53 protein-coding genes and 1 riboswitch (2 of these 54 cut by a window edge) are annotated in these 55367 nt (G+C 72.9%); of the genes, 22 read left to right on the forward strand and 31 right to left on the reverse strand.

Annotated features, from left to right (window positions below):
* Positions 1-264, forward strand: partial view of a VOC family protein gene (locus ACXNSR_RS10005; protein WP_189735839.1) — the 3' portion only. The gene continues 132 nt to the left of window position 1, outside the view; 264 of the gene's 396 nt are visible here — the last part of the coding sequence; the start codon falls outside the window, past its left edge; its stop codon occupies positions 262-264.
* Between the two features lie 41 nt (positions 265-305).
* Here the strand turns inward: ACXNSR_RS10005 and ACXNSR_RS10010 are convergent, their stop codons facing one another.
* Together ACXNSR_RS10010 and ACXNSR_RS10015 are read right to left on the reverse strand one after the other, a co-directional pair.
* Entirely contained in the window at positions 306-1730 is a 1425-nt protein-coding gene (locus ACXNSR_RS10010; RefSeq protein ID WP_458641744.1) for a hypothetical protein, read from the reverse strand.
* 201 nt (positions 1731-1931) lie between these two features.
* Positions 1932-3062, reverse strand: coding sequence for an alpha/beta hydrolase (locus ACXNSR_RS10015; protein ID WP_458641745.1), 1131 nt, complete (start codon positions 3060-3062; stop codon positions 1932-1934).
* A 310-nt stretch (positions 3063-3372) separates the two neighbouring features.
* On the opposite strand from ACXNSR_RS10015, the gene ACXNSR_RS10020 reads away from it, so the two are divergent.
* The 7 genes from ACXNSR_RS10020 (at position 3373) to ACXNSR_RS10050 (ending at position 11979) form a co-directional block, all read left to right on the forward strand.
* Positions 3373-4653, forward strand: coding sequence for an inorganic phosphate transporter (locus tag ACXNSR_RS10020; protein ID WP_458641746.1), 1281 nt, complete (start codon positions 3373-3375; stop codon positions 4651-4653).
* 31 nt (positions 4654-4684) lie between these two features.
* Positions 4685-4906 (forward strand): hypothetical protein, encoded by a 222-nt coding sequence (locus tag ACXNSR_RS10025; RefSeq protein ID WP_030012731.1) that lies wholly within the window; start codon positions 4685-4687, stop codon positions 4904-4906.
* A gap of 182 nt (positions 4907-5088) precedes the next feature.
* Positions 5089-5173: riboswitch (cobalamin riboswitch) on the forward strand.
* A 58-nt stretch (positions 5174-5231) separates the two neighbouring features.
* Positions 5232-6188, forward strand: coding sequence for a cobalamin biosynthesis protein (locus ACXNSR_RS10030; protein ID WP_458641747.1), 957 nt, complete (start codon positions 5232-5234; stop codon positions 6186-6188).
* Entirely contained in the window at positions 6185-7705 is a 1521-nt protein-coding gene (locus ACXNSR_RS10035) for a cobyric acid synthase (protein ID WP_458641748.1), read from the forward strand. The genes ACXNSR_RS10030 and ACXNSR_RS10035 overlap by 4 nt, the downstream gene beginning before the upstream one ends.
* Before the next feature lie 55 nt (positions 7706-7760).
* Positions 7761-9896, forward strand: coding sequence for a putative cobaltochelatase (locus ACXNSR_RS10040; RefSeq protein WP_458641749.1), 2136 nt, complete (start codon positions 7761-7763; stop codon positions 9894-9896).
* Positions 9896-10495 (forward strand): cob(I)yrinic acid a,c-diamide adenosyltransferase, encoded by a 600-nt coding sequence (gene cobO / locus ACXNSR_RS10045; protein ID WP_458641750.1) that lies wholly within the window; start codon positions 9896-9898, stop codon positions 10493-10495. Before ACXNSR_RS10040 ends, cobO begins: the two co-directional genes overlap by 1 nt.
* The gene (locus ACXNSR_RS10050) at positions 10489-11979 is read left to right on the forward strand and encodes a cobyrinate a,c-diamide synthase (RefSeq protein ID WP_458641751.1); all 1491 of its coding nucleotides are present in this window, start codon (positions 10489-10491) and stop codon (positions 11977-11979) included. The genes cobO and ACXNSR_RS10050 overlap by 7 nt, the downstream gene beginning before the upstream one ends.
* A 20-nt stretch (positions 11980-11999) precedes the next feature.
* Here ACXNSR_RS10050 and ACXNSR_RS10055 read toward each other — a convergent pair whose 3' ends face one another.
* Positions 12000-12725 carry a ZIP family metal transporter gene (locus ACXNSR_RS10055; protein WP_327734837.1) on the reverse strand — a complete coding sequence of 242 codons (726 nt, stop codon included), beginning with the start codon at positions 12723-12725 and terminating at the stop codon, positions 12000-12002.
* Between the two features lie 142 nt (positions 12726-12867).
* Here ACXNSR_RS10055 and cobC point away from each other — a divergent pair, with 142 nt between their 5' ends.
* Together cobC and ACXNSR_RS10065 are read left to right on the forward strand one after the other, a co-directional pair.
* Positions 12868-14289, forward strand: a complete 1422-nt coding sequence (cobC, locus tag ACXNSR_RS10060; protein ID WP_458641752.1) for an Rv2231c family pyridoxal phosphate-dependent protein CobC — start codon at positions 12868-12870, stop codon at positions 14287-14289.
* A 188-nt stretch (positions 14290-14477) separates the two neighbouring features.
* A complete protein-coding gene (locus tag ACXNSR_RS10065) occupies positions 14478-15728 on the forward strand; it encodes a CapA family protein (protein WP_458641753.1) in 1251 nt (416 codons plus the stop codon).
* 124 nt (positions 15729-15852) lie between these two features.
* On the opposite strand, the gene ACXNSR_RS10070 is transcribed toward ACXNSR_RS10065, so the two are convergent.
* The 10 genes from ACXNSR_RS10070 to ACXNSR_RS10115 all read right to left on the reverse strand — a co-directional run bounded on the left by ACXNSR_RS10070 (position 15853) and on the right by ACXNSR_RS10115 (position 26185).
* Positions 15853-16797: an SCO1860 family LAETG-anchored protein gene (locus tag ACXNSR_RS10070; RefSeq protein WP_458641754.1), complete on the reverse strand. Its 945-nt coding sequence runs from the start codon at positions 16795-16797 to the stop codon at positions 15853-15855.
* 284 nt (positions 16798-17081) lie between these two features.
* Positions 17082-18230, reverse strand: a complete 1149-nt coding sequence (locus ACXNSR_RS10075) for an amidohydrolase family protein (RefSeq protein WP_458641755.1) — start codon at positions 18228-18230, stop codon at positions 17082-17084.
* Between the two features lie 30 nt (positions 18231-18260).
* Positions 18261-19322 (reverse strand): aminotransferase class V-fold PLP-dependent enzyme, encoded by a 1062-nt coding sequence (locus ACXNSR_RS10080; RefSeq protein ID WP_458641756.1) that lies wholly within the window; start codon positions 19320-19322, stop codon positions 18261-18263.
* A gap of 102 nt (positions 19323-19424) precedes the next feature.
* Positions 19425-20132 (reverse strand): DsbA family oxidoreductase, encoded by a 708-nt coding sequence (locus ACXNSR_RS10085; RefSeq protein ID WP_458641757.1) that lies wholly within the window; start codon positions 20130-20132, stop codon positions 19425-19427.
* Positions 20133-20200: 68 nt separating this feature from the next.
* Positions 20201-20701, reverse strand: coding sequence for an N-acetyltransferase family protein (locus tag ACXNSR_RS10090; RefSeq protein WP_458641758.1), 501 nt, complete (start codon positions 20699-20701; stop codon positions 20201-20203).
* A gap of 62 nt (positions 20702-20763) precedes the next feature.
* On the reverse strand, positions 20764-22212 hold the full coding sequence (locus ACXNSR_RS10095) for a peptidoglycan D,D-transpeptidase FtsI family protein (RefSeq protein ID WP_458641759.1): 1449 nt from the start codon (positions 22210-22212) through the stop codon (positions 20764-20766).
* Between the two features lie 62 nt (positions 22213-22274).
* Positions 22275-22988 (reverse strand): response regulator, encoded by a 714-nt coding sequence (locus ACXNSR_RS10100; protein ID WP_458641760.1) that lies wholly within the window; start codon positions 22986-22988, stop codon positions 22275-22277.
* Positions 22985-24193, reverse strand: a complete 1209-nt coding sequence (locus ACXNSR_RS10105; protein ID WP_458643253.1) for a sensor histidine kinase — start codon at positions 24191-24193, stop codon at positions 22985-22987. The genes ACXNSR_RS10100 and ACXNSR_RS10105 overlap by 4 nt, the downstream gene beginning before the upstream one ends.
* Positions 24194-24258: 65 nt before the next feature.
* The gene (locus ACXNSR_RS10110; protein WP_458641761.1) at positions 24259-25296 is read right to left on the reverse strand and encodes a hypothetical protein; all 1038 of its coding nucleotides are present in this window, start codon (positions 25294-25296) and stop codon (positions 24259-24261) included.
* Between the two features lie 106 nt (positions 25297-25402).
* Positions 25403-26185 carry an IclR family transcriptional regulator gene (locus tag ACXNSR_RS10115; RefSeq protein ID WP_458641762.1) on the reverse strand — a complete coding sequence of 261 codons (783 nt, stop codon included), beginning with the start codon at positions 26183-26185 and terminating at the stop codon, positions 25403-25405.
* A 127-nt stretch (positions 26186-26312) separates the two neighbouring features.
* On the opposite strand from ACXNSR_RS10115, the gene ACXNSR_RS10120 reads away from it, so the two are divergent.
* From ACXNSR_RS10120 to ACXNSR_RS10130, 3 genes are all read left to right on the forward strand, one after another.
* The gene (locus ACXNSR_RS10120) at positions 26313-27836 is read left to right on the forward strand and encodes an aldehyde dehydrogenase (NADP(+)) (RefSeq protein ID WP_458641763.1); all 1524 of its coding nucleotides are present in this window, start codon (positions 26313-26315) and stop codon (positions 27834-27836) included.
* 94 nt (positions 27837-27930) lie between these two features.
* On the forward strand, positions 27931-29196 hold the full coding sequence (locus ACXNSR_RS10125; RefSeq protein WP_458641764.1) for a TerD family protein: 1266 nt from the start codon (positions 27931-27933) through the stop codon (positions 29194-29196).
* 102 nt (positions 29197-29298) lie between these two features.
* Positions 29299-29475 (forward strand): hypothetical protein, encoded by a 177-nt coding sequence (locus tag ACXNSR_RS10130; protein ID WP_458641765.1) that lies wholly within the window; start codon positions 29299-29301, stop codon positions 29473-29475.
* Positions 29476-29505: 30 nt separating this feature from the next.
* Here ACXNSR_RS10130 and ACXNSR_RS10135 read toward each other — a convergent pair whose 3' ends face one another.
* The 3 genes from ACXNSR_RS10135 to ACXNSR_RS10145 all read right to left on the reverse strand — a co-directional run bounded on the left by ACXNSR_RS10135 (position 29506) and on the right by ACXNSR_RS10145 (position 33223).
* On the reverse strand, positions 29506-30945 hold the full coding sequence (locus ACXNSR_RS10135; protein ID WP_458641766.1) for an alkaline phosphatase PhoX: 1440 nt from the start codon (positions 30943-30945) through the stop codon (positions 29506-29508).
* A gap of 180 nt (positions 30946-31125) precedes the next feature.
* Complete coding sequence (locus tag ACXNSR_RS10140; RefSeq protein WP_458641767.1) at positions 31126-31644, reverse strand: proline dehydrogenase; 519 nt, start codon at positions 31642-31644, stop codon at positions 31126-31128.
* A gap of 82 nt (positions 31645-31726) precedes the next feature.
* The gene (locus ACXNSR_RS10145) at positions 31727-33223 is read right to left on the reverse strand and encodes a hypothetical protein (protein WP_458641768.1); all 1497 of its coding nucleotides are present in this window, start codon (positions 33221-33223) and stop codon (positions 31727-31729) included.
* Positions 33224-33613: 390 nt separating this feature from the next.
* Here ACXNSR_RS10145 and ACXNSR_RS10150 point away from each other — a divergent pair, with 390 nt between their 5' ends.
* From ACXNSR_RS10150 to ACXNSR_RS10160, 3 genes are all read left to right on the forward strand, one after another.
* On the forward strand, positions 33614-35455 hold the full coding sequence (locus tag ACXNSR_RS10150; protein ID WP_458641769.1) for an endonuclease/exonuclease/phosphatase family protein: 1842 nt from the start codon (positions 33614-33616) through the stop codon (positions 35453-35455).
* A gap of 69 nt (positions 35456-35524) precedes the next feature.
* On the forward strand, positions 35525-35998 hold the full coding sequence (locus tag ACXNSR_RS10155; RefSeq protein ID WP_458641770.1) for an N-acetyltransferase family protein: 474 nt from the start codon (positions 35525-35527) through the stop codon (positions 35996-35998).
* Between the two features lie 146 nt (positions 35999-36144).
* The gene (locus ACXNSR_RS10160) at positions 36145-36396 is read left to right on the forward strand and encodes a hypothetical protein (RefSeq protein WP_458641771.1); all 252 of its coding nucleotides are present in this window, start codon (positions 36145-36147) and stop codon (positions 36394-36396) included.
* 395 nt (positions 36397-36791) lie between these two features.
* Here the strand turns inward: ACXNSR_RS10160 and dapD are convergent, their stop codons facing one another.
* Positions 36792-37772: a 2,3,4,5-tetrahydropyridine-2,6-dicarboxylate N-succinyltransferase gene (gene dapD / locus ACXNSR_RS10165; RefSeq protein WP_266597969.1), complete on the reverse strand. Its 981-nt coding sequence runs from the start codon at positions 37770-37772 to the stop codon at positions 36792-36794.
* Between the two features lie 9 nt (positions 37773-37781).
* Positions 37782-39029, reverse strand: a complete 1248-nt coding sequence (locus ACXNSR_RS10170; protein WP_458643254.1) for an MFS transporter — start codon at positions 39027-39029, stop codon at positions 37782-37784.
* A 92-nt stretch (positions 39030-39121) separates the two neighbouring features.
* On the opposite strand from ACXNSR_RS10170, the gene ACXNSR_RS10175 reads away from it, so the two are divergent.
* On the forward strand, positions 39122-39997 hold the full coding sequence (locus ACXNSR_RS10175; RefSeq protein WP_458641772.1) for a winged helix-turn-helix transcriptional regulator: 876 nt from the start codon (positions 39122-39124) through the stop codon (positions 39995-39997).
* 284 nt (positions 39998-40281) lie between these two features.
* On the opposite strand, the gene ACXNSR_RS10180 is transcribed toward ACXNSR_RS10175, so the two are convergent.
* Positions 40282-40833, reverse strand: coding sequence for a TetR/AcrR family transcriptional regulator (locus tag ACXNSR_RS10180; RefSeq protein ID WP_458641773.1), 552 nt, complete (start codon positions 40831-40833; stop codon positions 40282-40284).
* Positions 40833-41153 carry a DMT family transporter gene (locus ACXNSR_RS10185; RefSeq protein ID WP_189735897.1) on the reverse strand — a complete coding sequence of 107 codons (321 nt, stop codon included), beginning with the start codon at positions 41151-41153 and terminating at the stop codon, positions 40833-40835. The genes ACXNSR_RS10180 and ACXNSR_RS10185 overlap by 1 nt, the downstream gene beginning before the upstream one ends.
* Before the next feature lie 260 nt (positions 41154-41413).
* Here ACXNSR_RS10185 and ACXNSR_RS10190 point away from each other — a divergent pair, with 260 nt between their 5' ends.
* Positions 41414-42517, forward strand: coding sequence for a hypothetical protein (locus ACXNSR_RS10190; protein WP_458641774.1), 1104 nt, complete (start codon positions 41414-41416; stop codon positions 42515-42517).
* A gap of 77 nt (positions 42518-42594) precedes the next feature.
* On the opposite strand, the gene ACXNSR_RS10195 is transcribed toward ACXNSR_RS10190, so the two are convergent.
* From ACXNSR_RS10195 to ACXNSR_RS10230, 8 genes are all read right to left on the reverse strand, one after another.
* Complete coding sequence (locus tag ACXNSR_RS10195) at positions 42595-42939, reverse strand: metal-sulfur cluster assembly factor (protein WP_030009139.1); 345 nt, start codon at positions 42937-42939, stop codon at positions 42595-42597.
* On the reverse strand, positions 42936-43397 hold the full coding sequence (gene sufU / locus ACXNSR_RS10200) for a Fe-S cluster assembly sulfur transfer protein SufU (protein WP_150256905.1): 462 nt from the start codon (positions 43395-43397) through the stop codon (positions 42936-42938). The genes ACXNSR_RS10195 and sufU overlap by 4 nt, the downstream gene beginning before the upstream one ends.
* A 22-nt stretch (positions 43398-43419) precedes the next feature.
* Complete coding sequence (locus ACXNSR_RS10205; protein WP_031149087.1) at positions 43420-44676, reverse strand: cysteine desulfurase; 1257 nt, start codon at positions 44674-44676, stop codon at positions 43420-43422.
* The gene (sufC, locus tag ACXNSR_RS10210) at positions 44673-45446 is read right to left on the reverse strand and encodes a Fe-S cluster assembly ATPase SufC (protein ID WP_443298172.1); all 774 of its coding nucleotides are present in this window, start codon (positions 45444-45446) and stop codon (positions 44673-44675) included. Before sufC ends, ACXNSR_RS10205 begins: the two co-directional genes overlap by 4 nt.
* A gap of 7 nt (positions 45447-45453) precedes the next feature.
* Positions 45454-45771: a bifunctional 3-phenylpropionate/cinnamic acid dioxygenase ferredoxin subunit gene (locus ACXNSR_RS10215; protein WP_030009135.1), complete on the reverse strand. Its 318-nt coding sequence runs from the start codon at positions 45769-45771 to the stop codon at positions 45454-45456.
* A complete protein-coding gene (gene sufD, locus ACXNSR_RS10220; protein WP_458641775.1) occupies positions 45771-46949 on the reverse strand; it encodes a Fe-S cluster assembly protein SufD in 1179 nt (392 codons plus the stop codon). Before sufD ends, ACXNSR_RS10215 begins: the two co-directional genes overlap by 1 nt.
* 72 nt (positions 46950-47021) lie before the next feature.
* The gene (gene sufB / locus ACXNSR_RS10225) at positions 47022-48437 is read right to left on the reverse strand and encodes a Fe-S cluster assembly protein SufB (protein ID WP_329103324.1); all 1416 of its coding nucleotides are present in this window, start codon (positions 48435-48437) and stop codon (positions 47022-47024) included.
* Positions 48434-49198 (reverse strand): helix-turn-helix transcriptional regulator, encoded by a 765-nt coding sequence (locus tag ACXNSR_RS10230; RefSeq protein WP_458641776.1) that lies wholly within the window; start codon positions 49196-49198, stop codon positions 48434-48436. Before ACXNSR_RS10230 ends, sufB begins: the two co-directional genes overlap by 4 nt.
* Before the next feature lie 390 nt (positions 49199-49588).
* Between ACXNSR_RS10230 and ACXNSR_RS10235 the strand changes: the two genes are divergently transcribed.
* From ACXNSR_RS10235 to ACXNSR_RS10250, 4 genes are all read left to right on the forward strand, one after another.
* A complete protein-coding gene (locus ACXNSR_RS10235) occupies positions 49589-50515 on the forward strand; it encodes an ABC transporter ATP-binding protein (protein WP_458641777.1) in 927 nt (308 codons plus the stop codon).
* Positions 50512-51279 (forward strand): ABC transporter permease, encoded by a 768-nt coding sequence (locus tag ACXNSR_RS10240; protein ID WP_458641778.1) that lies wholly within the window; start codon positions 50512-50514, stop codon positions 51277-51279. Before ACXNSR_RS10235 ends, ACXNSR_RS10240 begins: the two co-directional genes overlap by 4 nt.
* A gap of 67 nt (positions 51280-51346) precedes the next feature.
* Positions 51347-52480, forward strand: coding sequence for a hypothetical protein (locus tag ACXNSR_RS10245; protein ID WP_458641779.1), 1134 nt, complete (start codon positions 51347-51349; stop codon positions 52478-52480).
* Positions 52481-52505: 25 nt separating this feature from the next.
* Positions 52506-53474, forward strand: coding sequence for a COX15/CtaA family protein (locus ACXNSR_RS10250; protein ID WP_458641780.1), 969 nt, complete (start codon positions 52506-52508; stop codon positions 53472-53474).
* On the opposite strand, the gene ACXNSR_RS10255 is transcribed toward ACXNSR_RS10250, so the two are convergent.
* From ACXNSR_RS10255 to ACXNSR_RS10265, 3 genes are all read right to left on the reverse strand, one after another.
* Positions 53471-54568 carry an amidohydrolase family protein gene (locus tag ACXNSR_RS10255; protein ID WP_458641781.1) on the reverse strand — a complete coding sequence of 366 codons (1098 nt, stop codon included), beginning with the start codon at positions 54566-54568 and terminating at the stop codon, positions 53471-53473. The two genes, ACXNSR_RS10250 and ACXNSR_RS10255, sit on opposite strands and share 4 nt — an antisense overlap.
* Before the next feature lie 125 nt (positions 54569-54693).
* Positions 54694-55053 carry a hypothetical protein gene (locus tag ACXNSR_RS10260; protein WP_458641782.1) on the reverse strand — a complete coding sequence of 120 codons (360 nt, stop codon included), beginning with the start codon at positions 55051-55053 and terminating at the stop codon, positions 54694-54696.
* A 24-nt stretch (positions 55054-55077) separates the two neighbouring features.
* Positions 55078-55367 carry the end of a heme o synthase gene (locus ACXNSR_RS10265; RefSeq protein WP_458641783.1) on the reverse strand. Its footprint extends 652 nt past the window's final position, so the window shows 290 of its 942 coding nt (coding positions 653-942); the start codon falls outside the window, past its right edge; its stop codon occupies positions 55078-55080.

The following is a 55367-nucleotide window of genomic DNA, read 5'->3' on the forward strand; positions in this document are numbered from 1 at the left end:
GCCGAGCTGGCGTACGGCAACGGCATGGTGATGCTGGGCAGTTCGGGCAGGGGCGGGGTCTTCGACAAGGCCATGGAGGGCGCCGGCCCGTCGGGGGTCTATGTCGTGGTCGACGACGTGGACGCCCACCACCGGCGGGCGGTCGAGCACGGCGCGGAGATCGTGATGGAGCCCACCGACCAGGACTACGGCTCCCGCGACTACATGGCCCGCGACGCCGAGGGCAACGTCTGGAGCTTCGGGACGTACGCGCCGCAGGTCTGACCCCGGCGGCCCGCCCGCCCCCGCTCCGTTCCCCTACGAAGTCACTCGCCGCCGGTGTGGACCTGGAAGGCGGCGCGGCGGACCGCCTTGGCCAGCGTCGGGTCGGGGTGGGCCGCGGCGAGCGCGACCAGCACCTGCACCGTGCGCGGATGGCCGACCGCGCGGACCTCGTCCAGCAGCCGCGGGACGGTGGTGCGGACGGCGGAGTCGAGGTGACGGGCCAGCAGCTCGGCCTCTCCGTGGTCGGCGATGGCGGCCGCGGTGTCCACCCAGAGCCAGGTCGACTCCTCGGCGGTCAGGACGTCCTGCGCCTCGTCGGGGTCGATCCCGTCGTGCTCCGCGAGCCAGAGCAGGGCGTAGGGGCGCAGGGCGGGTTCGCGCACGGTGGCGCGCACCTCGGGCTCGGCGGGGGCGCCGACCACGCGCAGCGCCTCGAAGGCGAGGCCGCGCAGCAGGGCGTCCTCGCCCCGGGCGGCCTGCAGCAGCTCGGCCACGGCGTGACCGACGGGCCGGGCGGCGAGCCAGGCCCGGTACTCGGCGCGGGCCGGACCGGGGGTGAGCCGGGCGCAGCCGTGCAGCATGGCGGCGGCGGACTGCTCGATGTTCCCGGCGGGGCTCTGCGCGGCGACGCAGATCTGCTCCAGCTTGACCCAGACGGCCCAGCTGCCGAGCGGGGTGAGCGCGGCCCGGGCGGGGCCGAGGGTGACGGCGTCCACGGCGGCGAGACCGCCGAGCGCCCAGCGCAGCAGCCGGGCGAGCGGGACGGGGCGGGCTTCCGCGGAGCCGCCGGCGGACGCCGGGGCCGCCGCGGGCTCGGCCTCGTAGGGGATCTCGCACCGCTCGTCGCGCAGTTCGGTGACGCGCTGGCCGAGCAGGTCGAGCAGGTCCGGGACGGTCACCGGGCCGGCGGACAGCTGGAGCAGGGAGAGGAGCTGGGGCATCGCCTCGACGACTTCGGCGACGGCCGAGGGGGCGATGTCCGCGGGTGCGGGATGGACCAGCGACCAGGCGTCGAAGAGGGCGACCCAGCCGCGCAGTACGGCGGTGTCGTCGCGGTCCCAGGCGCGCAGCCGCCAGCCGGGCCGGGCGTGTCCGCCGTGCACCTCTACCAGTCCGGCGAGCCGGGCACGGTCCCAGCCGACCTGGATCTGGCCGTGCGTCAGGCCGAGTTCCACGGCCGCGCGTTCGACGTCGGCCGCGGGCAGGGCGCCCGTGGGGGCGGGCCGGCCGCCGTCCACGGCGCCGAGATTGCGCTCGGCCCAGCGGGTCAGGCGTACGGCGTCGGCGAGCGAGGCCCGGGCCCGGTCCGCGAGGTCGGCCGTGGCGGGGGTACCCGCCGGGGGCCGGGGCGCGGGCCGGGTACGTCGGTCGGTCACCGCCTTGCGGGCCGCGGCGACGGAGCGCGGCGAGACGAGTCGGAGTCTGGAGTCGCGAGCCAACTGCTCATCAGGCTTTCGGGACGTCACGGAAGCAGTCTCGCCCGTCACTGGCCGAAAGCCCAAACGGAACCGTTCGTTATCGCCGTTCACCGCAGCGCAGACCGGGACAAGCCACCCGTGGGGCGCGGTCCGTCACAGGGCCTTCACATGACGGCGCTTCACACCGGCCTTCACGGGCGCCTTCACACGCACCTTTCCGCGGCCTTCATGCGGGCTTCACGGGGGCCTTCACATGAGGGGGGTGAGGAAGCGGCGCAGGGCCTCCTCGTAGCCGGCCGGGTCGGCGTTCCACATCGCGCCGTGCCCGGCCCCGCTCACGGTGTGCAGCGTGGCGAGGTCGGGGCGGGCGGCGGCGAGCCGGCGCGAGGGCCCCCAGGGGGCGAGCGCGTCGTCCGGGCCGTGGAAGACCAGTACGGGGACGCGCAGCACGCCGGGGTCGGCGCCCGCCGGCCGGCGGTCGGCGCGCAGGCCCGTGAGGCCTTCGGCGGCCCGGACCGCCAGCGGCAGCACCACGCCCGGGACGCCGCGGGCCGCGGCGAGCCCGCGCAGGGTGGCGTGCCAGTCGAGTACCGGGGAGTCCAGGACCAGCCCGGAGATCCGGTGGGCGAGCGGTGAACGCTCGTAGGCGTGCAGGGCCATGGTGGCGCCGGTGGACCAGCCGTACAGGACCACGCGGCGGGCTCCGTAGCGCAGGGCGTAGCGGATGGCGGCGTCCAGGTCGCGCCATTCCGATTCGCCGAGGTGGCCGAGGCCGTCCGGGGAGGCGGGGGCGCCCAGGTCGCCCCGGTAGCCGAGGTCCAGGACGGGCAGGTGGTGGCGGTGCAGGAAGGGCATGACCACCATCGGGTGCTCCCGGCTGCTGCCGAGCCCGTGCACGGTGATCACCCAGGTGTCCCGGGCGGCGGGCACGAACCAGGCGGGCAGGGCGCCGAGCTCCCCGGGGACGTCCACGTCGGCGTGGTCGAGCCCGAGGGCGGTGCGCGGGTTGCCGACGTACACCTGGGGGGTGAGGGAGACCCGGGTGCCGGGGTCGAGGGTGCCGTGGGTGACGGAGACGAGCTGCCGTACGACGGCGTCCGGGCCGGGGTCGGCGTCCGGGAGCACGGGCCCGACGACGGCGTGCACGCCGGGTGCGACCAGGCCGTACGTGCCGGGGCGCAGGGACGCGAGCGAGCGGGTCAGCGTGATCCGGCCGTCGGCGGCGGAGTGGACGCTGAGCTTCGGTCCGCCGGGGAGCGGGCGGCCCGGTTCGGACCGCAGGGCCGCGTCGGCGGCGTGCCGGGCGACGGCGACGGCGGCCGCGCCGGCACCGAGCAGGGTCGTCGTGACGGCCGCAGCCGTCGCTGTCGCGGTACGCACTGCTCCAGTGTCGGGTCGGGACCTCGGGCGGGCCACCGGAGCGACTCCCTCCGCGACGGGCACGGAGGGAGTGATCTAGGTCTCATTCGAGGCCCGGGAAGCAGGCTCGCGGGGCCGGAGGGCACCCTGCGGAGGGGTTCATTCACCCGGCTTTGACGTGCATTAATGGCGTTATCAGCGTAAGAATCAGGACGAATGACCCGATCACACCCCGGGCCAGTACACCGCTCCGCCCGAGTCAGTTCATCTTCTGTTCACCCAGGTTGCCTACGGTCGCCGAGCCACTGACGTCAAACAGAAGCCTGGGTAAATGGAGCACATAACGCTTCTCCTCGGGATCGTGATCATCACCGCTCTCGTGTTCGACTTCACGAACGGTTTCCACGACACAGCCAACGCGATGGCTACCACCATCTCGACCGGCGCCCTCAAGCCCAAGACGGCGGTGGCCATGTCCGCCGTGCTCAACCTCGTCGGCGCGTTCATGTCCGTGGAGGTCGCCAAGACGATCTCCAAGGGGCTCGTCAACGAGGAGGGCATCCAGCCAGAGGTGATCTTCGCCGCCCTGGTCGGAGCGATCCTCTGGAACCTCGTCACCTGGCTGGTCGGCCTGCCCTCCAGCTCCTCGCACGCCCTGATGGGTGGCCTCATCGGTGCCGCGGTCGCCTCCGCCGGCATCGGCGCGGTCAACGGCAGCGTCGTCGTCACCAAGGTCCTCATCCCCGCGATCGCCGCCCCGCTGGTGGCCGGCATCGCCGCCTACCTGGCCGCCAAGGTCACGTACAAGCTGGGGGACAAGGTCGGCGAGAAGACCTCCGCCAAGGGGTACCGCGCCGGTCAGATCGCCTCGGCCGGTCTCGTCTCCCTCGCGCACGGCACCAACGACGCGCAGAAGACGATGGGCATCATCACCCTGGCCCTCATCGCCGGCGGCGCGATCGCGCCCGACGCGAACCCGCCGGTCTGGGTCATCGTCTCCGCCGGTATGGCCATCGCGATGGGTACCTACCTGGGCGGCTGGCGCATCATCCGCACCATGGGCAGCGGCCTGACCGACCTGCACCCGCAGCAGGGCTTCGCGGCCCAGACCTCGGCCGCGTCCGTCATCCTCGCCTCCTCGAACCTGGGCTTCTCGCTCTCCACCACCCACTCGTGCTCCGGCGCGGTCATGGGTGCGGGCCTGGGCCGCAAGGGCGGTGTGGTCCGCTGGTCCACCGCGACCCGCATGTTCGTCGCGTGGGGCCTGACCCTGCCGGCCGCCGCGCTGGTCTCGGCCGGTGCCGAGCTGGTCATGCGCATCGGTGACGTCGGCATCGCCGCGGTCACGCTCTTCCTGATCGGCTCCTGCCTGGCCATCTGGCTCATCTCGCGCCGCCAGGTCGTCGACCACAACAACGTCAACGAGGTGGAGCCGGCCCGCGCCGAGGAGCCGGGTGTCGTCACCACGGCGATCGCCGCGGTCACCGTCCCGCCGACCGTCGCCGCCGCCGGTACCGCCGCCGCGACGACCGCCGAGGTGACGGACGAAGCCCTCAAGGCCACCATCCCGGCCGCGACGCAGACCCCGGCGGCTCCGGCCGCCGCGGTCTGACCGAGACAGAGACTCAAGAGGAAACGGCAGTATGAAGATCGACTGGGAAGCGCTCGGCTCCGTCTTCGGGGTCAGCCTCTTCGCCACCGTCGCCCTCGTGGCCCTCTTCACCCTGGGCCTGGTGGGCCTGTCCAAGCACGAGACCGCCACCGAGCAGGGCGGCACCGCCACCCTCGCCCGCAGCGGCGCGTACGCCTGCTTCGCCGTCATCGCGGCGGCCGTGGGCTACGGGATCTACCTGATCGTCGCCTGATCCGCCGCTCCGCGGCCGACCGGGCGTGAAGGCTCCCTCCGGGTTTGTCCCGGAGGGAGCTTTTCGCATCCCCCGCCCCTCCCCCGCCCCCTCCTGCGCCGTGGCCGCGCCGCAGGTCAACGGCGAGTTGACGGGCCTTCGAGGTGCGTGGTGGACTGCCCGAGCCAATACGGCGGCATGGAGAGGAAGTCCGGTGCGAATCCGGCGCGGTCCCGCCACTGTCACCGGAAGCGCACGCCGCGCGTGCGCCCCGGGAGCCAGGAACTCTCGCCGCCGGACACGTCGAACCAGGGCGCGGACCCTGAGTGAGGACATACCTGCCACCATGCGTGCCGATCGCGTCTTCGCGTACGGCGCCACGGCGGGCCTGATCGGCGACCGGATCCTCGGGGATCCGCGCCGAGGGCACCCCGTGGCCGCCTTCGGACGGGCCGCCGCCGCCGTCGAACGCTCCCTGTGGCGCGACGACCGCGCCCGGGGTCTCCTGCACACCCTGGTGTGCGCCGGGGGCGCGGCCGCCGTCGGTGCGCTGGGCGCCCGAGCCGTGCGCTCCCGGCCCGCGGCCGCCCGTATCGCCCTGACCGCAGCCGCCACCTGGGCCGTCGTGGGCGGCACCTCCCTGGGCCGGGAGGCCCGCGCCATCGGTGGCGCCCTCGCCGCCGGGGACGTCGAGGTGGCCCGGGAGCGGCTGCCCCACCTGTGCGGACGCGACCCGCAGGCCCTGGACGGGCAGCAGATGGCCCGCGCCGTCGTGGAGTCCGTCGCCGAGAACACCTCCGACGCGGTGGTCGGGGCCCTCGTGTGGGGCGCCGTCGCCGGAGTCCCCGGACTGCTGGCCTTCCGCGCCGTGAACACCCTGGACGCGATGGTCGGCCACAAGTCCCCCCGCTACCTGCGCTACGGCTGGGCCTCCGCCCGGCTCGACGACCTGGCCGGCTGGCCGGGGGCCCGGCTGACGGCGGTCGCCGCCGTGCTGGCCGGCCCCGACCGGCGGGGCGCCGTACGGGCCTGGCGCGCGGACGCCGCCGCGCACCCGAGCCCGAACGCCGGACCCGTCGAGGCCTCCTTCGCCGGGGCCCTGGGCGTCAGACTGGGCGGCACCCTCGCGTACGGCGGCCGGGTCGAGCACCGGGCCGTACTGAACGGCGGGGCGGGGCGGCCGGTGGAGGTCGCGGACATCGAACGGGCGGTACGGCTGTCGCGGCAGGTGACCTGGCTGGCCCTGGGCGCCTGCGTGGCCGCCCGGCTGCTGGTGGCACGAGTACGAGGGGGACGCGCATGAACGGCGCGAAGCGCGGTGGCGGTCTGCTGGTCGCGGGCACCACGTCGGACGCGGGCAAGAGCGTGGTCACGGCGGGCATCTGCCGCTGGCTGGCCCGGCAGGGTGTGAAGGTCGCGCCCTTCAAGGCGCAGAACATGTCGCTGAACTCCTTCGTGACGCTGGAGGGCGCCGAGATCGGGCGCGCCCAGGCGATGCAGGCACAGGCGGCCCGCGTGGAGCCGACCGCGCTGATGAACCCGGTGCTGCTCAAGCCGGGCAGTGACCGCAGCAGCCAGGTCGTGCTGCTGGGCAAGCCGGTCGGCGAGATGAGCGCCCGCGGCTACCACGGCGGGCGCCAGGAGCAGCTGCTCGGCATCGTCACGGACTGCCTGGAGCAGCTGCGGGGCACGTATGACGCCGTGATCTGCGAGGGGGCGGGGAGTCCGGCCGAGATCAACCTGCGCCGGACCGACATCGTGAACATGGGCATCGCGCGGGCCGCGCGGTTCCCGGTGGTCGTGGTCGGGGACATCGACCGCGGCGGGGTCTTCGCGTCCTTCTTCGGGACGACGGCGCTGCTCTCCCCCGAGGACCAGTCCCTGATCGCGGGATACATGGTCAACAAGTTCCGCGGCGACGTGTCGCTGCTGGAGCCGGGCATGGAGATGCTGCGCGGCCTGACGGGCCGGGCCACGTACGGGGTGCTGCCGTTCCAGCACGGCCTGGGCATCGACGAGGAGGACGGCCTGCGGGTCTCCCTGCGCGGTGCGGTGCGCGAGTCCGTGGTCGCGCCGCCGGTGGGCGAGGACGTGCTGCGGGTCGCCGTGTGCGCGGTGCCGCTGATGTCGAACTTCACGGACGTCGACGCTCTCGCGGCGGAGCCCGGGGTCGTGGTGCGGTTCGTGGACCGGGCCGAGGAACTGGCCGACGCGGACCTGGTCGTCGTACCGGGCACCCGCGGCACGGTGAAGGCCCTCCAGTGGCTGCGCGAGCGCGGGCTCGCCGACGCGCTGGCGCGGCGGGCCGCCGAGGGACGGCCGGTGCTCGGCATCTGCGGCGGGTTCCAGGCGCTGGGCGAGCGGATCTCGGACGAGGTCGAGTCGAAGGCGGGCGAGGTCGAAGGCCTCGGCCTGCTCCCCGTACGGGTCCGCTTCGAGCGGGAGAAGACCCTGGCCCGACCGGTGGGCTCGGCGCTGGGCGAGGAGGTCGCGGGCTACGAGATCCACCACGGCGTGGCCGAGGTGCTCGGTGGCGAGGCCTTCCTGGACGGTTGCCGCGTCGGGTCGGTGTGGGGCACCCACTGGCACGGCTCGCTGGAGTCGGACGGCTTCCGCCGGGCGTTCCTGCGGGAGGTGGCCGCGGCCGCCGGCCGCCGTTTCGTCCCGGCGCCGGACACCTCGTTCGCGGCGCTGCGCGAGGAGCAGCTGGACCTGCTCGGCGACCTGATCGAAGAACACGCCGACACGCGTGCGCTGCTGAAGCTGATCGAGAGCGGAGCCCCTGCGGGCCTGCCTTTCCTCCCACCGGGCGCACCGTGACGGGCGCGGCGCCGCACACGTCAACGGCCCTCACCTTCCAAGGAGTGAGCAACACATGAGCACCCCGTATCCGTTCACCGCAGTGGTCGGCCAGACCGACCTGCGGCTGGCGCTCCTGCTCAACGCCGTGAGCCCAGCGGTCGGCGGGGTGCTCGTGCGCGGTGAGAAGGGGACCGCCAAGTCCACCGCCGTCCGCGCACTGTCCGCGCTGCTGCCGCAGGTCGACGTCGTACCGGGCTGCCGGTTCAGCTGCGCGCCCACCGCGCCGGACCCGGCCTGCCCGGACGGCCCGCACGAGCCCGGCCCCGGCGGCCTGCGGCCCGCCCGCATGGTCGAGCTGCCCGTCGGCGCCTCCGAGGACCGCCTCGTCGGCGCCCTCGACATCGAACGGGCCCTCGCCGAGGGCGTGAAGGCCTTCGAGCCCGGACTGCTCGCCGACGCCCACCGCGGGATCCTCTACGTCGACGAAGTGAACCTCCTCCACGACCACTTGGTGGACGTACTCCTCGACGCCGCCGCCATGGGCGCCTCCTACGTCGAGCGCGAGGGCGTCTCCGTCCGGCACGCCGCCCGCTTCCTGCTCGTCGGCACGATGAACCCCGAGGAGGGCGAGCTGCGGCCGCAGCTCCTCGACCGGTTCGGACTCACCGTCGAGGTGGCCGCCTCCCGCGAGCCCGCCCAGCGCGTCGAGGTGGTCCGCCGCCGGCTCGCGTACGAGGACGACCCCGCGGGCTTCGCGACCCGCTGGGCCGGGGACGAGCACGAGGTCCGCGCCCGGGTGGTGGCCGCGCGGACGCTGCTCCCGAAGGTCTCGCTCGGCGACACCGCGCTCCTGCAGATCGCGGCGACCTGCGCCGGGTTCGAGGTCGACGGCATGCGCGCCGACATCGTGATGGCCCGGACCGCGACCGCGCTGGCCGCCTGGGCCGGGCGGAGCGACGTGCGCAAGGAGGACGTCCGCCAGGCCGCGCTGCTGGCGCTCCCCCACCGGCGGCGCCGCAACCCGTTCGACGCGCCGGGGCTGGACGAGGACCTGCTCGACCGGATCCTGGACGAGTTCCCCGACGAGGAGCCGGAGCCGGAGCCCGACCCGGAGCCGGAGGGCCCCGGTGACGGTGGTCCCGACGACGGCGGTCCCGACGGCGGCCCGGGCGGTACGCCCCCGCAGGACGGCGGTCCCGAGTCCGCGGGGGACCCGGGCTCCCCGGCCGAGGCCCCCGATGCTCCCGAGACCGCCGAGAGCGGTGAGGCCCCGGCGCAGGCCCCGCAGCCCGCCGCCCAGGAGAACACCGGGCCCGAGCAGGCCGCGGTACGCGCCACCGAGCCGTTCCGGACCAGGATGCTCACCGTGCCCGGCCTCGGCGAGGGCGCGTCCGGCCGCCGGTCCCGCGCCCGTACCGCCCACGGCCGCACCACCGGCGCCCAGCGCCCGCGCGGCCACCTGACGAAACTGCACCTGACCGCCACCATCCAGGCCGCGGCCCCGCACCAGAAGGCGCGCGGCCGGGACGGGCGCGGCCTCGTGATCCGCAAGGACGACCTGCGCCAGGCCACGCGGGAGGGGCGCGAGGGCAACCTCGTCCTCTTCGTCGTCGACGCCTCCGGCTCCATGGCCGCCCGGCAGCGCATGAGCGCGGTCAAGGGCGCCGTGCTGTCCCTGCTCCTGGACGCCTACCAGCGCCGGGACAAGGTCGGTCTGATCACCTTCCGGGGGGCCGCGGCCGAGCTGGCCCTGCCCCCGACCTCCTCGGTGGACGCGGCCGCGGCCCGGCTGGAGCAGCTGCCGACGGGCGGCCGGACCCCGCTGGCGGCCGGGCTGCTGAAGGCCCACGAGGTGCTGCGGATCGAGCGGCTGCGGGATCCCTCGCGCCGGCCGCTGCTCGTGGTCGTCACCGACGGGCGGGCCACCTCGGCCGGGAACGCCGGGGGCCGTACGGACAGCAGCCCGCGGGAGCTCGCCGGGCACAGCGCGCGGCTGCTGCAGGCCGGGGGCGTCGCCTCGGTGGTCGTGGACTGCGAGTCCGGGCCGGTCCGGCTGGGACTGGCCGGCGTACTGGCCCGTGACCTCGGCGGGCCCGCCGTCACGCTCGACGGGCTGCGGGCCGACTCGCTGGCCGGGCTCGTGAAGAACGTACGTACCGCGGTGACATCCACCGCTTCACCCCACAGCAGCAACAGGAGGGCCGCGTAATGCCTCAGGGACAGCCGTCCGTCGTTCCGGACGACGGGCTCACGACGCGCCAGCGCCGCAACCGTCCGCTGGTCTTCGTCCACACCGGCCCCGGCAAGGGCAAGTCCACGGCGGCCTTCGGGCTGGCGCTGCGCGCCTGGAACCAGGGCTGGCCGATCGGGGTGTTCCAGTTCGTCAAGTCGGCGAAGTGGAAGGTCGGCGAGGAGAACGCGCTCAAGGTGCTCGGCGCCTCCGGCGAGGGCGGCACCGTCGTCTGGCACAAGATGGGCGAGGGCTGGTCCTGGGTCCAGCGGGACGCGCAGCTCGACAACGAGCAGGCGGCCAAGGAGGGCTGGGAGCAGGTCAAGCGCGATCTGGCCGCCGAGACGCACAAGCTCTACGTGCTCGACGAGTTCGCCTACCCGATGCACTGGGGCTGGATCGACGTCGACGAGGTCATCGAGGTGCTGCGGAGCCGTCCCGGCACGCAGCACGTGGTGATCACGGGCCGCAACGCGCCGGAGAAGCTGGTGGAGTTCGCGGACCTCGTCACCGAGATGACCAAGATCAAGCACCCGATGGACACGGGACAGAAGGGCCAGAAGGGCATCGAGTGGTGACTTCGCACCCGTTCAACGTGCCTCGGCTGGTCATCGCCGCCCCCTCGTCGGGCAGCGGCAAGACCACCGTGGCCACCGGCCTGATGGCGGCCTTCTCGGAGCGCGGCCTCGCCGTGTCCCCCCACAAGGCCGGGCCCGACTACATCGACCCCGGCTACCACGCGCTGGCCACCGGCCGGCCGGGGCGCAACCTCGACGCGTTCATGTGCGGGCCGGAGCTGGTCGCCCCGCTGTTCGCGCACGGGGCGGCCGGGTGCGACCTGGCCGTGGTCGAGGGCGTCATGGGGCTCTACGACGGGGCCGCGGGCCGGGGTGAGCTGGCGTCGACGGCGCAGGTCGCGAAGTTGCTGCGGGCGCCGGTGGTGCTGGTGGTCGACGCCTCCTCGCAGTCGCGGTCGGTGGCGGCGCTGGTGCACGGCTTCGCGTCCTTCGACCCGCAGGTGCGGCTGGGGGGCGTGATCCTGAACAAGGTCGGCTCCGACCGGCACGAGGTGATGCTGCGGGAGGCCCTGGAAGAAGCCGGGATGCCGGTCCTCGGTGTCCTGCGGCGGGCTCCGCAGGTGGCCACGCCCTCGCGCCACCTGGGGCTGGTCCCCGTCGCGGAGCGGCACGCCGACGCGCTGGCCTCGGTGTCGGCGCTGGCCGCGCAGGTCCGGGCGGGCTGCGACCTGGACGCCCTGATGGCCCTGGCCCGCACGGCCCCGCCGCTGGACTGCGAGCCGTGGTCGCCGGCTGCTGCGCTGACGCGCAGCTGGGGCCGCACTTCAGCCTCGCCGGCGTTTGAGGCGCGGGGGTCCGGGGGCAGCGCCCCCGGCAACGGCGCCGCACCGGCAGACCTCGGCGGGGCCCCCGGTAGGCGGCCGGTGGTCGCCGTCGCGGGCGGACCGGCGTTCACCTTCTCCTACGCCGAGCACACGGAGCTGCTCACCGCCGCCGGAGCGGAGGTCGTCACCTTCGACCCGCTCCGCGACGAGGCGCTGCCGCCCGGCACCGCCGGCCTGGTGATCGGCGGCGGCTTCCCGGAGATGTACGCGCCCGAGCTGTCCGCCAACGAACCGCTGCGGGCGGCCGTGTCCGCCTTCGCCGCGGCCGGCGGGCCGGTCGCCGCCGAGTGCGCCGGGCTGCTGTACCTCGGCCGGTCGCTGGACGGGAAGCCCATGTGCGGGGTGCTGGACACAGACGCGCGGATGTCGGAGCGCCTCACCCTCGGCTACCGCGAGGCGGTGGCGGTGTCCGACAGCCCGCTCGCGCGGGCCGGGACCCGGCTGCGCGGGCACGAGTTCCACCGGACGGTGGTCGAGCCGGGCGCCGGGGCGGCCCCGGCGTGGGGGTTCACGCACCCGGAGCGCCGGGTCGAGGGCTTCGTGCAGCAGGGTGTGCACGCGAGCTACCTGCACACGCACTGGGCGGCGGAGCCCTCCGTCGCGCGCCGTTTCGCGGAAGCCGCGCGCCGTTTCGCGGAAGCCTCGGCAGCACGGCGGTGACCTCCGTCCCCGTCCGGCGCTCAGTCCGCGATGCCCACCACCAGCCAGATCCCGGCCACCCCGCCCACCGTGCACATCAGCGTGGACAGGGCGGGGTGCTTGTGGTGCGCCTCGGGCAGGATCTCGGCGGACGCGAGGTAGAGCAGGACGCCTCCGAAGAAGCCGAGGTACGCGCCGAGGGGTTCCTCCGGAAGGGTGAACAGCAAGGTGGACGCCGCGCCCACGACGGGGGCGACGGCGTCCGCGAGGAGCATCATCAGGGCCTTGCGGCGGTCGTTCCCGTAGAGGCTGGTGAGCGTGTACGTGTTGAACCCGTCGGCGAAGTCGTGGGTGATGACGGCCAGCGCCACGGCCACGCCCATCCCACCGCCGACCTGGAAGGCGGCGCCCAGGGCCACCCCGTCGGCGAGGCTGTGGCCGACCATGGCCGCGGCCGCGGTGAGCCCGACCTGGGGGACGCGGGCGCCGTCCTCGGCGCCGTGGGCGGCCTGGCGGACCGCCAGGAGCCGTTCCACGACGTGCGCGACGAGGAACCCGGCCACGAAGAGCAGCAGGGCGAGCGGGACGCCGAACACCTCGTCACCGGCCGCGTGGAGGGCCTCCGGGAGCAGGTCGAGGCCCACGACGCCGAGCATCAGCCCGCCGGCCAGGCCCAGCACGAGGTGGCGGCGGTCGGTGACGCGCTGCGCCGCCCATCCGCCCGCCAGGGTCATCAGGAACGCGCCCAGCGCCACGATCACGGCCATGCGCCCCTGAATACAGACTCATCGGCCCGCGCGCACGTCCGCGCGCGGGTGGCGGGCGGCGGAGTGTTGACGGACGGCCGGCCGGGGATGTGCCGGTGACGGGCCGGTGACGGTGACGGTGACTACGGAGGGATGGCCCCCGGTGGGCGAGTACGCGACGCAGGTGGTGGTCGGGGTCGGCGGACGCGCGGGGGTTTCCGTCGCGGAGGTCTGCGCCCTGGTCGAGGAGACGCTGCGGGGGGCCGGGCTGGCCGTGGGGGCGGTGACGGCGCTGGCCACGGTGGATTCGAAGGCGGGCGAGGCCGGCATCACGGGCGCGGCGGAACGATTCGGCGTGCCCCTGCTGAGCTACCCCGCCGCCCGGCTGGCCGCCATCACCGTGCCGCACCCCTCGGAGGCGGCACGCACCGCCACCGGTACCCCCTCGGTGGCGGAGGCCGCGGCCCTCGCGGGCGGCGGGGAACTCCTCGTGCCCAAGCGGCGGTCGGTGTCGGCGACCTGCGCCGTGGCCACGGCGGCCGGGCACGACCTGCGCCACCACGGGGACGCCGAGGTGATCGACGCGGGCTCCGCCCTGGTGGACCTGGCCGTCAACGTACGTGCGGACACACCACCGGACTGGCTCAAGCAGCGGATCGCCGCCTCGCTCGGTGATCTCGCCGCGTATCCCGACGGGCGGCGCGCCCGCGCGGCGGTGGCGGCCCGGCACGGGCTGCCGGTCGAACGGGTGCTGCTGACGGCCGGGGCCGCGGAGGCCTTCGTACTGATCGCCCGGGCCCTGCCAGCCGTACGGCCGGTCGTGGTGCACCCGCAGTTCACCGAGCCGGAAGCGGCCCTGCGGGACGCGGGACACCAGGTCGAGCGCGTGGTGCTGCGGGCGGCCGACGGCTTCCGGCTGGACCCGGCGGCCGTGCCCGAGGACGCGGACCTGGTGGTCATCGGCAATCCGACCAACCCGACGTCCGTGCTGCACCCGGCGGGGACGCTGGCCGCGCTGGCCCGGCCCGGCCGGATCCTGGTCGTGGACGAGGCGTTCATGGACGCGGTCCCGGGCGAGCGGGAGGCCCTCGCCGGGCGGATGGACCTGCCGGGGCTGGTGGTACTGCGCAGCCTGACCAAGACGTGGGGACTGGCGGGGCTGCGGATCGGCTACGTACTGGCCGAGCCCGAGGTGATCGCGGAACTGGCGGCCGCGCAGCCGTTGTGGCCTGTGTCGACGCCGGCGCTGGTGGCGGCCGAGGCCTGTGTGGCTCCGGCGGCGCTGGCCGAGGCGGAGGAAGCGGCCCGGCGGATCGCGGTGGACCGGGCGCACCTGCTGGCCGGGCTCGCGGAATTCGACGAGGTGACGGTCGTCGGGGTGGCGGAGGGGCCGTTCGTCCTGATCCGGGTGGCGGGCGGGGCGGAGGTCCGCACCCGGCTGCGCGCCCTCGGCTTCGCCGTCCGCCGCGGGGACACCTTCCCCGGGCTGGACCACTCCTGGCTCCGGCTGGCGGTGCGCGACCGGGCGACGACGGGCCGGCTGCTCCAGGCCCTGGACCACGCCCTCACGCTGGCCTCGCGCTGACCGGGAACCGGCCGTGGGCCGGACGTGAGCCGGGCCCGGCCGGGCGTGCCGACCGCCTCGGCACCCGTCCGGCCTGCGGTCCTCACGGAGCGCCGATGGTGCCGTCACCCGAACGGCTCCCTAGGATGGCCGCGGGGGCGGGGCCGGGTGAGGATCCCCGCATCAGTGCATGACACCGGGGGTCGGGAATGAAGTCATCCGCCAGAACAGGTGTGGCTCTGGCCGCGCTGGCCGTCGTCGGCGGCGGGATCTACGCCGTACCGCAGCTGCTGGACAAGGGCGCGGGGCCCGCCACGGAGCAGCGGCTCCAGGGCGATCCGGGCCGGGGCGAGGCGGGCCGGGGCGAGGCGGACGCGCCCCAGGGCACCGCCGCGGCCGCCGCCGGGAAGCCGTTCACGCTGGTGGCGACCGGCGACATCATCCCGTACCCGTCGATCGTCCAGCGGTCGGCGGACGACGCGGGCAAGGCCGGGGAGTACGACTTCCGGAAGATACTCGCCGGGGTCAAACCCCTGGTGTCCGCCGCCGACCTGGCGATATGCCACCACGAGATACCGTACGGGCGCCCCGGCGGCCCCTACACCGGATATCCCACCTTCAAGGCCCCGCACCAGCTGGCGGACGCCATCAAGGACGCCGGGTACGACAGTTGTTCCACTGCCTCGAACCACACCCTGGACGACGGGTACGAGGGCCTCGCCCGCACCCTGGAGCACCTCGACCGGGTCGGCGTCCCGCACGTCGGCTCGGCCCGCAGCGCCGAGGAGGCCAAGGCCCCGGCGCTGCTCGCGGCGGGCGGGGCGAAGGTGGCCCAGCTCTCCTACACCTACGGCACCAACGGCATCCCGCTTCCCCCGGGCAAACCGTGGGCCGTCAATCTGATCGACAAGGACCGGATCATCGCCGACGCCCTGGCCGCCCGGGCACAGGGCGCGAACGTGGTGGTGCTCAGCGTCCACTGGGGTACCGAGTGGCAGACGGCACCCGACGACCAGCAGAAGGCGCTGGCAGAGGCACTGACCGCCGCCCGCTCGGCCGACGGGCTCCCCGCCATCGATCTGATCATCGGCACGCACAACCACGTGCCCCAGCCCTACGAGAAGATCAACGGCACCTGGGTGGTCTTCGGGATGGGCGACCAGGTCGCCAGTTTCGTACCGGCCGACAAGCTGCGCGGCAACCAGTCCTCGGTCCCCCGCTTCACCTTCTCCCCGGCGGCGGACCATCCGGGCCGCTGGGAGGTCGTGAAGGCCGAGTACCTCACGCAGTACTCGGACATGGGGCCGCCGTTCCGCGTCGTCTGCGCCTCCTGCGCGGCCTCGGACACCTCGCTCCCGGCCGCGAAGCGGAGCGAGTACGCGCGGATCGACCAGCAGGTCACCGAGGCCGTGATGTCACGTGGCGCGGCCGGACAGGGCCTGGAGCACGCGACCCGCTGAGGGCCCGTCGGCCATGAGTCGCCGGGCACGCCGCCCGCCCTCGCCCGTCCCCCGTCGAGCACTCCCCTCCGTGCGCTCCCTGGGGGCGGGCGCGCCGGGCGGCGGCCCGGGGCTCCCGGTCGCCCTACGAGGCCCTGCCCCGCCGGGTGACCAGGAGCGCGCCCCCGCCGATGGCGAGCAGGGTCAGGGCCCCGCCTGCGACGTAGGGAGTCAGTGAACCGCCGCCGGTCTCGGCGAGGTTGGCACCGGTGGTGCCGGTGGTGCCCGTGGTGCCGCCGGACACGGCGGAACCGGAGCCGGTCCCCGTCTGGGACTTGATGTCCGGGTCCGCGGGCGGGTTCGACGCGGGCGCCGCACCCGCCGGGGACTCGCAGTGCGCCTCGGCGAGCACGATCTCGCCGTCGACCTTCGCCACGTTCAGGTTCAGCGGGTTCACCGCCACCTTCAGGCGCAGCGCGGCCGCGGCGGCCGTGGTGGAGGTGGTCTGCGTACCCGACAGCTCCAGGTCGATCCGGCCCACGCCGGGGACCTCGACCTTGGTGGGGCCACCCGCCGACAACGTGACCTTCTTGCCGAGCGCCGTCACCTTCCCGAGGGCGTTCGCACTGGCCACCGGCTTCTTGCCGGCCTCGCAGACGGCCTTGGAGGTGACCTTCTCCACCTCGATGAGGGAGAGCAGCGGCAGTCCGGGCACGTGGACGGAGGCCTTGGCGAGGTTGGCCTCCGCCTCGGCCCGGGTCTTGTCGGCGGTCGCCTTGGAGGTGGCCACGTCGGCGCGCAGCACGCTGACCGGGTTGTTCCCCTCGGCCCCGTCCACGGTGACGGTCAGCGCGGTCTTCTCGGCCGTCGCCGGGGCGCTGACCTCGTTGAGGCTCGTCTTCAGCGGGACGTGCACGGTCTGGTTGAGCAGGCCCACGTCCAGTCCGGCCCGCAGGACGACGGCGCCGGCCTTGCCCTCACCCCCGGCCGCGCCCCCTCCCGTGGCGAGGGCGGGCGGAGCGGCGAGCAGGGCCACCGCTCCCGTGGCGAGGAGGACGGCCGCGGGCCTGCGGAAGGTATGGCTGTTCACGGTGGTGGAACCCCCCGGGGAGTTGGGTGCCGTCGCGCCGCCGATGGGGGACATCGCGGGCGCCGACGGACTCGACCCCGGAATCTTTACGCACTGTGGGTGAACGGGGGTCAACCTGAGGCCAGTTCACCCCAAAGGGTGGTTTCCGGGTGCGTATTCGAATCGCTGCGCCTCACGAGGAACGCGGGTTCTCTTCTTTCACGGACACCGGGCCCGTGCGGTCGTCATCAACGACCGACGGACCTCGGACGTCACGCGACGTCAACCCGGAGCCGCCGCGGGGCTCAGGCCCGGATCCTGCCGTTCACGACGACCCGCAGCGGCTGCGCCAGCACGCTCACGTCGGCCCGCGGGTCGGCGGCGTACACGACGAGGTCGGCGGGCGCCCCCTCGGTCAGCCCCGGCCTGCCGAGCCACTCGCGGGCCGCCCAGGCCGTCGCGGAGAGGGCGTCGATCGGCGGGATACCCGCCTTGACCAGCTCCGCGACCTCGGCCGCGACCAGGCCGTGCGGCAGGGAACCGCCCGCGTCGGTGCCGACGAAGACGTCGATACCGGCGTCGTAGGCGGCGCGGACGGTGTCGTAGCGCCGTTCGTGGAGCCGTCGCATGTGCGCCGACCAGTTCGGGAACTTCGCCTCGCCGCCCGCCGCCAGCTTCGGGAACGTCGCGATGTTCACGAGGGTGGGAACGATCGCGACCCCGCGCTCGGCGAACAGCGGGATGGTGTCCTCGGTGAGGCCGGTGGCGTGCTCGATGCAGTCGATGCCCGCCTCTACCAGGTCGCGCAGCGAGTCCTCGGCGAAGCAGTGCGCCGTGACGCGGGCGCCCAGCCGGTGCGCCTCGGCGATGGCCGCCTCGACCTCGGCGCGCGGCCAGCAGGCCGTGAGGTCGCCTGCCTCGCGGTCGATCCAGTCGCCGACGAGTTTGACCCAGCCGTCGCCGCGCAGCGCCTCGCGGCCGACGTACTCGACGAGGTCGGCGGGTTCGATCTCGTGGGCGTAGTTGCGGATGTAGCGGCGGGTGCGCGCGATGTGCCGCCCGGCCCGGATGATCTTCGGCAGGTCCTCGCGGTCGTCGATCCAGCGGGTGTCGGAGGGCGAACCGGCGTCCCGGATGAGGAGGGTGCCCGCGTCGCGGTCGGTGAGGGCCTGGCGCTCGGCGGTCTCGGCGTCGACCGGGCCGTGGGCGTCCAGGCCCACGTGGCAGTGCGCGTCGACCAGTCCGGGCAGGGCCCAGCCGGTCACCGTGGTGATCTCGCGGGCGCCCGGCGGGCGCTCGTAGGAGATCCGCCCGCCGACCACCCACAGCTCGTCGCGCACCTCGTCGGGCCCGATCAGCACCCGCCCCTTGACGTGCAGCACCTCGCGCCCGTCACGCCCGCCGCCGATCCCGCCCGTACGGCCCGGGCCGCCCACACCGCTCACATCGCTCATGGCGGCACTGTACGCACGGACCCGGCCGCTTCAGGAGGCGGAGAGGGCGTCCAGGAGCCGGTCCACGTCCGCCTCCGTGTTGTAGAGGTGGAACGAGGCCCGCAGGAGACCCGCGCGGGCCGATGTGGCGATGCCGGCCGCCTCCAGGGCGGGCTGCCGGCCGGCGAGGCCCGGCACGGAGACGATGGCCGAGTCACCGGGGACGGGCTCGTGGCCCAGGCGCTCGATCCCGGCGCGGTAGCGGGCGGCGAGGGCGGTGTCGTGGGCGTGGACGGCCTCGATGCCGATCCGCTCCAGCAGGGCCAGCGCGGGCTGGGACGCGTGGTAGGCGAGGAAGGCCGGGGACTCGTCGAACCGCCACGCCCCGTGGGCGAGTTCCGTCATCGGCCCGTAAGTGGCGTCCCCCTCGGCCACCGCCGGAACCCATCCGGCGTGCAGCGGGGTGAGGGTGTGCTGGGCCTCCCGCGACACCGTCAGGTACGAGGCCCCGCGCACGCCGAGCAGCCATTTGAAGCCGGCCGCGACCGTGTACTCGTACGGCGAGGCGTCGAAGGGGAGCCAGCCGGCCGCCTGCGTCGCGTCCACGAGCATGCGGGCCCCGTGCGCGGTCGCCGCCGCGCGCACCGCCGCCAGGTCGGCCTTGCGGCCGTCCGCGGACTGCACGACGCTCAGCGAGACGAGGGCGGTGCCGGGGTCCACCGCCTCGGCGACGGATTCGAGCGGGGCGAAGCGGACCTTGAGGTCGCCGCGCGCCACGAAGGGGTTGATCACCGAGGAGAACTCGCCCTCGGGGCACAGCACTTCGGCGCCCGGTGGGAGCGAGGCGGCGACGAGGCCGACGTGGGTGGAGACGGCCGAGCCGATGGACACCCGGTCGGTGTCCACCCCGACCAGGCGGGCGAAGGCCGCCCGGGCTCCGTTCACGCGGTCGAAATCGCCGAAGCCGGTGGGGAGCCCGGCCCCCGCCGCCTCGGCCAGTTCCCGTACGGCCGCGACGGCGGAACGCGGGACGACCCCGCACTTGGCGGTGTTGAGGTAGGTGGTGGAGTGGGCGAACTCGGCACGGGTCGCTTCGGCGAGCGGAAGATCCATGCCTTCAACTCTGCGCCAGGAGCTCCCCGTAGTCCATCGCCGGGTCCTCCGAGTCCCCCGGGTTTCCCCCAGGCCTCCCCCCGGGAGTCCCCCGGGCGGTCCTCAGGCCTGCGGGACCGCGCACGCGCCGTCGGGCTCGCAGGCCTCGGCGGCCGCGGCCGGCTCCTCGACCTCGCGCCCGGCCCACGCCTGCTCCAGGGCCCGGGTGAACACCTCGGCCGGCTGGCCGCCGGAGATTCCGTAGCGGCGGTCCAGGACGAAGAACGGTACGGCGTTCGCGCCCAGCTCGGCGGCCTCGCGCTCGTCGGCCCGGACCTCGGCGGCGTAGGCGGAGTCGTCGGCGAGGACGGTGCGGGCCTCGGCCTCCTCCAGTCCGGCCTCGACGGCGAGCGCGATCAGCACCTCGGGGTCGAAGACGGAACGCTCCTCGGCGAAGTTGGCCCGGTAGGCGAGGTCGAGCAGCTCCTCCTGCCGGCCGCGGGCGGCGGCCAGGTGCAGCAGCCGGTGGATGTCGAAGGTGTTGCCGTGGTCGCGGCCCTCGGTCCGGTACGTGAGCCCCTCCGCGCGGGCGCTGGCGGCGACGTGCTCCTCCATGCCGCGCGCCTCGTCGAGGGTGCGCCCGTACTTCTTGGCGAGCATCTCCACGACGGGAGCGGTGACGCCCTTCGCCCCGCCCGGGTCGAGCTCGAAGGACCGGAAGACGACCTCCACCTCGTCGCGGTGCGCGAACTCGGCCAGTCCCTTGGTGAAACGGGCCTTGCCGATGTAGCACCAGGGGCAGGCGATGTCGCTCCAGATCTCGACGCGCATGATCCTTCTTCTCTCCGGGTTCAGGGGGGGGTGAGACGGTTTGTGGTTCAACCATTCACCGTCCCGTCTCATTCCCCGGACGGCTCGGGCGCCCGGTCCACCTGCAGCCAGAGGGTGCGGTGGGTGCCCGAGCGGGGGGCCGCCGGATCGGCGAGCCAGCCGTGGGTGGCGTAGAAGGCCTGGGCGCGGAGGTTGTGCTCGTAGACCTCCAGGCGGACGCGGCGGATTCCGGCCCGCCGCCAGGCGTCCAGGCAGGCGGCGTGCAGGGCGGCTCCGGTGCCGCGGCGCCAGTGGACGGGGTCGACGTGGAGCTGGGTGAGCGTGGTCTCCCCGTCCTTCGTGCGGAACGCGGCGACCCCGGTGAGCTCGCCGTCCTGCTCGGCGCAGAGCACCTCGCCCTCGGCCGCGTCCCGGGCTATGGCCCGCGACCAGCCCTCGCGGGTCCGCTGGAGCTCGGCGTCGCCCGGGTAGGCCTGCTCGGGGATGTGGCCCTGGTAGTAGGTGGCGCGGGCCCGGGTGTGCAGGGCGGCGATCGCGGGGAGGTCGGCGGGGTGCGCGGCTCTGATCATGGGAGTGGGAACGCGCCGGGAGACCCGACGGTTCCCGGCGCGTCACCACGCGGCTTTCGCGGCTACTTCTTCAGCCACGCCGCCATCATCTTCTGGGCGATGGGGGCGGCCAGCTTGCCGCCGCCGATCTCGGAGCGGTCGGTGTCGGAGTTCTCGATCACCACGGCCACCGCGATCTGCTTGCCGTTCGACTTGCCGTACGAGGTGAACCAGGCCAGCGGCGCGAGGCTGTTGTTGACACCGCGCTGGGCGGTGCCCGTCTTGCCGCCCACCTCGGCGCCGGACACCTGGGCCGGCTTGCCGCCGCCCTCGGTGGCGACCGTGCGCATCGCGTCACGGATCATCGAGGCGGTCTTCTCTCCCATGACCTGCTGGGACTTCGGGTCCTTGAAGCTCTCCAGCACGTCGCCGCCCGCGTCGGTGACCTCCGAGACCAGGTGCGGGGCGACGAGCTTGCCGCCGTTCTCGATCGCGGCCGTCACCATCGCCATCTGGAGCGGGGTGGCCTGGACGTCGAACTGGCCGATGCCCGTCTGCGCGACCTGGTCGATCGACATCTTCTTCGACGGGTACTTGCTGGGCGGGTTGGTGCGGACCGGGGTGTCGATCTGCACGTTGAAGCCGAGCTTCTCGGCGGTCGCCCGCATCTTGTCCTGGCCCAGCTTGGAGGCGAGCTCGGCGAAGACGTTGTTGCAGGACAGCCTCAGGGCGGTGCGCACCGAGACGTTGTTGCAGGCCGCGGAGCCCGCCTCGCTGGGCAGCAGGGTGCGGGTGCCGGGGATCGTGTAGGGGTCGGCGATCCCGGTCTGCCGGTCGATGTCGGTGACGAGGCCGTTCTCGATCGCCGCGGCGAGGGTGACCAGCTTGAAGGTGGAACCGGGCGCCTGGGGCTTGCGCAGCGCCACGTTCTCCATGGCCTTGCCGTTGTCCGCGGAGAGCTGCGCCCAGGCCTCCTTGTCGTTGGCGCCGGCGATGCTGCCCGGGTCGAAGGACGGGTTGTTCACCACGGCGAGGATCTGACCGGTCACGGGGTCCAGGGCCACGGCCGCGCCCTGCTTGCCCTGGAGCGCGTCGTAGGTGGCCTTCTGGACGTCCTTGTCGATGGTGGTCAGGACGTTGCCGGGGGAGGCCCGCTTGTTGGTGAGCATGTCCATCACCGTCTTCAGCCGGCTGTCGGAGCCGTTGAGGACGTTCTTGTAGATGCCTTCCAGCAGGGTGGTGCCGTAGGCCTGGGAGCTGTAGCCCGTGATGGGGGCGTAGAGGGGGCCGTCGACGTACGTCCGCTTGTAGCCGAAGTCCTTGCCGCCCGTCTTCTCCGAGCCGGTGATCGCCTCCCCGCCCACGATGATGTTGCCCAGCGGGTTCTCGTACTGCCCGATGAGATTCCGGCGATTGTGCTTGTCGTCTGCGAGGGCCTGGCCTTGGTATGCCTGCACCCAGGTGACGCGGACCAGCAGGGCCAGCACCAGGAGCAGACAGAAGACCGACGCACGCCTGATCGTCTTGTTCATCCCCCAGAAGGACGTCCCAGCGCCCCCAGCCGTTCCGCTCTGCCCCGATTGTGGCGGGCTTCTCAGCTTTTCTTCATGATGAAGCCTCCCTCGTAGGCCGCGATGACCGCCTGGGTGCGGTCGCGGGAGCCGGTCTTGGTGAGGACCGCCGCGACGTGGGTCTTGACGGTCTGCGGTCCGACACCGAGGCGCTCGCTCATCTCGTGGTTGGACAGCCCGGTGGCCATCAGGCGCAGGACGTCGGCCTCGCGCTCGGTGAGCCGGGCCACCCAGGGCGCGTCGGCCGGCGGGGCGCCGGCCGTGTGGGCGGCGGCGAGGGAGCGGACGGCGGCCGGGAAGAGCAGCGAGTCGCCGCGGGCGACGAGCCGGACCGCGCCGATCAGCTCGTCGGGGTCGGCCCGCTTGAGGAGGAAGCCGGCGGCTCCCGCGCGCAGCGCGTCGTAGACGTAGGCGTCGTTCTCGAAGGTGGTGACGACCACGATCCGGGGCGGCTCGGCCATGGTGGCGAGGATCTGTTCGGTGGCCCGGATGCCGTCGATCTCGGGCATCCGGACGTCCATCAGCACCACGTCGGGGGCCAGCGAGCGGACCAGCGGGACCGCCTCGGCCCCGGTGGCGGCCTCACCGACGACCTCCAGGTCCGCTTCGGCCTCCAGGATGACCCGCAGCGCGGTGCGGACCATCCGCTCGTCGTCGCAGAGCACGATGCGCAGCGGCGGCCGCGGCGCGGGGACATGTGCGGGTGCGGGTGCGGGCGTGGGCGGGGGCGTGGTCATCGGGGCTCTCCGGCGAGCGGGAGGACGGCCCTCAGCCGCCACCGGTCCCCGTGCGGGCCGGCCTCGACGCCACCGCCGAGCAGTGCGGCCCGTTCCGCGGCGCCACGCAGTCCGCGGCCCCCGGTGGTGCGGGTCTCCCGGTCCTCGGCGGGCACCGCCGGCCGATTGGTCATGGTGATCTCCAGTTCACGGTGTGCGGTGTCGGGGCCGGCCTGGACGCGGATCCGCAGATCCACCGGGCCCGCCCCGTGCCGCAGGGCGTTGGTGAGACCCTCCTGGACGATCCGGTACGCCTCGCGGGAGGCGATCGCCGGGAGGGCGGCCCAGTCCCCGGCGGCGCCGGGGTCCTGGTGCGCGGTGACGGTGGTGCCGGCGGCCCGGGTACGGGCCAGCAGCCCCTCCAGGTCGGCGGCCAGGGTGGGCGCGGGTGCGGCGTCCGGCCGGGCAGCGTCACCGTCCCGCAGCAGGCCCAGTACGGCGTCGAGCTCACCCACCGTCCGCCGCGTGGTGTCCTCGATCGCGGCCAGCGCCTCCCGTACGAAGTCGGGGTCGCGCTCCAGCATCCGCCGGGCGGCGGCGGCCTGGAGGGTGACGGCGCTCAGGGCGTGCCCGACCGCGTCGTGCAGCTCCCGGGCCAGCCGGTTGCGCACGGCCAGGTCGGCGGCCCGCTCCTCGGCCGCCGCCAGCCGGTCCGCCGCCGAGGGCCCGAGCAGTACGGGCGCCATCCCGGCCAGCAGCTTCCCGGCGCCGACCGCGCACAGGGTGAGCCCGGCCAGCAGCCCGATCCCGACCAGGGGGGCGACGTACGGGTCGGCCTCCGTGCTGAACCAGCCGTACCCCAAGCGGACGTCCCGCAGCCGCCCCACGACCGGCACCGCGATCAGCAGGACCGCCATGGGCGGCACCGCGAGGGTCATTCCGCTGATCAGTGCCCCGGTCCCCAGGTGCAGGGTCCACCAGGCCGAGGCCCGCCCCCGGGCGGCCCAGGACCTGGCCGGCCCGTCGGCCAGCCGCTCCCCCGGCACCTCGCACATGGCCCGGACGGCCGCCACCGACATCGGCCGGACCGGCCCGAACAGCGCCGTGACGGCGACGAGGGGCAGGGAGGCGGCGTAGGCGATGAAGGTGAGCGGCGCGGAGTCGAGCGCGTTGACCCCGCCCGCGACGACACCGACCACCACCTGTGCGAGCAGGAAGTACGGCATGAGCAGGGCGCCGCCGAGGATCAGGTGCACCCAGCGCCACCCGGCCCGCGCCACCGGCTGCCGGTTCACCCCGTGCGGCGGGCGCCGAGGAACCGTATGAGGACGGTGCCGGTGAGCAATCCGGTGATCATCTGACCAGCGTAGATCAACAGCGCTGTGACGGGAGGCCCTTCGCCGCCGTCCAGCTGCGGTCCAAGCCCCGCAATCGCCAACCATGCCCCCCAGTTCAGCGTGGCCGCCCCGCCGATCCAGGCGAGACCCAGCGGCCACCGTGCCCGCAGCGTCCCGCCACGGGCCAGCAGCACGGCTCCCGCTCCGGCGGCGAGCGCGCACAGCGCGTGGACCGCGGAGACCACGGCCGTGTCCGCGGAGTACTCGGCCGCCCGCTCGGCGCTCAGACCGGCGGTGCCGCCCGAGGCCCGGTACAGCAGCACCCCCGCGACCGCCAGGCCGACGGCCGCCGCGGCTGCCGCCACCACCCCCGTGGGCGACGGCAGCCGCTCCCCCGTCACGCCCCGCCACGCCCGCCCCCAGCGCTGCCGCGCGTAGGGCACGAACAGGGCGGCCAGGGCGAGTCCTTGGATCGTGAATCCGCTGTAGACGACGTGGAACACCCACGGGTCCAGGAAGGGTTCCCGCGCCGCCTGCCCCATCTCCACCGTCCCGAAGCCGGCCGCCCGCAGGAGCATTTGGCCCGGGAAGCCGAGGAGGATCGGGGTGAGCAGCCCGGTGGCCACGAACACCGGGACGGTCAGCAGCGGGCCCGGCACCCGTATGCCCCAGGGCCTGGTGAGCACCAGTACGAGCAGGATCACGCAGGCGTCCATGGCAAGCGTGACGGAATTGGCCGCGATGAAGAACGGGCCCGGCTCCCGCAGCACGCTGCCCTCGGGTATTCCTAGGCGACCCCCGCACAGCCAGACCGTCTTGAGCCCCAGATACGGCACGGTGGCGGTCAGGGCCACCGCCGACAGGATCCGTCGGCCGGTCCCCGGCCGGGAGGGCGACGGCCGGGAGGACGACGGCCAGGACGGCGACATCCGGGAGGGCGACGGCCGCTTCACGTCCGTCAGGTCACTCGGGTGCGTCTCTCGCGTGTTCATGACTCAACGGTCGCGGCTCCGCGCCCCCGTCACCTCCCCCTGCAAGGGGAACCGCCTCCCCCGCGCGGGGGAGGAACAACGCCCGCCGCACATCACGGACGGTGCGTCACATCCGGCGCGTGACCACCGACAGCCGGTCCCGCGCCTCGAACAGCGCCGCCTTGATGACCTGCTCGTGCTCCCCCGTCAGCCGGGCCACCGGCACCGAACAGCTCACCGCGTCCCGCGCCGGCGTCCGGTACGGCACGGCCACCCCGAAGCAGCGCAGCCCGAGCGTGGTCTCCTCCCGGTCCACCGCGTACCCCTGCTCCCGCACCAGCGCCAGCTCCTCGATCAGCTGTTCCCGGTCGGTGACCGTGTGCTCGGTGACCGCCTCCAGCCGCCGCGGCAGCAGCCCCCGCACCTCCTGGTCCGTGTGCGTGGCCAGCAGGGCCTTGCCCAGCGCCGTCGAGTGCACGGGCAGCCGCCGCCCGACCCGGGTGAAGGGGCGCAGGTAGTGCTGGGACTGCCGGGTGGCGAGGTAGACCACGCTCGTCCCGTCCAGCCGGGCCAGGTGGATGGTCTCCGTCGTGTCGTCGGAGAGCCGGTCCAGGGTGGGCCGGGCCGCGGCGACCACCTCGTCGCCGTCGATGTACGAACTGCCGACCAGCAGGGCCCGTACGCCGATGCCGTACCGGGTGCCCGTCGCGTCCGTCTCCACCCACCCCAGGTTCACCAGCGTCCGCAGCAGCATGTAGAGGCTGGACTTCGGCAGGGAGAGGTCGTTCTGGATGTCGGCCAGGCTGTGCAGCCCCGGCCGCGCCGCGAAGTGCTCCAGCAGCAGGACGGTCCGCACGGCCGATTTGACCGGCGCCGCCTGGGCGGGGATCCCCGACTCGGTCGTCGTCATACGCCTGCTTCCCCTCTGGTCGCCTCTTGTCACGCCGAGGACGCGGAAATAGAGTCCACAGCAGATGTGATCATTCATCCACCGGAACCGCGTTCAGAATACTGAACGATCCAGGAGGCAGTGGGCCATGACAACGACACCAGTCTGGAGTGTGGACCCCCGCACCGGGAAGCAGCGCGAACAGGTTGCGGTGGAGGCCACACCCGGTGAGGTGGACGAAGCCGTACGGGCCGCCCACGCCGCCCGTGGCCCGCTCGCCGACGCCACCGTGCGCGCCGCGTTCCTGCGCGCCGCCGCCGCGCTGCTGGACGAGGCCGCCGCCCACGTGATCGAGGCCGCCGACGCCGAGACCGCGCTCGGCCCGGGCCGGCTCACCGGCGAACTGGCCCGTACCACCGGCCAGCTGCGCGCCTTCGCCGACGCCGTGGACGCCGGGGCCTACCTCGACATCCGGATCGACCGCGCCGACCCCTCCCTCAGCCCGCCGCGCCCCGAACTGCGCCGCTACAAGGTCCCGCTGGGCGTGGTCGCGGTCTACGCCGCCTCCAACTTCCCGCTCGCCTTCTCCGTCCCCGGCGGGGACACCGCGAGCGCGCTCGCCGCCGGCTGCCCTGTGGTCGTCAAGGCCCACCCCGACCACCCCGCCACCTCCGAGCTGTGCGCCTCGCTGCTGCGCCGGGCCGCGGTGGCGACCGGGCTCCCGGCCGAAGTGGTCAGCGTGGTCCACGGGTTCGACGCCGGTCTCGAGCTGATCCGCCACCCGCTGGTGACGGCCGCCGGATTCACCGGTTCCATCCGGGGCGGGCGGGCCCTGTTCGACGCGGCGGCCGCCCGGCCCGTACCCATCCCCTTCCACGGTGAACTGGGCTCCCTCAACCCGGTCGTGGTCACGGCGGCCGCCGCCGCCGAACGCGCCGAGGAGATCGGCGCCGGGCTCGCGGGGTCCGTCACCCTCGGCGTCGGCCAGTTCTGCGTGAAGCCCGGCCTGGTGCTGGTCCCCGAGGGCGCGGACGGCGACCGGGTCACCGGCGAGCTCACCAAGGCGCTCGGGGAGACCGAGCCGGGGGTGCTGCTCGACCACCGGATGCGGGAGAACTTCGTCTCCGGGGTGCGCGAGCGGGCCGCACTGCCCGGTGTCGACGCGCCCGTGACCCCCGGGTCCGGCGGGGAGCACACCGTCGGCGCGGGCTACCTGACCGTACGGGCCGAGAACCTCCTGGAGGGCGGCGCGTACGACGTCCTCCTGGAGGAGTGCTTCGGTCCCGTCACCGTCGTCGTGCGCTACGCCGACCAGGGCGAGGCGGGCGCGGTCCTCGGGCGCCTCGGCGGGAACCTGAGCGCCACCCTGCAGCTGTCGGCGGCCGAGTCCGAGGGCGCGCCCGGCCCGGCCGCCGAGCTGATCGGGCAGGTCACCGGGCTGGCGGGCCGGATCGTGGTCAACGGCTGGCCGACCGGGGTCGCGGTGTCCCCGGCCCAGCACCACGGCGGCCCCTACCCGGCCGCGACCTCGCACTCCACCTCGGTGGGCGCCACCGCGATCGAGCGCTGGCTGCGGCCGGTGGCCTACCAGTCCGTGCCGGACGCACTCCTTCCGCCTGAGCTGCGCGAGGCCAACCCGCTGGGGCTGCCGCGCCAGGTCACCGGGGGCTGAGCGGGGACCGCCCACGACGGTGCCCCGGCGGAACGCCCCGAAATATCCCCCGAGGGTAAGGGAACGGCAAAGCCCCTCCGGTCGTTCTCCGGGCATGACCGCTATGACCCCTGGATCCAACCTGCCGCTCAACGCCGTCCGCGTGACGGTCGACGTGGCTGCGCCGGTACGGCTCGACGTATCGGCCCTGCTCCTGACGGCGGACGGCAAGGTGCGCTCCGACGCCGACTTCATCTTCTTCAACCAGCCCTCGGGTCCCGGTGTCGGCTACCGGTCCGGCGGCGGCACGGCACCGGACTCGATCACCGTGGACACGGCCGCACTGCCCCCGGGCATCGAGCGGATCGTGGTCACCGCCAGCCCCGACGCCGCCGGGCAGTCCTTCCAGGGCATCGAGCCCACCGGAACCGTGCGCGACGCCGACAGCGGCGCGGTGATCGCCACCTTCACCCCGCCGCGGCTGGGCACCGAGACCGCGCTCGTCGTCGTCGAGGTCTACCAGCGCGGCGGCGTGTGGAAGGTGCGTGCGGTCGGCCAGGGGTACGCCAACGGCCTCGCGGGCATCGCCACCGATTTCGGGGTCTCGGTGGACGAGGAGCCCGCGGCGCCCCAGGCCGTGACCCCGCCCGCGCCCCCGGCACCCCCGGCGCCCCCCGCACCCCCGGCCCCGCCGGTCTCCTACCCGGCCTCCCCCTGGCTCGGCGGCGCCACCACGCCCGCGGCTCCCGCACCGGCCGCCCCCGTCGCGCCTCCCGCACCCGCGGCCCCCGCGCCCGGCTCCGGGAAGATCAACCTCGACAAGGGCCGCGTCAGCCTCCAGAAGAACCAGACCGTCTCCCTCGTCAAGGGCGGCCGCCCGCTGCTCTCCCAGGTCAAGATGGGGCTGGGCTGGGAGCCCGCCTTCCGCGGCAAGGACATCGACCTCGACGCCTCCGTCATCGCGTACGGCCCCCAGCGCAACCACCTCGACAGCTGCTACTTCGGCAAGCTGTCGATCCTGAACGGCGCCATCAAGCACTCCGGGGACAACCTCACCGGCGAGGGCGCCGGCGACGACGAGGTGATCGTCGTGGACCTCGGCCGGCTCCCCGCCGACGCCACCGGCCTGGTCTTCACGGTCAACTCCTTTTCCGGCCAGAAGTTCACCGAGGTGGCCAAGGCCTACTGCCGTCTCATCGACGCGGCCAGCGGCGAGGAGCTGGTGCGCTTCGACCTCACGAGCGCCGAGCCCCAGACCGGCGTGATGATGGCCAAGCTGATCAAGCAGTTCTCCGGGGAGTGGGAGATGACTGCCATGGGCGAGTTTGTGAAGTCGCGCACAGTGCGCGGCATGGTCAAGCCCGCCGCGCAGGCACTCTGAGCAGGTGGGCGGGCACATGCGGCCACCGGCGCGCGTTCCGGGTGATGGATGCCACGCGTAATCCGTGAGTGGCTGTCAGTGCCCGCCCGTAGCCTTGGAACCATGCAGACGACACTCACCCCCGCGGGGCCCGCCCGCCCGTCCGCCGCCGAGGCGAACGAGGCGATACGGCACCTTGTCGAGACCCGGGTGGACGGCGAGTGGCCCTCGGAGGCGTATGAGTTCCTGCTCGCCGAGTGGGCCGAGGCCTCGCGCGCGGAGGTTTCCCCGGCCCGGTAGGCAGCATCTGCCCCCTGGCGCCGCCGACGGTCAGTGCGCGCGCCGCCACGGCCCGGTGATGGCCAGCATGATGCCCGGGTCCTGGATGTTGGCGTACAGCGTGCGCCCGTCCGGGGAGAAGCAGACACCGGTGAATTCGGAGTACTCCGGTTCCTCGGCCGACCCGTTGTTCAGCTCGTTGCGCGCCAGCGGGTAGGTGCGTCCCGACGCGGTCGCGCCGAACAGGTGCTGCAGCCCCGAGCCGTCCTCCGCGATGATCAGGCCGCCGTACGGGGACACGGTGATGTTGTCGGGGCCGTCGTAGCCGCCGTCGGCCGACGGGTCCGCGTTGATGCCGATGAGGACGGTGAGCCGGACCGTGCGCCGCTTGGGGTCGTAGAACCAGACCTGACCGTCGTGGGCCGCGCCCGGGCTCTCCTCACGGGCGTAGGACGAGACGAAGTACGCGCCGCCGTCCGCCCACCACATGCCCTCCAGCTTGCGTCCGCGCGTCACCACACCGTCCGCGAACTGCTTGCGCACCGGCACCGTCCGGGCATCGCGGTCGGGGACGTCCACCCAGTCGACGCCGTACACGGTGCCGATCTTCGTGGCGCGCGAGAAGTCGTCGACGAACCGGCCCGAGCTGTCGATGCACTTGGCGGCCTGGAGCACGCCGGCGTCGGCCGCGAGGGTACGGAGCCTGCCGCGCCCGTGGTGGAAGCCGCGGGGCGGGGTCCAGCGGTAGAGCAGCCCGTTGGGGCCGGAGGCGTCCTCGGTCAGGTAGGCGTGGCCCTGGCGCGGGTCGATGACGACGGCCTCGTGGTCGTAGCGCCCGAAAGCCTTGACCGGGCGCGGGTCACGGTTGGCGCGCCGGTCGTGCGGGTCGACCTCGAAGACGTATCCGTGGTCCTTGGTCATGCCGTTCTTGCCGGCCAGGTCCGAGTTCTCCTCGCAGGTCAGCCAGGTGCCCCAGGGGGTGGCGCCGCCCGCGCAGTTGGTCGACGTACCGGCGATGCCCACCCATTCGGCGACCTCGCCGCCGCGCCGGACCTCGACGACCGTGCACCCGCCGGCCGCGGCCGGGTCGTAGACGAGGCCCTCGGTGAGCGGGACGGGGCGGGCCCAGTTCTCCCGCTTGCCCTTGAGCTCGTGGTTGTTGACGAGGAGGGTGACCCCCCGGTGGCCCTCGAAGGCGGCGGTCCCGTCATGGTTGGACGGGGTGGTCTCGCCGGAGTCCAGCTTGGTGACCCCGCTGTGCGTGATGACGCGGTAGGTGAACCCGGCGGGCAGCGCCAGCAGTCCGGCCGGGTCGGGGACGAGCGGGCCGTAGCCGGGTTCGCAGGGCCGCCCGTGCTCGTCGCGTTCGGTGGTGTCCTCGGCGGCGAGCGCCCCGGGGGCGGTGGCGAGGGCGCCGACCGTCCCGGTGAGCGCGACTCCCGCTCCGGCGATGACGGTACGAGCGGTGAAGTCTCTGCGGCTGAGCGGCATCGGGTCTCCAGGGGTGGGGAGGTGGTGCGCCTGTCGTGCGGTCGTCGGCGCACACGCTCTCGCCCGCACGTGAACGGCGGCTGAACTACCCACCACCGGGAGCCGACCCCTTGCCCAGCCTCGGAATGGCCAACTCCGGCCGCAGGAACGGCGCGTTGTCGCCACCCTCCGGGGACCGGGTCAGTCCGTCCCGCCGATGGCGCCGCGGGCCGCGAGGCGGAAGTCCTTGACCGCCTGGTAGAGGACTCGCTGCCGTTCGGCGGCGAGGGCGGTGTCCTCGGCCTTGTGGGTGGTGTCCCCGGCACGGGCGTCCGCGGCCATCCGCCGCATCACGTGCGAGAGATCGCCGGAGGCGTGGGTGACGCGTTCGGCGGCCTCGGCGAGGGAGGCCGGCCCTTCGAGGACAACGATCTCGGCGGCGCGGTGGACCTCGCGGGCCAAGGCGACGAAGCGGGCCGTCTTCTCGTCGAGGTCGGACAGGTCGGGTGCGTCCGGACGCAGCGCGTCGAGCACGGCGTCCATGGCTATGTCCCGGTCGTGGAGCGCGCCGAGGTACCCCGCGTACGCGTCGCGGCGGTGCTGGCGGCTCCACTGGGCGTGCTGGGACCGCGCCTGCGCACGGCCGTTCACGAACGCGGCCCCGAGGGTGGTGGCGGAGCCGACGGCGGCTCCCAGCAGTGCGGCAAGTCCTGAGTCCATGGCCCCCATTGTGTCCACCGGGGAGCCGGGTCCGGCCCGGCCCCCGGGTCCGGCCGTGGGCCCGGGGGGGGCGTCCGGTCGGTCAGGCCGGTCGGCGGGAGCGGGCCTTGAACGCGGCCTTGCGGGCCTCCTTGGCCGCCTTCCGGTCCGGGTGCAGCCGGCCCATCGCCTCCAGGACGTACGCCGTCGCCGGGTGCTCCACCCGCCACGCCTGTTCGAAGAAGCCCGCGTGGTGAGCGGTCAGGGTCTCCATCAGGAGCGGCAGCTCCTCCGTCTCCCCGTCGGCGGCGAGCTGCGCCGCGATCGTGTCCACCGTCAGCCAGAACACCATCTCCTGGTCCGGCGCCGGTACGTCGCTCACCCCGCGCTCCGCCAGCCAGACCCGGGCGAGCCCGCCGAGCTCCGGATCGTCCAGCACGGAGCGGACCGCCGGCTCGGCCTCCGGCCCGGCGGGCGCGAGGGCCTGCTGGCACCGGAGCCGGCGCAGCGGGCCGCCCTCGTCGTCCCCGCGGGCGGCGGCCAGCAGTTCGGCGGCCGCGGCGAACGGTTCCCGGCCGGCCAGCCACTGCTCGATCTCGGCCCGGGCGGCGTTCTCGGAGTAGCCGGAGACCGCGTCGAGGAGGGCGTCGGCGCCCTTCTCGGCCAGTTCGCCGACGGCGGGGGCGTCGATCCCGGCCTCCAGCATCCGGGCCCGGATCCCGTACAGGCCGAGGGGGGTGAGGCGGACCATCCCGTAGCGGGAGACGTCCTCGTCGTCCGCGGCGCTCGCGGTCCCCGGCTCCAGGGGTCCGTCGGCCTCCGCCATCAGCTCCTCGTCGACGGGCCGGAACTCCACCAGCCCGATCGGCTCCAGCTGCCGGAACTGGTCGTCGAGGCGCATCATGGCGTCCGAGACCTGTTCCAGCACGGCGTCGGTCGGCTCGCCCATGTCGTCGGGCACGACCATCGACGCGGCGAGCACCGGCAGCGGAACCGGCTCGTCCGAGGCCCTGTTCTCGGTGACGGTGAGCAGGTAGAGGTTGGCGAGGACCCCGTCGAGGAAGTCCGCCTCGCGCCCCGGGTTCCAGTCCAGCCGGTCGAAGTCGATCTCGCCGCCCGCGTCGAGCGCGTCGACGAGGTCGTCCAGGTCGGGTACCGCCGCGTCGGCGAGCACCGTGTCCAGCGCCGCGAGCCAGAGGTCGAGCACGTCGCCGGGCGCGCCGCCCGTCACCAGCGCGAGGTCCTCGCCGGGGGCGGCCGTGCCGAAGCGCTCCTCGCCGCCCTCCGCGCCGTCGTGCTCCCCGCCGTCGTCCTCCGGCTCGGTCACGTCGACCAGGCCGGTGTCCACGGCCACGCGCCAGGCCTGGCTCGCGTAGCCGACGGAGTCCGCGTCGGCGGCGTCCAGGCCGAGCACCGCGGCGGCCTCGGGCAGCTGGTCGGTGGCGAGCTCGCCGCCGACGCCGACGCGGGTGTCGGGTCCGGCCCAGCGGGCGAGCCGTACGGCGCGCGCGAACAGCGGTGCGCCGAGCGCGTCGCGGGCCAGCTCCGCGTCGGAGCGCAGCCGTGCGGGCGGCAGCGTGGGGTGCGAGTCTGCGGACATGGGGCGGTTCTCCTCGCGGACGCGGTGAAACGGGGTGCGGCGGGGTGTGGCGTTGGTGACACGGGCCGTGCTCTCGGCCGGACCGTCAGATGCGCCCGGATTTCGATGACATGGCCGACATGACGGGCAGTGCGGGCATGCGGATGTGGCGCAGATGACAGGTGTGGCCTTCGTGCGGCGCTCCAGCGTAGACGCATTTCGGGCGCGTCCGGCGGGCCATCACCTTTGGTTCATCCCACAGTCAACTGTCGTATCCCCTGTAGGGCTTGACAACTTTGCTGGCCACACAGGAAATTGACGCGCGTAGATGTACAGGGAGCGGCATGCCTCCCGCAGATCTCACTGCCGCACCCCCCACCTTTTCCCTCTCCCACACCGGAGTTCCTGCCCATGCGCTCCTCGCATCCCCGTTCCGCCGCCGTCGCGGCCCTCGTCGCCACCGCACTGGCCACCGGCCTGCTCGCGGGCTCCGCCGACGCGGCCGAAGGCGCCGTGTCCGCCGATCCGATACGCATCCACGACATTCAGGGCACCACCCGGATATCCCCGCTCAACGGCAAGCAGGTCACGGATGTCGAGGGCATCGTGACGGGCGTGCGTACGTACGGCTCGCGCGGTTTCTGGATCCAGGACCCGAACGCCGACGACAACGACGCCACGAGCGAGGGCGTCTTCGTCTTCACCAACTCCGTCCCGACCGTCGCCGCGGGCGACGCGGTCAAGGTCTCCGGCACCGTCGGCGAGTACATCCCCGGTGGCGTGAACTCCGGCAACCAGTCGGTGACCCAGATCTCCAAGCCGACGGTGACCGTGGTCTCCTCCGGCAACGCGCTGCCCGAGGCCACCGCGATCAACGAGTACTCGGTGCCCGCCGAGTACGCCCCGGCCGGCGACCCGGCCGCCGGCGGCAGCATCAACGGCCTGACCCTGGAGCCCTCGCGCTACGCCCTCGACCACTACGAGTCGCTGGAGGGCATGAACGTCAAGATCGGCACCTCCCGCGTGGTCGGCGCCACCGACCCGTACTCGGAGCTGTGGGTCACGGTGAAGGGCTGGGAGAACACCGCCAAGCGCGGTGGCACCATCTACGGCTCCTACGAGTCCCAGAACACCGGCCGCCTGCAGATCCAGCAGCTCGCGCCCGTCGCGCAGCAGCCCTTCCCGGTGGCCAACGTCGGCGACAGGCTGACCGGCACCACCGAAGGCCCGCTGGACTTCAACCAGTTCGGCGGCTACACCCTGGTGGCCCGTACCCTCGGCACCGTCAAGGCGGGCACCCTCGCCCCCGAGAAGACCAAGCCGCAGGCCGAGCAGGAGCTCGCGGTGGCCACGTACAACGTCGAGAACCTCGACCCGACCGACCCGCAGGAGAAGTTCGACGCGCTGGCGAAGGCGGTCGTCGAGAACCTGGCCTCCCCCGACGTCCTCGCGCTGGAGGAGATCCAGGACGACAACGGCGCCAAGAACGACGGCACCGTCTCGGCCGAGCAGACCCTCGCCAAGTTCACCGCGGCGATCTCGGCCGCCGGCGGCCCGGCCTACCAGTGGCGGACCGTCAACCCGGAGGACAAGAAGGACGGCGGCGAGCCCGGCGGCAACATCCGCCAGGTGTTCCTCTTCAACCCGGCGCGGGTCTCCTTCACCGAGCGCGCCCCGGGTGACGCGGTGACCGCGACCGGAGTGACCAAGGTGAACGGCAAGGCCGCCCTGACCCACTCCCCCGGCCGCGTCGACCCCGCCAACCCGGCGTGGGCGGACAGCCGCAAGCCGCTCGCCGGTGAGTTCGTCTTCCGCGGGAAGACGGTCTTCGTGATCGCCAACCACTTCGGCTCCAAGGGCGGCGACGAGGGTCTGACCTCGCACCACCAGCCGCCGGTCCGCTCCTCGGAGGCCAAGCGACTGCTCCAGGCGCAGGCCGTGAACGGCTTCGTGAAGCAGCTCCTGGCGGAGGACAAGAACGCCAACGTCCTGGTCCTCGGTGACATCAACGACTTCGAGTTCTCGGCGACGACGGACGCGCTGGCGGACGGCGGGGCGCTGTACCCGGCGATCAAGTCGCTGCCGAAGGCGGAGCGCTACTCGTACGTCTACCAGGGCAACGCCCAGGTGCTGGACCAGATCCTGACCAGCCCGGCGATCAAGAAGTTCACGTACGACAGCGTGCACATCAACGCGGAGTTCTCGGCGCAGAACAGCGACCACGACCCGCAGGTGCTGCGCTTCCGCCCGTAACCTCCCGGGGCGCGCAGCAGCAGGGGGTCCGGCCGCCGTCGCGGCCGGGCCCCCTGCCACAATCCGGCCATGATCTTCCGTGAGGCCACCCGCCAGGACCTGCCCGCCGTACTCGCCCTGCTCGCCGACGAGGACTCGGTGGCCGACCCGGCCGGGGTCGTGATCGGCGAGGCGCACGAGCGGGCCTTCGCCGCGATCGAGGCGGACCCGCGCAACGAGATGCTGGTACTCGCAGAGGGAGCGGCCGGGGCGGGCGGAGCCGGCGAGGTAGTCCTCGGCTGTCTCCAGCTCACGTACATCCCGGGCCTGGGCCAGAACGGGCAGGAGCGGGCCCTGGTGGAAGCGGTACGGGTCCGCGCGGACCGGCGGGGCGCGGGGCTCGGCGCCGAACTGATGCGGCTCGCAGCCGAGCGGGCCCGCGAGCGCGGCTGCGGCCTGGTCCAGCTGACCAGCAACAAGCGGCGCACGGCCGCGCACCGTTTCTACGAGCGACTGGGCTTCGCGCGCAGCCACGAGGGCTTCAAGCTCCACCTGGAGCCGTAACCAGGCCTTCTCGGACAAGGTAGGGACTTTCGGCCCTGGCGTGACGCTCGACACATCCCTATCGAATCGCCCGGTTGTGGTGGTTGAGTATTTCCAGGCTCGATCTTGTTACCGGCTCGTACCGACCGCACTCCCGGAGGATCCTCGTGCTCCCCTCCATCTCCCTCGCCCAGGAAATCGGCCTCGCCGTCCTGCTCGTGGCCGCGTTCGTCTGGTTCACCGGCCTCCGCCACACGCGGGAGGACAGCCGCTTCCCCCGCCCGGACCCCGCCGCCGAGGCCCTGCCGATGATCCCGGCCCAGCGCGGCCTCGCGGCGCACCCGATGGAGTCGGTCGAGCTGACCGAGGCGGAGAAGCAGGCCTTCGCCGGCCTGATCCGTACGATCTCCCCGACCTGACCCGACCCGACCTGACACCCGGTCGTCCGGCCCCTGTGCCGGGTGTTGCGTTGTGCCCCGCGGTGCTCCTGCCACGACCGCCGTACGCCTGCCGCCCCCGAGCCGCCCTTCAGCACCCTGTGTTGAGGGCTCGTCGGGGCCCAGCGAGGAGGCGCGGATGGCTAGGCGTCGAAGGCCGCAGCCCAGGGACGGCAAAGGCCGGTTCACGAGGACCGGTTTGCCCCTGTGGTTGGGCGTCCTGGTGGTGACCGTGCTGGTCCTGGCCTATGTCCTCTAGTGGTCGGTACGGAGGGGCCCGGACCGACCACGAGCGCCCTCCCCGGCCGCGGTGGGCCTCGGGAGGGCGCTCGTCGGTGATCCGTGCCGACGGCCTGCGGCCGGCGGCAGCCGGTGCCTCAGTTGTGGCTGTGCAGGACCTCGTTCAGGCCGCCCCAGGTGGCCTTGTACGGGCGGGCCTCGACGGCGCCGGTCACCGAGTTGCGGCGGAAGAGGATGTTGTTGGCGCCGGAGAGCTCCAGCGCCTTGACGATCTGGCCGTCCGGCAGGGTCACACGGGTGCCCGCGGTCACGTAGAGGCCGGCCTCGACCACGCACTCGTCGCCCAGCGCGATGCCCACGCCCGCCTCGGCGCCGATCAGGGTGCGCTCGCCGATCGAGATGATCTGCTTGCCGCCGCCCGAGAGGGTGCCCATGGTGGACGCGCCGCCGCCGATGTCGGAGCCGTCGCCGACCACGACGCCCGCGGAGATGCGGCCCTCGACCATGGAGGTGCCGAGGGTGCCGGCGTTGAAGTTGACGAAGCCCTCGTGCATGACGGTGGTGCCCTCGGCGAGGTGCGCGCCGAGGCGGACGCGGTCCGCGTCGGCGATGCGCACGCCCTTGGGGGCGACGTAGTCCGTCATCCGCGGGAACTTGTCGATCGAGGTGACCTGGAGGTGCAGGCCCTCGGCGCGCGCGTTGAGGCGGACGGTCTCGACCTGGTCGACGGCGACCGGGCCCAGCGAGGTCCAGGCGACGTTCGTGAGCAGGCCGAAGACGCCGTCGAGGTTCTGGCCGTGCGGCTTGACCAGGCGGTGGCTGAGCAGGTGCAGGCGCAGGTACGCGTCGTGCGCGTCCAGCGGCTTGTCCTCCAGGGAGGAGATGACCGTGCGGACGGCTACGACCTCGACGCCGCGGACCGCGTCCGTGCGGATCGCCTTGGCCGCGGCGGCGCCCAGCAGCTCCACGGCCCGGTCGGCGGTGAGGCGCTCGGTGCCGGCCGGGCCGGGCTCGGCGACCAGCTCGGGGGCGGGGAACCAGGTGTCGAGGACGGTGCCGTCGGCGGTGAGGGTGGCAAGTCCGGCGGCGACGGCGCCGGTGGTACGCGTAGCAGTCATATCCGAAACCTAACCGGCGACGGCCTTCGGTCGCGAACCGGTCTCATGTGCCGGTCGCGCGGGTCGCGCCGTGTGCCGGTCCTGGCGGGCGTGCGCCCCCAGCAGCGCCGCGCCCGCCCCTGCCGCCAGCACCGCGCAGAGCGGCCACAGCAGCCATGGCGCCGCCGAGTACAGGGCTCCGCCGAGTGATGGGCCGAGGACGACCCCGCTGACCGAGACGCCCGCGTACAGGCTCTGGAACCGCCCGATGGCGTGCTCGGGCGCCTGGTCGGCCATGTGGGCGGTGGCGGTGGTCTTGTAGAGGATCTCCCCGAGGCTCAGCAGGACCATCATCGCCACGGCGCTCGCGACCCCGGCCCCGAACAGCAGCACCGCGTAGGCGGCCCCGACGAGCAGCATCCCGGTGCCGATGACGGGCAGGGCCGGCCGCTTGCGCAGGGCGACGGCGGCGGGCAGTTCCAGCAGCAGGATCACCCCTCCGTTCAGGGCGATGACGAGCCCGAAGGCGCGGGCGTCCAGGCCGTGGTCGCCGAGGAAGACGGCGAAGGTGGAGTACTGCTGGCGGTAGACGATGTCGGTCACCAGGATCGCGCCGAGCAGCACGAGCACGGTGGGGCGGGCGCGCAGTTCGTGCCACAGGCCCCGTTCGCCGCGGCCCGGACCCCCGTCCTGGGCCGCGGCGAGTGAGCGGGGAGCGCCGCGGGCCGGGACGACCCGCGCGGTCCAGAGGGCGAAGACGAGCGTGCCGACGCCGTCGCCGACGAAGAGCCAGTCGTAGGAGAAGCCGGTGGCGATCAGGGCGCCCAGCGGCGGCCCGAGGGTGAATCCGCCGTTGGAGGCGCAGCGCACGAGGGCGAAGGCCTGGCGGCGGGCTCCCTCCGGGACGGTGACCGCGACGAGCGCGGAGTTGGCGGCCCGGACCACGCCGGAGGCGTACTGGGCCACGGGCAGGGCCGCGTAGAGGAGCGGCAGGGGGAGCAGGGGCAGGGCCATGAGGGCCAGGCCCCCGAGGGCGGATGCGGCGAGGAGCACCCGGCGGTGGCCGAAGCGGTCGCCGTACCAGCCGCCGGTGAAATTGCCGGCGACCAGGCCGATGCCGCTGATTCCGGTGACGAGGCCGGCCTGGGCGGCGCCGAGGCCGCGGGGGCCGGTCAGGTAGAGGAAGACGAAGACGAAGGTGAAGCTGACGACGGCGTTGACGAAGATCCCCGCAGCCAGCAGCCACACAACCCTCGGTACGTCCTTGAACCCCTGCAGCACACCCGTGTCCCCCTGTCGATGGGTGAGTTCCTTTTGGGAACGGACTATGTCAGCATGACAGCCTTGGGTCAACGGACGAAGGAGTTCCCATGGCCCAGCGCACACACCTCGGCGACGCTGACTGCGCCATCGCCCAGGCCCTCGATGTGGTGGGCGACTGGTGGACGCTGCTGATCGTGCGTGACACCGCGCGCGGCGTGCACCGCTTCGACGAGCTCCAGCGCGAGTTGGGGGTGTCCCGCAAGGTGCTGGCGGAGCGGCTGAAGCTGCTCGTCGACGCCGGGGTGCTGTCGCGCGAGCCGTACCAGGAACGCCCGGTGCGGCACGAGTACCGGCTCACCCCGCGCGGACGGGGTCTGCTGCCCGTCCTGGTGGCCCTCCAGGACTGGGGAGACACCTGGGTCCTGGGAGAGGGAGAGATGACGGCGACGACCGACGAGGCCTCGCGCGAGGCGGAACGGGTGCATGCACTGCTCGGCACGCGGGTGCCGCCGCTCCTGCTGCCGGACCGTTTCGGCGAGCTGAGCGATCCGGTGGCGGACACCCCGTTCACGGTCCTGTACTGCTTCCCGGGCGCGTACGCGCGCGCCGAGTCCTACCCGCCCGGCTGGGCCGGGATCCCGGGCGCCCGGGGCTGTACGTTCGAGTCGTGCACCTACCGCCACCAGCTCGCGGAGTTCACCGCGGCCGGCGCCACCGTGCACGGGGTGTCGACCCAGCGCCCTGACGAACAGCGGGAGTTCGCGGAGCAGGAGGGGCTGCGGTTCCCCCTGCTGTCGGACGCGGATCTGGCGCTGACGGCCGCGCTGCGCCTGCCGACGTTCCGCGCGGCGGGCACGAGCCGGATCAAGCGGCTGACGCTCGTCATCGACCGCGACCGCACGGTCCGCGAGGTGATCTACCCGATCCAGGACATCGAGGCGAGCGTGCGGACGGCTCTCGCGGCGGTGCGCTCCGCGGGCTGAGCGGCCGCCGGGTCACCCCGACGACTGCTGCTCCCCGGCGCGACGGCCGGGGCGGGCGCCGCGGGCGGGCGCCGCGGGCGTGGCCCGGGCAGCGCCCGGTGGCGCGGCCGGACACGAACGGGCCGGTGCACGCACGGAGAGCGTCTCGGTGACGGCCTGCCGGTCGCCCGCCCGGACCGCGGCCGGCGGACCGGACCGCCGGCCGCCGCGCGCGGAGCCGCTCCCCCGGCCCGCCGGTATCCGGGGGACGGCGCGCGGGGCGGGTCCGAGCGCCGACGGCGGCCCTACGACGGCCGCAGCACCCGCCGCAGGACCTCTCGGGCGTACTCCTCGTCGTACGCGGCGTCCGTCAGCAGGACCTGCAGGCCGATCCCGTCCATGGCCGCCACCAGCGCCCGCGCGGTCAACGGGTCGGCCCGCGGGATCAGTGCCGCCGTCACCGCCTCGCACCACTGCGCCGCCACCGGCCGCAGCGCCGGGCGGCGCAGGGCCGCGAGGTAGAGCTCGTACTCCAGCTCGACCCGGCCCCGGTCCGCCGACAGGAACTCCCCGAGCAGGCGGGCCAGGGCCCCCGCGAGGTCCGCGTCCGGGTCGGCCAGCGCTGCCGAGCGCGCCACCGCCTGCGCGAAGCCCTCGTTGGCCTGGCGCAGCGCCGCGACCAGCAGGTCGTCCAGTGTCTTGAAGTGGTACGTCGTCGACCCGAGCGGTACGTCGGCCTCCGCGGCGACGCTGCGGTGGGTCAGCCCCGCGATGCCCCGCTCGCCCACCACCCTCAGCGCCGCGTCGATGATCCGCTGCCGCCGGTCCGGGTCGTAGCGCCGCACGCCGGAGGTCATCAGTGGGCCCCGCCGAGATTCAGCAGGACCACGCCACCGATCACCAGGGCGATCCCGGCGATCTTGGCGGCGGTGGCCGCCTCCCCCAGGAACACCATGCCTATGGCGGCGATCGCGGCGGTGCCGACGCCCGCCCATATCGCGTAGGCCGTGCCGACCGACATCGACTTCAGCGTCTGCGCGAGCAGGGTGAAGGCGATGACGTAGCCCAGCAGGGTGCCCAGCGACGGCCACAGTTTCGTGAAGCCATCGCTGTACTTCATGGCGGTGGTTCCGGCGACCTCGGCGGCGATGGCCGCGGCAAGCATGACGTAAGGCATGCGTACAACTGTACACATCAATGCGTACGCACGTACACAAGCGGGCTGGAAATGCTTCGCCATGCCCCTGACATGCTGGGATACGGTGTGCGTTCGACGGGGGAACGAACAGACGGAGCGGACGCATGACGCAGAGCGCAGGGTGGGGATCCACGGGGACACCGGGGCCGGGCGGCCCAGGAGGCGCGGGCGGCCCGGGAGGCCCGGGAGGCGCTCCGCAGTGGGGAGGATGGGCTCCGCCGCCACCGCCGCAGCCCGGGGTGGTACCCCTGCGGCCCCTGGGCCTCGGGGACATCGCGAACGCTTCGTTCGCCACGCTCGGCCGCCACTGGAAGCAGCTGCTCGGCGTCATGCTCGCCGTGCTGGGCCTGTGCCTGCTGGCCATGGCCCTGCTGGCGGGCATCGCCGTCGCCGCGGTGTACGACCACATCGAGCCGGTCTTCGACCCGCCCTACGGACAGGACCCGGCGGCCGAGCACCTCACCCCGATCATCGTCGCCGGCGTCACGCTGTTCGTGCTGCTGTCCGCGGTGGGGTTGCTGAGCACGGCCATGCTCACCGCCGTGTGCCCGGCGGTGCTCCAGCAGGCGGTCCTCGGCCGGCCCACCACTTTCCGCTCGATGTGGCGCACGGCCCTGCGGCGGACTCCCTCCGTCCTGGGCACGCTGCTGCTCACGGGGCTGATCGCGGGCGCTCCCGTGCTCGCCGCCGTGGCGGTGTGGATTCCGGTGATGGTCGTATCCGTCTCCGGCGAGGATCCCTCACCCGGGGCCCTGCTCCTCCTGCCCCTCCTCCTGCTGCCCGCCTTCCCGGTGTCCGTCTGGCTCGGCACCCGGCTCAGCCTGGCTCCCGCCGTGGCGGTCATGGAGAAGGCCGGCCCCGCCACCGCGCTGCGCCGCTCGGCCGCGCTGGTCAAGGGCGACTGGTGGCGGATCTTCGGCATCACCCTGGTCGGCAGCATGATCGCGATGAGCATCGCCTACGTGATCCAGATGCCCTTCCAGCTCATCGGTACGTTCGGGATGATCCCGCTCATGGCCGAGGCCAGCGAGGGGGCCGAGGGAGCCGCTCCCGCGACGGGCGTGATCGCCGCTCTCGCGTTCTGCTTCCTGTGCGTCATGGTCGGCGGCGGCGTGGGCCAGATGTTCCAGATCGGGTACACCCAGCTGTTCAGCAATCTGCTGTACGTGGACCAGCGGATCCGGCGCGAGAACCTCGCCCAGGCCCTCCTCGCCGAACTCGCCGCGCAGGCCCCGGGCACCGGACCGGTCTCCACCCCCGCGGCCCCGCCCGCAAACACGCCCGCGGCCCCGCCCGCGGACTCGCCCGCGGACCCGCTTCCCGACAGGCCGACGGACGACTGAGCGGCCGACGGGCCACCGGTCCGACACGAGAAGGGCCCCCGGCACGATGCCGGGGGCCCTTCCTCGTTCACAACCGCTCAGACGTTGAAGCCGAGCGCGCGGAGCTGCTCACGGCCGTCGTCCGTGATCTTGTCCGGGCCCCACGGCGGCATCCAGACCCAGTTGATGCGAAGTTCGCTGACGATGCCGTCCGTCGCCGACTTCGCCTGGTCCTCGATGACGTCCGTCAGCGGGCAGGCCGCCGAGGTCAGCGTCATGTCGAGGGTGGCGATGTTCGCGTCGTCGATGTGGATGCCGTAGATCAGGCCCAGGTTGACGACGTCGATGCCCAGCTCGGGGTCGACCACGTCGTAGAGGGCCTCGCGGACCTCCTCCTCGGTGGCCGGCTTGATCGACGCCTCGGGCGTCGCGTTCTCGGTCATGCCGTCTCCCTCTCCGCGCCGCCCAGAGCCTGGGCCGTCGCGTCCTTCCACGCCATCCAGCTCAGCAGAGCACACTTCACACGAGCCGGGTACTTCGAGACGCCGACGAACGCGACCGCGTCCTCCAGCACCTCCTCCATGGCCTCGTCGGGCTCGATCTTGCCCTTGGACTGCATCATCTCCAGGAAGACTGCCTGGATCTTCTGCGCCTCGGCCAGTTCCTTGCCCACGAGCAGCTCGTTCAGTACGGACGCGCTGGCCTGGCTGATGGAGCAGCCCTGGCCCTCGTAGGAGACGTCGGTGAGCGTCTCGCCGTCGTACTTCACGCGCAGCGTGATCTCGTCACCGCAGGTCGGGTTGACGTGGTGCACCTCGGCGTCGCCGTCGCGCAGGCCACGCCCGTGCGGGTGCTTGTAGTGGTCCAGGATCAGTTCCTGGTACATCGAATCCAGCTTCACTGCGTCCTCGTCGCCTCGTCCGTCAGCCGAAGAAGTTCCGTACGTGCTCCAGCCCGTCGATCAGCGCGTCGACATCGGCCGGAGAGGAGTACAGGTAGAAAGACGCTCGCGTCGTCGCAGGAATTCCGTAGCGCAGGCAGACGGGGCGCGCGCAGTGGTGTCCCACGCGGACCGCGATGCCCTGCTCGTCCAGTACCTGACCGACGTCGTGCGGGTGGATGTCACCCAGGACGAAGGAGATCGCGGCGCCGCGGTCCTCGGCCGTGGTGGGGCCGATGATCCGCAGGTCGGGCACCTCGGCGAGGCGCTTGATCGCGTACTCGGTGATCGCGTGCTCGTGCGCGGCGATCTTGTCCATGCCGATCGCGGTCAGGTAGTCCACGGCCGCGCCGAGGCCGACGGCCTGGGCGATCGGGGGCGTACCCGCCTCGAACTTGTGGGGTGCCGGGGCGTAGGTCGAGGCGTGCATCGACACGGTCTCGATCATCTCGCCGCCGCCGAGGAACGGAGGCAGGTCCTCCAGAAGCTCCTGGCGGCCCCAGAGGACGCCGATGCCGGTCGGGCCGCACATCTTGTGGCCGGTGAAGGCCACGAAGTCGGCGCCGAGCGCCTGCACGTCCAGCGGCATGTGCGGGGCGGCCTGGGAGGCGTCGATCAGCACGAGGGCGCCGACGTCCTGGGCGCGCCGGACGATCGCCTCGACCGGGTTGACCGTGCCCATGATGTTGGAGACCAGCGTGAAGGAGACGATCTTCGTCTTCTCCGTGATGACCTCTTCGATGTTGGACAGGTCGAGCCGGCCGTCGTCGGTGAGGCCGAACCACTTCAGCTTCGCGCCGGTGCGCTGCGCCAGCAGCTGCCACGGCACGATGTTGGAGTGGTGCTCCATCTCCGTGATGGCGATCTCGGTCTCGCGGTCGACCCGGTAGGGCTCGTCGGCCCAGCCGAGCATGTTCGCGACCAGGTTGAGCGACTCCGAGGCGTTCTTGGTGAAGATCACCTCGTCGCGGCTCGGCGCGTTGATGAAGGCGGCGACCTTGTCGCGGGCGCCCTCGTACAGCGCCGTGGCCTCCTCGGCGAGCACGTGCACGCCGCGGTGGACGTTGGCGTTGTGCTGCTCGTAGTACTCGTTCAGCGCGTCGAGCACCTGGCGCGGCTTCTGCGAGGTCGCCGCGTTGTCCAGGTAAACGATCTTCTTCCCGTCGTGGACCACACGATCCAGCAGGGGGAAGTCCTTGCGGATCGCCTCGATGTCGAGGAGGCCAGGCAGCTGTGTCACGCGGTCGCGCCACCCTTCACGTACTTGTCGTAGCCCTCGGCCTCCAGCTGGTCGGCGAGCTCGGCGCCACCGGACTCGGCGATGCGGCCGTTCGCGAACACGTGCACGAAGTCGGGCTTGATGTAGCGCAGGATGCGCGTGTAGTGGGTGATCAGCAGGGTGCCGACCTCACCGGTCTCGCGGACGCGGTTGACGCCCTCGGAGACGATCCGCAGCGCGTCGACGTCGAGGCCCGAGTCGGTCTCGTCGAGGATCGCGATCTTCGGCTTCAGGAGCTCCAGCTGCAGGATCTCGTGGCGCTTCTTCTCACCGCCGGAGAAGCCCTCGTTGACGTTGCGCTCGGCGAAGGCCGGGTCCATCTGGAGCTGCTCCATCGCGGACTTGACCTCCTTCACCCAGGTGCGCAGCTTGGGCGCCTCGCCGCGGATGGCGGTGGCCGAGGTGCGCAGGAAGTTGGAGACCGAGACACCGGGGACCTCGACCGGGTACTGCATCGCGAGGAAGACGCCGGCGCGGGCGCGCTCGTCGACGGACATCTCCAGGACGTCCTCGCCGTCGAGGGTCACGGTGCCACCGGTGATGGTGTACTTCGGGTGACCGGCGAGCGAGTACGCCAGGGTGGACTTGCCGGAGCCGTTCGGACCCATGATGGCGTGCGTCTCACCCTGCTTGACGGTGAGGTCGACGCCCTTGAGGATCTCGCGGGAGCCGCTCGCCGAGTCACCGGTCTCGACGGAGACGTGCAGGTCGTGGATTTCAAGCGTTGCCATGGATACCTCAGGACTCCTGGGTGAGGGAGACGAGCACGTCGTCCCCTTCGATCTTTACGGGGTATACGGGTACGGGGCGCGTCGCGGGCAGACCCGAGGGCTTGCCGGTGCGCAGGTCGAAGGCCGACCCGTGCAGCCAGCACTCGATCATGCAGTCTTCGACCTCGCCCTCCGAGAGCGAGACGTTCGCGTGCGAGCAGATGTCGTTGATCGCGAACACCTCCCCCTCGGTGGAGACGATGGACACCGGCGTGCCGTCGAGTTCCACCCGCTTCGGGGTGTTCTCCTCCAGCTCGCTGAGCGCACAGGCCTTGACGTAATTCATCAGACGGAACCCTGGAGCTCGGTCTCGATCTTGGCGAGCAGACGCTCCTCGATGTCGTCGACACCGATCTGCTGGACGAGCTCCGCGAAGAAGCCGCGGACGACCAGGCGGCGGGCCTCGTCGGCCGGGATGCCACGGGCCTGCAGGTAGAAGAGCTGCTCGTCGTCGAAGCGGCCGGTCGCGGAGGCGTGGCCGGCGCCGACGATCTCGCCGGTCTCGATCTCCAGGTTCGGCACGGAGTCGACCCGCGCGCCGTCCGTGAGGACGAGGTTGCGGTTCATCTCGTAGGTGTCGGTGCCCTCGGCGGTCTTCTCGATGAGCACGTCACCGATCCAGACGGCGTGGGCGTCCTGGCCCTGGAGCGCGCCCTTGTAGACCACGTTCGACTTGCAGTGCGGAGCGTCGTGCGTGACGAGGAGGCGGTGCTCCTGGTGCTGGCCGGCGTCCGTGAAGTACAGGCCGAGCATCTCGCTCTCGCCGCCGGGGCCCGCGTAGGTGACGCGCGGGTGCAGGCGGACCAGGTCGCCACCGAAGGTGATGACCACGGACTTGAAGCTCGCGTCGCGGCCGATGAGGGCGTTGTGCTGCGAGGTGTGGACCGCCGTGTCGTCCCAGTCCTGGACGGACACGAAGGTGACCTTGGCGCCGTCGCCGACGAGGATGTCGACGTTGGCGGCGCGGACGCCGTCACCGGTGTGGTCGATCACGATGATCGCCTCGGCGAACGGCTTGATGTCGAAGACGGTGTGACCGAAGGTCGTGCCGCCCTCGCCGTGCAGGGCGACCCGGATCGGCTCGGTGAGCACGGTCTCCTTGGGCACGGTGACGACCGTGGCCTTGGCGAAGGAGGAGAAGGCCTGGGCGGCGACCCGGTCGACGGGCGTGCCGCCCTTGCCGATCCGCTCGTCGCCGCGCTCCACGGACTCCACCGTGACGCCCTCGGGCGCGTCGATCTGGGCCTTCATGGTGCCGTCCGCGACAGCGGTGCCGTCGTGCAGGCCCTTGAGGCGGGCGAGCGGGGTGAACCGCCACTCCTCCTCACGGCCGTGCGGAACCGGGAAGTCGGCCACGTCGAAGGACGGGGGCGCACTCATCCGGGTGGCGACGGTGGACTCTGCGGCCACCGCGATCGCGCCGGCGGTGGTGGAGCCCGCCGGAATGTTCTGAGCCTCAGCCATGGCTGTCGTCTTGCTCGCTCTCTTAAAAGAACACGTCTACGTCTGTGAATGTGCTGCGGGGCGGGGGCCGGACTAGCCGACCGAACCCTCCATCTGCAGCTCGATCAGCCGGTTGAGCTCCAGCGCGTACTCCATCGGCAGCTCCTTCGCGATCGGCTCGACGAAGCCGCGCACGATCATGGCCATGGCCTCGAACTCGGTCAGGCCGCGCTGCATCAGGTAGAAGAGCTGGTCGTCGGAGACCTTGGAGACGGTGGCCTCGTGGCCCATGGTCACGTCGTCCTCGCGGACGTCCACGTACGGGTACGTGTCCGAGCGGGAGATGGTGTCCACGAGCAGCGCGTCGCAGAGCACGTTGGACTTCGAGCCCGCGGCGCCCTCGCCGATCTCGACCAGGCCGCGGTAGGAGGTGCGGCCGCCGCCCCGCGCCACCGACTTGGAGACGATGTTCGAGGAGGTGTTCGGCGCCATGTGGACCATCTTGGAGCCGGCGTCCTGGTGCTGGCCCTCGCCCGCGAAGGCGATGGACAGGGTCTCGCCCTTGGCGTGCTCGCCCATCAGGTAGACGGCCGGGTACTTCATGGTGACCTTGGAACCGATGTTGCCGTCGATCCACTCCATGGTCGCGCCCTCGTACGCCACGGCGCGCTTGGTGACCAGGTTGTAGACGTTGTTCGACCAGTTCTGGATCGTCGTGTAGCGGCAGCGGCCGCCCTTCTTGACGATGATCTCGACGACGGCGCTGTGCAGCGAGTCCGAGGAGTAGATCGGGGCGGTGCAGCCCTCGACGTAGTGGACGTAGGCGTCCTCGTCGACGATGATCAGCGTCCGCTCGAACTGGCCCATGTTCTCCGTGTTGATACGGAAGTAGGCCTGGAGCGGGATGTCGACGTGGACACCCTTGGGGACGTAGATGAACGAGCCGCCGGACCACACCGCGGTGTTCAGCGACGCGAACTTGTTGTCGCCGACCGGGATGACCGTGCCGAAGTACTCCTGGAAGAGCTCCGGGTGCTCCTTGAGCGCGGTGTCCGTGTCGAGGAAGATGACGCCCTGCTCCTCCAGGTCCTCGCGGATCTGGTGGTAGACGACCTCGGACTCGTACTGGGCCGCGACACCGGCGACGAGGCGCTGCTTCTCCGCCTCCGGGATGCCGAGCTTGTCGTAGGTGTTCTTGATGTCCTCGGGCAGGTCCTCCCACGAAGCGGCCTGCTTCTCGGTGGAACGCACGAAGTACTTGATGTTGTCGAAGTCGATGCCCGAGAGGTCGGAACCCCAGTTCGGCATGGGCTTCTTGTCGAACAGCTTCAGGCCCTTGAGGCGGAGCTTGAGCATCCACTCCGGCTCGGACTTCTTCGCCGAGATGTCGCGGACGACATCTTCGGACAGACCCCGCTTGGCAGCGGCACCGGCCGCGTCGGAGTCGGCCCAGCCGTATTCGTAAGTGCCCAGGCCATCGAGCTCAGGGTGAGCGATCTCCGTGGTCATGCGGGGTTCCTCCCGGCCGTACTTGCAGATACTGATGTGTCGGTCTGTGTGGTGGTGCTCGCGCCACGCGGAATGAACGTCGTGCACACCCCGTCGCCATGGGCGATCGTGGCGAGGCGCTGCACATGGGTCCCCAGCAGGCGGGAGAAGACCTCGGTCTCCGCCTCGCAGAGCTGCGGGAACTGCTCGGCGACGTGCGCGACCGGGCAGTGGTGCTGGCAGAGCTGTTCACCGCTGTGCGGACCGGGAGCGCTCTTCGCCGTAGCAGCGTACCCGTCCACGGTCAACGCCCTGGCAAGGGCCTCCGTGCGCTCCTGCGGGGCGGCGGCCTCGACGGCCTCCTGGTACGCCCGGGCCTGCGCTTCCATCCGCGACCTGGCGAAGGCGGCGACGGCCACCTCGCCCTGCTCTCCGCCGCCGACGGACTGCGCGATCCAGCGCAGGGCGTCCGCGGCGAGCGTGTCGTAGGACTGGTCGAAGGCGTCGCGGCCGCAGTCGGTGAGTGCGAAGACCTTGGCGGGCCGGCCCCGGGTGCGCGCACCGTACACACGCTGCTCACGGGGTTCGACCACGTCGTCGGCGACGAGCGCATCGAGGTGGCGGCGGACGGCGGCCTGGGTGAGGCCGAGGCGCTGGGCGAGGTCGGCGACGGTGGACGGACCGTGGTCCAGGATCGAGCGCGCCACGCGGTTGCGGGTTGACCGCTCCCCGGTGCCGAGCTCCCCCTGGGGGGTGTCGATCTGCCGTTCGCCGTATTTCACAACGCCATTGTTGCGTAATTAACCGAGCGGCGACAAGCCGTGATGGACGCCACCCCTGGTGGCCTCCATCACTAAGGGTTACCTTATTTATCGACGGAGAGTTATTCGGAAGAAGGCATTCCGCTAGCTTCCCGGACGCCTCCGCCGAGCCCGCGAACCGCTCCCACCAGCGCACCTTCACCCGCTGTGGTTCCCCGGAACCGGGAAACCCGGCTTCCGGAAAAGATCACTGAAACATGCCGACGCATCCAGGACCGACCGGCTGAAAAGAACAGTATTCGCGACGCGGCGTTCGAATCACCGGAGACGAACGGGGAGGCGAAGCGGAGAGGAAGGGGCCCCGACCCCGGGACCCACGGCCCCTTCCCGGGCTCCGTAGACTCACCCCCCATGAGCAACGACCCCGCCGTGGAGATCCGCGGACTGGTGAAGCGGTACGGCACCAAGACCGCCGTGGACGGCCTGGACCTCACCGTCCGGAGCGGTTCGGTCACCGCGGTCCTCGGTCCCAACGGCGCGGGCAAGACGACCACGGTGGAGACCTGCGAGGGCTACCTCCGCCCCGACGCCGGCACGGTCCGCGTCCTCGGTCTCGACCCGGCGGCCCGGGCCGAGGCCCTGCGCCCGCGGATCGGCGTGATGCTGCAGTCCGGCGGCGTCTACTCCGGAGCCCGCGCCGTCGAGATGCTCCGCCACATGGCCAAGCTGTACGCCGACCCGCTGGACGTCGCCACCCTGGTGGAACGCCTCGGACTCGGCGGCTGCGGCCGCACCCCCTACCGCCGGCTCTCCGGCGGCCAGCAGCAGCGCCTGGCCCTGGCCATGGCCGTCGTGGGCCGCCCCGAGCTGGTATTCCTCGACGAACCCACCGCCGGCCTGGACCCGCAGGCCCGCCGCGCGACCTGGGACCTCGTACGGGAGCTGCGCACCGACGGGGTCACCGTCGTCCTCACCACCCACCACATGGACGAGGCCGAGCAGCTCGCCGACGAGGTCGCCATCGTGGACGCGGGCAGGGTCATCGTCCACGGCAGCCCCGAGCAGCTGTGCCGCGGCGGCGCCGAGAACACCCTGCGCTTCACCGGCCGCCCCTCCCTCGACCTGGCCTCGCTCCTGAAGGCACTGCCCGACGGCACCCAGGCCGCCGAGCTCACCCCGGGCGCCTACCGGGTCACCGGCGACGTGGACCCGCAGCTGCTGGCCACCGTCGCCTCCTGGTGCGCGCAGCACGGCGTGATGCCGAGCAGCCTCACGGTGGAGCGGCACACCCTCGAGGACGTCTTCCTCGAACTGACTGGCAAGGAGCTGCGCGCATGAGCGCCGGTACGTTCACCCCCCGCCCGGGGGCCGCGCCCGTGTCCCGCATGATCCTCGCGCAGACGGCGCTGGAGACCCGGATGCTGCTGCGCAACGGGGAGCAGCTGCTGCTGACCGTGATCATCCCGGCGCTGCTGCTGACCCTGTTCTCGGCGGTCGACATCGTCGACACAGGCAGTGAGGAGTCGGTGGACTTCCTCGCGCCCGGGATCCTGGCGCTCGCCGTGATGTCCACCGCCTTCACCGGCCAGGCCATCGCCACCGGCTTCGACCGCCGCTACGGCGTCCTGAAGCGGCTCGGGGCCTCCCCGCTGCCGCGCTGGGCCCTGATGGCCGCCAAGACCCTGTCGGTGCTGGTCACCGAGGTACTGCAGATCGCCCTGCTGACGGTGATGGCCCTGGCGCTGGGCTGGTCCCCGCAGGGCGACCCGCTGTCGGTGGCCGCGCTGATCCTGCTGGGCACCGCCGCCTTCTCGGGCCTCGGACTGCTGATGGCGGGCACCCTCAAGGCCGAGATGACCCTGGCCGCCGCCAACCTGGTCTTCCTGCTGCTGCTGGTCGGCGGCGGGGTGATCGTGCCGCTGGAGAAGTTCCCGGACGCCGTGCGGTCGGTACTCGGACTGCTGCCCATCTCGGCCCTCTCCGACGGACTGCGCGAGGTGCTCCAGCACGGGGCTTCCCTCCCGTGGGGCGACGCGGCCGTCCTGGCGGGCTGGGCCGTACTCGGTCTGGGCGCCGCCGCGCGGCTCTTCCGCTGGGAATGAAATCCCTCCCCTCGCGGCGGCGTTGCCGCGAGGATGGGCCCCTCACACATGAAGCCGGGGGGCGGACATGGTGCAGCGGGAAGCCGTTCTACGGCTGGACGATCAATGGGCACGGGTGCGCTCGGGGGCGGAGCACACGGAGCCCGGGGAGCGCGAGCGGCTCCTCGACGAGCTGATCGGCGCCCTGCGCCCGTTCACGGACGACCCCCGCTGCACCGCGCTGCTCGGGCTGCGCCTCGCCGACCGGGCCGCCGCGCGGTTCGCGGCGGGCGACCGCGCCGGCGCCCTCGCCACGATCGAGGAGGGGCTGCGCAGCTCCGAGCGCGCGGCCGGGCACTCACCCGAGTTCGCGCGCTGGTACGCCCGAGGGCTGATCAACCACGGGGTCTGGCTGTCCTGGCCGCTCAGCGACGGGGCACGGCTGCCGAAGCACCCGCTGGGCCCGGGCGCCGGAGAGGGGCCCAGCGCCATGGAGCGGGCGGCCGGTGAGCGCGCCCGCGATCTGACCCGGAGCGCGGTGGAGGTGTGGGCGGGGCTGGACCAGGGGGACCCGGTCAACCGGCGCGGCCTGGCCCAGGCCAAGGTGTTCCTCGGGGACCGCCTCGCCGAGCTGGGGTTCGCCGAGGAGGCCGTGGCCTGGGCCGTGGCCGCCGAGTCCGACTTCCGGCAGCTGCTGCTCGGGGACCCGGCCGCGGAGGAGTCCGCGGAGGCCGAGGAGGCCCTCGACCACATCGGCCGCCAGCTGGAACTGCGCCTGCGCTTCCTGACCTTCGGCTCACTGGTCAGCCTGCGCACGCAGGGGCTGCTGCCCGAACGGCTGCTGCCCCGGTCCGTGGTGGCCGCCCGCATCCAGGGGGTGGCCGAGCCGGCCATCGCGGCCGGGCTGGGCCTCGACACCGAGCAGGTGCGCACGATGCTGGAGGTCACCCCCTGGCTCGCGGTGTGGCGCTTCGAGGTGCGCGGACCCGACGGCCTGTGGAACGCACTCGGTCATCCCTGGCACAGCACCACAGAAGTAAGGAATCGGACAGCCAAGGACTTAGCAGGTGAATTACTCCGCGGGTTCGCCGCCTCGGCGGACCACCCGGGCGATGGCGCCCATTGGCGCGTCTTCCTCTGGTGGCAGGAGGAGGGCGACCCCGCGGGGGCGCGGTTCCGGCTGACCGTCGGCCCGGACGCACCCCTGGCCACCCCCTCGTGAAACTTTGCACAAGTGGTCGCCTACGATGTGGGGCGTGCTGAACCCCCTCGCCCACATCGCCAGCCGCTGGACCCCGTCACCCCGGATCGTCCAGCGGGCCGCACTCGCCGCGCTCGTCATGAGCGTGGCCATCGTCGTCACCGGCGGCGCGGTACGGCTGACCGGCTCCGGCCTCGGCTGCGACACCTGGCCCAAGTGCACCGACGACAGTCTGATCGTGACGCAGGAGCAGGGCTTCCACGGCGTCATCGAATTCGGCAACCGGATGCTGACCTACGTGCTCAGCGCGGCGGTCGGCTGGGGGATCGTCGCCGCCCGCTCGGCCAAGCCCTGGCGGCACTCCCTGACGAAGCTCGGCTGGGTCCAGTTCGCGATCGTGATGGCGAACGCCGTGCTCGGCGGGATCACCGTCCGCACCGGGCTCAATCCGTACAGCGTGGCCGGACACTTCCTCCTCGCCACCGCGCTGATCGCCGTGACGACGGTCACCTGGCAGCGCACCCGCGAGGGCGACGGCGCCCCCCGGCCGCGCGTGCCCGGCCCGGTGCGCAAGCTGTCGTGGGCGCTGCTCGCGACCACCCTCGTCCTGATCGCGGTCGGCACCGTCGTGACCGGCGCCGGACCGCACGCCGGTGACAGCAGTGAGATCAAGCGCATGCCCTTCGACTGGGACACCACCGTCCACGTGCACGCCGCCGCCGCCTGGCTGGTGTGCGCGCTGGGCATCGCGCTGTGGCTGGTCCTGCGCGTCGTCGACGCTCCCGCCGACACCCGGGCCCGCGCCCGCGACCTGCTGGTCGTCCTGCTCGCCCAGGGCGCGATCGGCTACGTGCAATACGCCACCCAGGTCCCCGAGGTCCTGGTCGGCGCCCACATGCTCGGCTCCTGCCTGGTGTGGATCGCCGTGGTCCGGGTCGCGCTGAGCCTGCGCGAGCGGCCCGTCGAGCAGGCGGAGATCCCCGTCCAGGGCGACCCGCAGCTCTCCGCCGCCTAAGCCCGAGGATCCTCCAGCCGGTAGACGCGGCGGGCGTTGCCCGCCGCGACCAGGCCGGCCACCCGTTCCGCGTCCCGCCAGGACCAGGAGCCCTCGGCCGCCCAGGCGCCCAGCACCCGGCCCAGCGCCTCGCGGAACACCAGGGCGCCCACCGCGTGCAGTTCGGGCAGCTGCCGGCCGCCGCTGGAGAACAGCACCTTCCCGAACGGCGCGGTCTCCAGCAGCTCCGCCAGGACCGCCGCGGCCCGTGCCCCGGTCCGGCCGAGGGCCGCGCCCGTATCGGCGTAGACGTGCGGGAAGGCCGCCGCGAGCTGCGCGGTGCGGCGGTGGTGCGGATATCCGCCGAGCAGGACCAGGCGCGTCCCGAGGCCCGCGGTGGCCCGTACGAACCCGGTCAGCGCGGCCGGGTCGGCCTCGTCCGTGTGCAGTTGGAGCGGCCGCCCCGACGCCACCGCGCTCCACAGCAGGTGGGCCAGGAGTACGGGGTCCCGGACGGCCCCGCCCCGCGGCCGCCGGGCCAGCCACCGCCCGGCCGCCCCGCGCACCGCGCCTGGACCGGGCGGCTCCGGTTCGACGGCCGGGACGTCCCCGCGGGTGAAGGCCGTGGCGCAGGTGAAGGCCACGGCCCCGGTGGCGGCGTGGTGGACGGCCTCGGCGAGATTGGCGAGGAAGGCGCCCACCGTCCCGGAGGTGTCGGCGACCTGCTCGGCCAGTAATTCCAGCCGGACCGACTCGAAGGCCTCGGCGTCCCCGGCGAGCGCCAGTTCCTTGGGCCCGGTGACGTCTCCGGGCACCCCGGTGTCGACCAGGTACGCGGCGACGCCGGAGCCCCGCAGCAGCAGCCGGGCGGTCTCGGCCACGCCCAGCTCGCGCCGCCGCGCCAGATAGCGGGCGGGGGCGGCGTGCGGCTCCAGCCCCAGCAGTGGCGGGCACCAGCGGCGCACCGCGAATCCGGTCTGCGTGTCGAAGAAGGTGGTGCCCGCGGCGGGCGGGCCCGCCGAGCGCATCAGCTGGGCCTCGAAGGTGCCCAGGCCCAGCTCCGTACGGAGTACTCCGTGGCAGTACTGGTCCACCAGGGGCGGCGTTTCGATCATCCGGTCATCCCGTTGCGGACGTGAGGAAGGCGCTTCCACACGTCCTAACGGGTGAGCGGGGTGTGAGGTGTTGCTCGGGCTGTTGACCGAGACGGCACTCCCCGGTCCCCGGCCGTTCCCCCGGGTCAGGCCGCCGGGTTCCCGGGGCCGCCGATCTGGATGCCGGCCATCCGCGTCCACTCGTACGGGCCCGTGCGCACACGCGCGGCGAACTCCCCGTCGAACTCGTCGTGGAGGGTCAGCTCCGCCTTCTCCGCGGCCAGCTGGGCCACCTCGAAGGTGGGGGCCACCAGGTCGCCCCAGCCGCCGTCCGTTCCCACGAGCACGATCCGGGTGCCGGCCTGGCCGATGTGGGCGAGCTGGCCCTCGGCGCCGCCGTGCTGCTTGGCGAACGCGCCGATCTGCTTGGCCAGCTTCGCGGCCCTGCGGTCCTGCTTCTTGTCCGCGGCGCCTGCGGCGGCCGCCGTGTCTGCGGTGTCTCCCATGGAACCCATGCTACCGGCGAGTAATCAACGGAGGAAGGGATCCACGGCCACCGCCACGAACAGCAGCGACACGTAGGTGATGGACCAGTGGAACAGGCGCATCTCCTTGAGCTTCGCGCCCGTGATGCCCGCCTTGGCCCGGGCGTGGAGCGCGTGCGCCTCCCACAGCCACCAGCCGCCCGAGACCAGCGCGACCGCCGTGTAGAACCAGCCGGTGTAGCCCAGCGGGGTCAGCAGCAGCGAGACCGCCACCATCACCCAGCTGTAGAGCACGATCTGGCGCGCCACGGCCTTGTTGCCCGCGACGACCGGGA

It is taken from the genome of Streptomyces sp. NC-S4 (genome assembly GCF_054353315.1).

What these genes read in the sequence shown, in the direction of transcription:
- ACXNSR_RS10020 (WP_458641746.1), top strand. Translation starts at nt 3,373, where the DNA reads ATGGAGCACATAACGCTTCTCCTCGGGATCGTGATCATCACCGCTCTC.
- ACXNSR_RS10025 (WP_030012731.1), top strand. Translation starts at nt 4,685, where the DNA reads ATGAAGATCGACTGGGAAGCGCTCGGCTCCGTCTTCGGGGTCAGCCTC.
- ACXNSR_RS10030 (WP_458641747.1), top strand. Translation starts at nt 5,232, where the DNA reads ATGCGTGCCGATCGCGTCTTCGCGTACGGCGCCACGGCGGGCCTGATC.
- ACXNSR_RS10035 (WP_458641748.1), top strand. Translation starts at nt 6,185, where the DNA reads ATGAACGGCGCGAAGCGCGGTGGCGGTCTGCTGGTCGCGGGCACCACG.
- ACXNSR_RS10040 (WP_458641749.1), top strand. Translation starts at nt 7,761, where the DNA reads ATGAGCACCCCGTATCCGTTCACCGCAGTGGTCGGCCAGACCGACCTG.
- cobO (WP_458641750.1), top strand. Translation starts at nt 9,896, where the DNA reads ATGCCTCAGGGACAGCCGTCCGTCGTTCCGGACGACGGGCTCACGACG.
- ACXNSR_RS10055 (WP_327734837.1), bottom strand. Translation starts at nt 12,725, where the DNA reads ATGGCCGTGATCGTGGCGCTGGGCGCGTTCCTGATGACCCTGGCGGGC.
- ACXNSR_RS10065 (WP_458641753.1), top strand. Translation starts at nt 14,478, where the DNA reads ATGAAGTCATCCGCCAGAACAGGTGTGGCTCTGGCCGCGCTGGCCGTC.
- ACXNSR_RS10075 (WP_458641755.1), bottom strand. Translation starts at nt 18,230, where the DNA reads ATGAGCGATGTGAGCGGTGTGGGCGGCCCGGGCCGTACGGGCGGGATC.
- ACXNSR_RS10080 (WP_458641756.1), bottom strand. Translation starts at nt 19,322, where the DNA reads ATGGATCTTCCGCTCGCCGAAGCGACCCGTGCCGAGTTCGCCCACTCC.
- ACXNSR_RS10085 (WP_458641757.1), bottom strand. Translation starts at nt 20,132, where the DNA reads ATGCGCGTCGAGATCTGGAGCGACATCGCCTGCCCCTGGTGCTACATC.
- ACXNSR_RS10090 (WP_458641758.1), bottom strand. Translation starts at nt 20,701, where the DNA reads ATGATCAGAGCCGCGCACCCCGCCGACCTCCCCGCGATCGCCGCCCTG.
- ACXNSR_RS10095 (WP_458641759.1), bottom strand. Translation starts at nt 22,212, where the DNA reads ATGAACAAGACGATCAGGCGTGCGTCGGTCTTCTGTCTGCTCCTGGTG.
- ACXNSR_RS10100 (WP_458641760.1), bottom strand. Translation starts at nt 22,988, where the DNA reads ATGACCACGCCCCCGCCCACGCCCGCACCCGCACCCGCACATGTCCCC.
- ACXNSR_RS10105 (WP_458643253.1), bottom strand. Translation starts at nt 24,193, where the DNA reads ATGCCGTACTTCCTGCTCGCACAGGTGGTGGTCGGTGTCGTCGCGGGC.
- ACXNSR_RS10110 (WP_458641761.1), bottom strand. Translation starts at nt 25,296, where the DNA reads ATGAACACGCGAGAGACGCACCCGAGTGACCTGACGGACGTGAAGCGG.
- ACXNSR_RS10115 (WP_458641762.1), bottom strand. Translation starts at nt 26,185, where the DNA reads ATGACGACGACCGAGTCGGGGATCCCCGCCCAGGCGGCGCCGGTCAAA.
- ACXNSR_RS10120 (WP_458641763.1), top strand. Translation starts at nt 26,313, where the DNA reads ATGACAACGACACCAGTCTGGAGTGTGGACCCCCGCACCGGGAAGCAG.
- ACXNSR_RS10125 (WP_458641764.1), top strand. Translation starts at nt 27,931, where the DNA reads ATGACCGCTATGACCCCTGGATCCAACCTGCCGCTCAACGCCGTCCGC.
- ACXNSR_RS10130 (WP_458641765.1), top strand. Translation starts at nt 29,299, where the DNA reads ATGCAGACGACACTCACCCCCGCGGGGCCCGCCCGCCCGTCCGCCGCC.
- ACXNSR_RS10135 (WP_458641766.1), bottom strand. Translation starts at nt 30,945, where the DNA reads ATGCCGCTCAGCCGCAGAGACTTCACCGCTCGTACCGTCATCGCCGGA.
- ACXNSR_RS10140 (WP_458641767.1), bottom strand. Translation starts at nt 31,644, where the DNA reads ATGGACTCAGGACTTGCCGCACTGCTGGGAGCCGCCGTCGGCTCCGCC.
- ACXNSR_RS10145 (WP_458641768.1), bottom strand. Translation starts at nt 33,223, where the DNA reads ATGTCCGCAGACTCGCACCCCACGCTGCCGCCCGCACGGCTGCGCTCC.
- ACXNSR_RS10150 (WP_458641769.1), top strand. Translation starts at nt 33,614, where the DNA reads ATGCGCTCCTCGCATCCCCGTTCCGCCGCCGTCGCGGCCCTCGTCGCC.
- ACXNSR_RS10155 (WP_458641770.1), top strand. Translation starts at nt 35,525, where the DNA reads ATGATCTTCCGTGAGGCCACCCGCCAGGACCTGCCCGCCGTACTCGCC.
- dapD (WP_266597969.1), bottom strand. Translation starts at nt 37,772, where the DNA reads ATGACTGCTACGCGTACCACCGGCGCCGTCGCCGCCGGACTTGCCACC.
- ACXNSR_RS10175 (WP_458641772.1), top strand. Translation starts at nt 39,122, where the DNA reads ATGGCCCAGCGCACACACCTCGGCGACGCTGACTGCGCCATCGCCCAG.
- ACXNSR_RS10180 (WP_458641773.1), bottom strand. Translation starts at nt 40,833, where the DNA reads ATGACCTCCGGCGTGCGGCGCTACGACCCGGACCGGCGGCAGCGGATC.
- ACXNSR_RS10185 (WP_189735897.1), bottom strand. Translation starts at nt 41,153, where the DNA reads ATGCCTTACGTCATGCTTGCCGCGGCCATCGCCGCCGAGGTCGCCGGA.
- ACXNSR_RS10195 (WP_030009139.1), bottom strand. Translation starts at nt 42,939, where the DNA reads ATGACCGAGAACGCGACGCCCGAGGCGTCGATCAAGCCGGCCACCGAG.
- sufC (WP_443298172.1), bottom strand. Translation starts at nt 45,446, where the DNA reads ATGGCAACGCTTGAAATCCACGACCTGCACGTCTCCGTCGAGACCGGT.
- ACXNSR_RS10215 (WP_030009135.1), bottom strand. Translation starts at nt 45,771, where the DNA reads ATGAATTACGTCAAGGCCTGTGCGCTCAGCGAGCTGGAGGAGAACACC.
- sufD (WP_458641775.1), bottom strand. Translation starts at nt 46,949, where the DNA reads ATGGCTGAGGCTCAGAACATTCCGGCGGGCTCCACCACCGCCGGCGCG.
- sufB (WP_329103324.1), bottom strand. Translation starts at nt 48,437, where the DNA reads ATGACCACGGAGATCGCTCACCCTGAGCTCGATGGCCTGGGCACTTAC.
- ACXNSR_RS10235 (WP_458641777.1), top strand. Translation starts at nt 49,589, where the DNA reads ATGAGCAACGACCCCGCCGTGGAGATCCGCGGACTGGTGAAGCGGTAC.
- ACXNSR_RS10240 (WP_458641778.1), top strand. Translation starts at nt 50,512, where the DNA reads ATGAGCGCCGGTACGTTCACCCCCCGCCCGGGGGCCGCGCCCGTGTCC.
- ACXNSR_RS10245 (WP_458641779.1), top strand. Translation starts at nt 51,347, where the DNA reads ATGGTGCAGCGGGAAGCCGTTCTACGGCTGGACGATCAATGGGCACGG.
- ACXNSR_RS10250 (WP_458641780.1), top strand. Translation starts at nt 52,506, where the DNA reads ATGTGGGGCGTGCTGAACCCCCTCGCCCACATCGCCAGCCGCTGGACC.
- ACXNSR_RS10255 (WP_458641781.1), bottom strand. Translation starts at nt 54,568, where the DNA reads ATGATCGAAACGCCGCCCCTGGTGGACCAGTACTGCCACGGAGTACTC.
- ACXNSR_RS10260 (WP_458641782.1), bottom strand. Translation starts at nt 55,053, where the DNA reads ATGGGAGACACCGCAGACACGGCGGCCGCCGCAGGCGCCGCGGACAAG.